Here is a 54,941-nt window from a genome sequence, read left to right on the forward strand (position 1 = left end):
ACGCGGGCCAGCAGGGCAAGCCCGCCTCGAACGGTCAGGCCGGGTCGTCCCAGCGCTCCCAGCCGCAGAAGAAGCAGCGGGGGCAGCAGGGGAAGAAGCCCGCCCAGACGCGCAAGTCCAAGCCGTCGGCCAAGAGCAAGAAGTAGAGGAGCCCCACCCGTGACGGACACCACCTCAGCCCCCGCCGAGGAGACCGACGAGCTGACCCGCCTGGAGCAGGAGGGCGAGATCGCGGCGGACTACCTGGAGGGGCTGCTGGACATCGCCGACCTGGACGGCGACATCGACATGGACGTCGAGGGCGACCGCGCTTCGGTGTCGATCGTCTCCGAGGGCACCTCCCGCGATCTCCAGAAGCTGGTGGGCCGGGACGGTGAGGTGATGGAGGCGCTCCAGGAGCTGACGCGCCTCGCGGTGCATCGGGAGACGGGCGAACGGAGCCGGCTGATGCTGGACGTCTCCGGCTTCCGCGCCCGCAAGCGCGAGAAGCTCACCACGCTGGGCGCCGAGACCGCGCAGCAGGTGAAGGAGACGGGTGAGCCGGTGAAGCTCCAGCCGATGACGCCCTTCGAGCGCAAGGTGGTGCACGACGCGGTGGCGGCCGCCGGCCTGCGCAGCGAGTCCGAGGGCGAGGAGCCGCAGCGCCGCGTGGTCGTTCTGCCGTGAGCCAGGACCGTGCCTCGGGTGCCACGCCTCCCGAGCCCCCGGAGATCGCGCGGAAGGTGTTCGGCGACCGGCTCGGAGACGCCGTGCGCTATGCCGAACTGCTCGCCGACGTCGGGGTGAGCCGGGGACTGATCGGGCCCCGCGAGGTGCCCCGGCTCTGGGAGCGCCATCTCCTCAACTGCGCGGTGCTCTCCGAGGTGGTGCCCGAGGAGGTCACGGTCTGCGACGTGGGCTCGGGCGCCGGACTCCCCGGCATCCCGCTGGCCCTGGTGCGGCCGGACCTCCAGATCACCTTGCTGGAGCCGTTGCTGCGGAGGATCAACTTCCTCAGTGAGGTGGTCGAGCTGCTGGGGCTGGAGGGACAGGTCTCCCTGGTCCGTGGTCGGGCCGAGGAGGTGCTGCCGACCTTCACTCCGGTCCATGTGGTGACGGCTCGCGCGGTCGCGCCGCTGGACCGGCTGGCCGGCTGGGGCGTTCCGCTGCTGCGGCCCTACGGCGAGATGCTGGCCATCAAGGGCGAGACGGCGGAGGAGGAACTGAAGTCCGCCCGGAGCGCGCTGGCGAAGCTCGGGATGGTGCGGAGTTCCGTGCTGCACGCCGGGGTCGGTGTCGTGGACCCGCCGTCCACGGTGGTGCGGGTCGAGGTCGGGGAGAGCCCGGGGGGCGTGCGGTTCGCCGCCAAGCGGGCCAAGGCGGCCCGACGCAGCGGTTCCTCCCGACGGCCACGTCGCTGAGCCACGGTCGCGTCGGCGGGCGCGCCGACCATGCGGCGCCCGGGGGGCGACATGCGTCTGACGTTCGTCCGAAGCGACGGTATTACGGGCTAATCCGCCGGGGGCGGAGTGTCCTGCCAAGTCCGGGCGGTGCGCCTGGGCATCGTGTTTCACGTGAAACGCCGCTCGCTGCTCCAGGGAATCATCAGCCGTGGGCGCGCGACCGCCGAGCCGCGCGCCCGTCGCCCCCGCACTTCACTCCAAAGTGGGTCGCCCGTATCCACAGGGGGCCCCTCATCCACAGGTAAGCGGTCCTCGCTGGTTCACAACCCCCAGGACATGGCAGGCTTTGACTCCACAGAGGCTGTGCATGTCGAGGAGAGTGAACCATTGCGGTCCGACGCCAACACTGCTGGGCCGACGGCCGATCCGGTCCCCGGCCCCCGGTCCGAGCCGGCGGATGCCCCCGGCGGTGCCGTTGACATTGGGACGGCCGCCCCGCCGCAGGCCGACGGCGCCCCGGTCGCTCGGGCCGCGCAGCAGGCCATCGCTGCCATGCATCTCTCCGGCGGCGCCCTTCCCCGGCCGGCCGAGACCCGCATCATGGTGGTCGCCAACCAGAAGGGCGGCGTGGGGAAGACCACCACGACGGTCAACCTCGCGGCCTCCCTCGCCCTCCATGGCGCCCGCGTCCTGGTGATCGACCTCGACCCGCAGGGGAACGCCTCCACCGCGCTGGGCATCGACCACCACGCCGAAGTGCCGTCGATCTACGACGTGTTGGTGGAGAGCAAGCCGCTCTCGGACGTAGTGCAGCCGGTTCGCGACGTGGAGGGGCTGTTCTGTGCGCCCGCCACGATCGACCTCGCCGGCGCCGAGATCGAGTTGGTCTCGGTGGTCGCCAGGGAGAGCAGGCTGCAACGGGCCATCAGTGCCTACGAGCAGCCGCTGGACTATGTGCTGATCGACTGCCCGCCCTCGCTGGGGCTGCTCACGGTCAATGCCCTGGTCGCCGGCGCCGAGGTGGTCATTCCGATCCAGTGCGAGTACTACGCCCTGGAGGGCCTCGGCCAGTTGCTGCGCAACGTGGAGCTGGTCCGTGGTCATCTGAACCCGCGGCTGCATGTGTCGACCATTCTGCTGACCATGTACGACGGCCGGACCCGGCTCGCCTCCCAGGTGGCGGAGGAGGTGCGCACCCACTTCGGCAGCGAGGTGCTGCGCACCAACATCCCGCGTTCGGTCCGGATCTCCGAGGCCCCCAGCTATGGCCAGACGGTCCTCACCTATGACCCGGGATCAAGCGGCTCGCTCTCCTATCTGGAGGCGGCCCGGGAGATCGCGTTGCGTGGCGCGATCCCGCAGCAGGAGCAGCACAGCCCGGAGGGGACTCAGTGAGCGATCGACGTAGAGGACTGGGCCGAGGACTGGGCGCGCTGATCCCGGCAGCGCCCCAGAGTTCCGAGGACACCGAGACGGACAAGGGCAGCGCCGTCTCACCCAGCGCTGTCCCCCTGCTGACCGCCGAGCGCGGTATCGCGGTGCCGACCGGTCCCGCGGCCGAGCGGGAGCGCCGGCCTGTGGCCGAGGGGACCTCCCCGGAGCCGGCTGACGCCGGGGCGGAGCAGCCTCAGGAGGTCTCGGGCGCGCACTTCGCCGAGCTGCCGCTGGACGCCATCACGCCCAACCCGCGCCAGCCGCGTGAGGTCTTCGACGAGGACGCGCTCTCCGAGCTGGTCACCTCCATCAAGGAGGTGGGTCTTCTCCAGCCGGTGGTGGTGCGTCGGCTCTCCGCGGACCGCTACGAGCTGATCATGGGGGAGCGCCGCTGGCGCGCCTGTCGTGAGGCCGGCCTGGAGGCGATCCCCGCGATCGTCCGGGCGACCGAAGACGACAAGATGCTGCTGGACGCGCTCCTGGAGAACCTGCATCGGGCCCAGCTCAATCCGCTTGAAGAGGCCGCCGCCTACGACCAGTTGCTGCGGGACTTCAAGTGCACCCATGACGAGCTGGCCGACCGCATCGGGCGCTCGCGTCCTCAGGTCTCCAACACCCTGCGGCTGCTGCGGCTCTCGCCCGCGGTGCAGCGGCGGGTGGCCGCCGGGGTGCTCTCGGCGGGCCATGCTCGGGCTCTGCTCTCCGTGGAGGACGCGGAGGAGCAGAACAAGCTGGCGCTGAGGATCGTGGCCGAGGGGCTCTCCGTGCGGGCGGTCGAGGAGATCGTCACCCTGCAGAGCGACAGCAAGAAGAGCACGCGTGCGCGCGGCCCGCGGGCCGGTAAGCGCATCGCGCCCGCGCTGGACACGCTGGCGCACCGGCTCTCGGACCGCTTCGAGACCCGAGTGAAGGTGGACCTGGGGCAGAAGAAGGGCAAGATCGTCGTCGAGTTCGCCTCGATAGAGGATCTGGAGCGCATCCTGGGACAGCTGGCCCCGGGCGAGGGGCCGGTGATGGACTCGTCCTCGTCTCCCGCGCCCGAGCAGCCCGAGCAGCAGTCGGACGAGCGGCAGGGCGGTTCCTCCGCGGGAAGCTGACCGTTTGGACGTCAGGCACGTCGAAGGGGCCGTCGCGTTTCACGTGAAACGCGACGGCCCCTTCGACTGTTCTCTCAGGGGGCTCAGCCGATGAACTCGTTGAGGTCCCGCTCAAGGGCGGCCTTCGGCTTGGCGCCGACGATGGTCTTGACGATGTCCCCGCCCTGGTAGACGTTCATGGTCGGGATGGAGAGGATGCCGTACCGCGCGGCGATCTCCGGGTTCTCGTCGATGTTGACCTTCACGACGGTCAGCTTTTCTGCGTTCTCGGCGGCGATGGCCTCCAGGGCCGGAGCGACCTGAAGGCAGGGGCCGCACCACTGGGCCCAGAAGTCGACCAGCACGGGCTTGTCGCTCTGGAGGACCTTCTCATCGAAGTCGGCGGTGGTGGCGGTGACGGTGGCGCCAGCCATGGTGCATCTCCTTTGTTGGGAAAACCTGCTCGGTGGACTTGGGTGCGGGACGCTCAGACCTGAGCTTCCGACGTCAGGGAGGCGGCGTCAGCCAGCGCCGCGAGATAGCGCTCGGCGTCCAGCGCCGCCGAGCAGCCGGTGCCGGCAGCCGTGATCGCCTGGCGGTAGGTGTGGTCCACTACATCACCCGCGGCGAAGACACCGGGGACATTGGTGCGAGTGCTCGGCGCGTCCACCGTGATGTAGCCCTCTTCGTCCAACTCCAGGACGCCCTTGAAGAGTTCGACACGGGGGTCGTGGCCGATCGCCACGAAGAGCCCGCTGACCGCGACCTCGGACTTCTCGTCGGTGCTGGTGTTCCGCACCACGAGCCCGGAGAGCTTGCCGTCCGTGCCCTGGATCTCCGCGACCTCGCTGTCCCAGAGGAACTCGATCTTCGGGTCAGCGAAGGCCCGCTCCTGCATGGCCTTGGAGGCGCGGAGAGTGTCCCGGCGGTGGATGATGGTGACCTTCCGCGCGAAGCGGCTCAGGAAGGTGGCCTCCTCCATCGCCGTGTCGCCGCCGCCCACCACCGCGATGTCCTGCTCGCGGAAGAAGAAGCCGTCGCAGGTGGCGCAGTAGGAGACGCCACGGCCGGACAGCTCGTCCTCGGAGGGCAGCCCGAGCTTGCGGTGCTGCGAGCCGGTGGCCACGATGATCGCCCTGGCCTGGTGGACGGTGCCCGCCGAGTCGGTGACGCTCTTGATCTCCCCGCTGAGATCGACGGAGACGATGTCGTCGGGGATCAGCTCGGCCCCGAAGCGCTCGGACTGGGCGCGCATGTTGTCCATCAGGTCGGGACCCATGATCCCTTCCTGGAAGCCAGGGAAGTTCTCGACCTCGGTCGTGTTCATGAGTGCGCCGCCCGCGGTGACCGAGCCCTCGAAGACCAGCGGGTTGAGCGAGGCGCGTGCGGTGTAGAGCGCGGCGGTGTAGCCCGCAGGTCCGGAGCCGATGATGATCACGTTGCGGACGTCGCTCACGGGAATCTTCCTTGTCTGGTGGTCTCTCACCCGGGACCCTGGCTGGGCCCTCAGTCGCTTAACGGTTCCCAGGGTCCCAGACATTCCCAGCGCACCGGCCCTCGCGGGGGCCTTCGTCCGCAGGTGTTCTCCCCCTTCACCCCCGTCGCCCGAGCCGGGACGTGACCGCGTGCGTCCCGCTACTCGCGGGGGTAGCTCTCCTCCAGGAGGATCTCCCCCGAGACCGGCTCCTCGGCGGAGGCACACGCGGCGTCCACCACGTAGGCGGTCACCAGCGCCGGGTCCTCGACGTGCGGGAAGACCACGAGATAGGCGTCGGTGCCGTTGTAGTCCTCCTCGTTGACGGCCAACGGCCGCTCGGGGCGTCCGATCGCCTCGTCCACACAGCTCGGGAACTCGCTGAGGGTGTGGAAGTCGTCCTCCCCGGGGTCCTCGGGCGCTCCCTCGGTCGGCTCGTCGGTCGCCGCACCCGTGGGGGCCGGCGGCGCGCTCGGAGGCTCGGGCTCGGGGAGCGGCTCCTCTGCGGGGGGCTCCTGCTGCTCGGTGGACTCCGGCTGCGCGGACTCCGCCAGCAGCTCCCGCACCTGGCCCTCCAAGGCCTCCACCGGAAGGTCGGAGGAGAGCGGCGAGGAGTCGCGTCCGGGGCCGGCTTCGGCGGCCGAGTCGGAGCTTCCTCCCTCGCCGGTGCCCAGCGTCCCCAGCAGAACGCCGCCGATACCGACGGCCAGGGCGGCGCCCGCCGCAGCGAGTGCGAAGGAGTGGCGGGAGAACCGTCGACTCCTCCGCGCTGTTTCACGTGAAACAGCGACCGACCGCTCGCCGGGGCGAGCCGCCTCGGCCGCGAGCGCGGCATCGATGCGGACGACGACCTCGTCCGGAATCGGCCCGGGGTCGGTTTCGTCGTGCAGCGTCTGTCGGAGCGTGGCCAGCTCGTCGTGGGTCGCCGTGCAGGGCGCGCAGCGCTCCAGATGCTCGCGGAGAACGGCCGCCTCGGACGGCGACAGCAGATCCTCGTCCCATGCCGCCCACTCGGCGGGCTCGGGGTGCCTCTCACTCATGGGTGCCCACCTCCCTGTCGGCGGTGCCGGGTTTTTCCTTGCCTCTGGGAGATGGGACGGATGACCCTAGGGTCCGGTTCCTTGGACCGCCGTCATCGGGGGCTGCCTTCGGGTGGAGATGGCGCAGCAGAGGAAGAAGCCTGGCCCGGCCTCGTGCGCAACGGCTCTTGATCGTGCCCACCGGCGTCTCCAGGATGCGGGCGGCCTCCGCCACCGGGTAACCCTGCATGTCGACGAGGACCAGGGCGGCGCGCTGCTCCAGCGGCAGCGCGGAGAGAGCCGAGTTCAACTGGCGCCGCAGATCCTGCCGTTCGGCGGGGGCCTCGGCGGACTCGTGGGGCTCCAGGAGGTCCTCCAGCCGCTCCGGCTCCGGCATGGGGGCGGTGCGTCGGCTCTGGGCCCGGCGCACCCGGTCCAGGCAGGCGTTCACGGTGATGCGGTGCAGCCACGTGGTGACGGCGGACTGGCCACGAAAGGTGTGCGCCGAGCGGTAGGCGGAGACAAGGGCGTCCTGGAGGGCGTCCGCTGCCTCCTCGCGGTCCCCCAGGGTGCGCATCGCGACCCGCCAGAGACGGTCCTGGTGCCGCCGCACCAGCTCGGTGAAGGCTTCCGGATCTCCGTCCACATGCCGCGCCAGCAGCTCCTTGTCGGTGGAGACCGCCGGTTCGCTGGGAGCCTGGCTGCTCACGACGGGACCTCCCCTCTCCCCCTGGGCACTGCCCCGTCGGTGCGTCGCTTCCCGCACCTGCTACGGATTGACGCGGATATCGGTGATGCGGCCACGGTAGTTGCCGTCGCTGCCCTGCGGCAGTTCGGTGAGCCAGACGAGCACGAATCGTGTCTCCACCGGCTCGTCGCCCTCCAACGTGAGTGAGCTGCCGGTCGCGCTGTCCACCGTGTCGAAGCCCGCCGCGTCGCCAGGCGGCGTGGTGGCCCCGCCCGGGGCGACACGGAACTCGACGCTGGTGTCGCCGAGAGTCTCCACAGTAAGGGACCGGATCTCCTGCTCCTCGCCCAGGTCCAGGATGAGGCCGAGGCCTGGCTTGAGATTGCCGAAGCCCGGACCGTAGTAGTTCTTGGTGTGCCAGAAGCTCGTGGGGTCGTCGTCGACGGCCAGCGGCGCGGACTCCGGGTTCTGCCCCGACCCCTCCGGGTCGAACTCGATGACCTCGCTGACGGCCAACGGCTCGGCCGGCGGCTCGTCCGCGTTCTCCCCGCCGTCGGGCTCGGGGGGCGGCGCGGGCTCCTGCGAGTTGTTGTCCCCCTTGAGCAGGGCGTCCGCGAGCTGCCAGCTGCCCAGGCCGAGCGCGGCGATCAGCAGCGCGGAGACCGCGATCTTCAGCGCGGTGCCCCAGCGTCCCCCCAGCGGCGGCGGCACGGGTCCGGTCGGGGCGGGGACGGCGGGACGGGCGGCGGACGGCGGCTGGCCCCCGCCCATGCTGCCCCGCTGGTAGGTGGTCGGCTGATGGAACTGCGGCAGAGCGGAAGGGGTCGGCTCCGGCGGCCTGATCCTGGGGAGCGCGGCGATCGCCGCGCTCAGCTCCTCCGGGGTGGTGAGCGCCGGCTTCTCGCTCACGGCCGTGGCGCCGTCGTTGGTCAGGGCACGCATGGCCACCTCGGAGAGCCCTCGGTGCACCCGCGCGCGCACCTGGTCCGGGGTGAGCAACGGCTCGCTCGCGCCCCGCCCCAGCCCGCCGACACCGCTGAGCCCGTAGACGCCCTCGGGGTAGGGCCACCGCTGGGTGAGCGCCGCGTAGAGCAGCGCCCCGATCGCCTCGGTGTCCGCGCGCTGCGGGTCATCGGACTCGATCCCGCGCAGCGCCGCGTCGACGGCGAGCCCGCGGATGCGGAACTGGCAGGGCCCGGTGCGCAGCACGGTGGCCGGGTTGAGCCGGAGGTGGACGAGGTCCTCCCGGTGGGCGGCCGCCATGGCCTCGGCGACCTGGCCGGCCAGTGCCTGCGCCTCGTGAGGGTCCAGCGGGCCGGAGTTCAGCAGAGTATGCAGCGGCACCGAGTCGGGCAGCCACTCATGGATGACGTGGACGAGGCCCTTCTCCTCCACCGCGTCGAGCACCTGGACGAAGCGCGGGTCGCGCAGCAGCGCCGTCGCGCGGGCGGCCGCCAGCACCTTGGGCGCCCGCTCGTGGTCGGCCGGCAGCACGTGGACGCCCACGGCGCGGCGCAGCTTCTCGTCGACCGCGCGCCAACTGCTGAAGCCGTCCAGTCGGGTGATGCACTCCTCCAACCGGTAGCGGCCGGCGAGGCGGTGCCCGCTGTGCAGCTCGGCCGGCTCGGGGGCGGGCGTGGGGCGCTCCTGCTCAGCCGCGTCTGTGGCCTCGCCCCGGGATCGCTGTGCGTCGGGCGCCTCCGCGGCGCTCGCCGGGTCCGCCGGAGGGCTCGTTGCCGTGCTCCGTTCCGCCACCGTCGCTTCCGCCTCCCCGTTTCGGGCTATCGGTCGTGGACTTCTGCCAGGTTCATTGTGCCGTTACTCCGTCACCCCGCACGACATGTGAGGGTGCCGGGAGGTTGTACGGGGGGTGGCCCCGGGATGTCCCGCACCACGGCGCTCGTGCGGGCGCCCAGCTCAGCGCCCCAGTCTGCTGCGCACCATGCCGACCAGAACCGTCATCTCCTGGATACGCATCCGACGCGCCGCCAGGTAGAAGACGACCAGCATCAGCAGTCCGCCGGCGCTGAGCGCCGCCAGCGAGCCCAGCGTGCCCTGCCCGAGGGCGTCCAGCAGGAACAGCCCGACCCCGCCACCGATGAGGGCGGCCGGGAGGCAGGCCCCACAGAGCCGGATGTAGGTGCGCACCACCCGGGCGCCGTCGAGGTCCACACGCATCCTGCGGCGCAGCCGCCGCCAGGCGACCACCACGCCGAGGGCGTAGGCGACGCCGTAGCTGAAGGCGATGCCGGCGACCACCCAGCGGTCGGGCAGCAGCAGGAAGCTCACGGTGGAGAGGACGATCCAGGCCAGCGAGACCACCACCGTGTTGTAGAACGGCGTCTTGGTGTCCTCGTAGGCGTAGAACGCGCGAAGCACGACGTACTGCGCCGAGTAGGGGATCAGGCCGATGCCGAAGGCCATCAGGATGTAGCCGAAGGACCGGGCGGTCTCGGCGCCGGCGGAGTTGAAGAGCAGCGTGCAGACCGGCAGGCCAAGCGCCAGGAAGAGGAAGGCGATCGGCACGATGGCGACCGCCGAGGTGCGCAGGCCGTGCGAGAGGTCGTCGCGGACAGCCGCCGTGTCGTTGTCGGCCGCGGAGCGGGAGAGCCGGGGCAGCAGCGCCGCCATCACGGAAACGGTGATGATGGCCTGGGGCATCTGCCAGATCAGCAGCGTGCTGTTGTAGGCGGTGAAGCCGGTGCCGGGGAAGCCGGCGCGGTCGGCGTTGTCACCGGCCCAGGTGGCGAACTGGGTGACGACGATCAGCGCGGCCTGGTTGGCGAGGACGAACGCGACGGTCCACTTGGCGAGCCGGGCGGCCTTGCCGAGCCCGTGGCCGCGCCAGTCGAAGCGCGGACGGATGCGGAAGCCGGCGGCCCGCAGATAGGGCAGCATGGCGCCGGCCTGGACGATCAGCCCCAGCAGGGTGCCGATGCCGAGCAGCCGCACCCCCTCGGGGGTGATGGTGGTGACGTCCATCCCCGAGCTGCCCTGGTTGCCGTAGACCCAGAGGAACATCCCGAAGGTGAAGATGACGACGATGTTGTTGAGGACCGGGGTCCACATCATCGCGCCGAAGCGCTCGCGGGCGTTGAGGATCTGCCCCAGCACCGTGTAGACGCCGGTGAAGAAGATGGTGGGCAGGAAGTAGCGCGCGAAGGTGATGGTCAGCTCGTTGGCCGCCGGGTCGCTGGCGAACTTGGCGGTCTGCATCCGGACCAGCAGCGGCGCGGCGAGCATCCCGCCGACGACCAGCGCGGCCAGCGCGACCATGACCAGGGTCAGCAGCCGGTTGGCGTAGGCGTCGCCACCGTCCTCGTCGTCCTTCATCGCCCGCACCAGCTGGGGGACGAAGACGGAGTTGAGGCCGCCACCGATGATCAGGAAGTAGATCATCGAGGGCAGCGCCCAGGCGACGGTGTAGGTGTCACCGAGCACGGCGGCGCCGAGCGCCGCGACGATCACCAGCTGTCGCACGAACCCGGTGATCCGCGAGACCAGGGTGCCGGCGGCCATTATGGCGCTGGATCTCAGGATGCCGCCGGCCTTGCCGCCGCCTCCGCCCGAGGACTCGGCGGGCGTCGGGGTCGGGTCGGCCGCGGGGGCCGGAGCGGCGGCGGGCGCCGGGGGCGAGGGCGGCGGGGCCGACTCCTGGGGCGCGTACTGCTCGTGCTGGGGGTGCCGCTGCTGGGGGTGCTGGGGATGGTGTGCGTAGTGCGTCTGCTGCGGTTGCTGTGAGTGCTGCGGATAGGGCGCCGGGGCGGGCGCGGCGCCCGGGTGCTGCTGGTCGCGGAAGAGATAGGCGAACGCGTCGTCGGGTTGCGCGGGGGCCTGCTGCTGTCCGCCGTGGGGCGGATAACCGGCGGCGTTCCCGCCGTAGTGGCCGGCGTCGTACGGCGTCGGGGACGGTGGGGGCTGCTGGCCGTAGGACCCGGCGGGTGGCTCCTGCGGGTACCCGGACGTCCAGCGGGGGTCCTGGTACTGCTGCTGTGCGGGCTGCTGCTGTGGATAGCCGCCGTGCTGTCCCTGGTGGTGCGGGGGTCCCTGGTACTGCTGGGGGTTCTGGTACTGCTGCACGTTCTGGTGCGGGGGGTGGGCGGTGCGGTCGTAGAGCGCCTCGCCCACCGGGTCCTGCGCCAGCGGGTCGCGGTCGGCGTACGGGTCGTGCCCGTAGCTGTCCGCGAGATAGGGGTCGTAGGCGCCGTGCTGCTGCTGACCGTGGTGCGCCCCGGGCTGCTGGGCGTAGGGGGAGTAGCCGGCGTGCTGGTCGTAGCCGTGGTGCGGGGGCTCCCCGTAGTGCTGGCCGCCCTGCTCGGGGCCTTGCTCCGACCAACCGGACCGGTCGCCGCCGTCCGGCGCCTGGCCGCGTTCACGGTCATACGGCGCTTGCATCGCTACCCCACCTTAGGTTCACGGTCCGGACTCCGGCTCACTCGTCGGAGTCCAGAGTCTCACCCCTGGGCGGGGTACCGGTGTTGACGCTGCTGGTGTCGGCGGAGCTCTCACCCGCCGGGGCGTCGTCCTCGGAGGTGGCGCCCTCGCGGGCGGCTCGCTTGCGCTGCGTGTACATCCTGATCCCGGCGAGTACGACCAGCAGCAGACCGCCGGCGATCACCATCAGCACGGCGGAGGTGATCGAGGTGACGTCGGCCTGGAAGCGCATCGGCTCCCCGTACGCCTTCTCGTCCTCGGTGCTGAAGAGCCGGGCCTCCAGGAAGGTGCGACCGTTGGCCCGCGCGGTGGTGGAGAACTTCACCGTCTGGCTGTGCCCGCCGCCGACGGCGATCTGCTGGGTCTCGCTGACCTCCAGACCGAGCCTGCGGCTGGAGGTCAGTCGCAGCTCCAGCCCCTTGACGTCCTGGACCAGGTTGTTCTCGACCGTCACGGGGATGGTCGCGCTGCGTCCCGAGAGGGTGATCGGCGACTTCTGGATGATGCGGACCCGGCCGGTGAGGTCCTCCAGGCCGTTCTGCACGGTGAAGCGGTAGGCGGCGGCGTCCGACTCGTGACCGCGCCACGAGGTGGACATCTCGCGGCGGATGGCGTTGCCGAACGGCGGCTCGACGCGGTCGGGCGCGGTGAGGATGACCGTGAAGTCCTCCAGCGTCCGCTGCGTCTCGCGCATGGTCTGGAAGGCGCTGGTGGGCAGCTCCTGCTGGCGCAGCCGGGAGGGGTACTCGTCCGAGCTCGGCACCCTCTGGTTGGCGGCCGGGTCCGGCTGGGCGGAGGCGGTCGCGCTCAGGTTCTCGAACGAGACCCAGTCGGCCTGCTCCTGGGCGGCCCGGATGGCGTCCGCCATCGCCTGCGCCTGGTCGCCGGTCGGCATCCGCTGGGGGGCGAGCAGCAGGTTCCGCTCGCCGGCGCGCTCCTCGCCGGCGATGGCGTAGGTCTGGGCGAGCAACTGCTGGCGGGACAGGGTGGCGTTGCTGGTGCCGCTCATGTCCTCGGTGAAGAGGCCGGAGAGCACGGCGTCGGCGACGACCGCCGTGTTGCCGTCACCGATCGGGCGGGCGGCGGAGGGAGTGTGGGCGAGACCTCCGTCGCGGAGGCTGTCGCTCCGGGCGATCACGTGGTGGGCGCCGGCCGAGGTGGCGACGGAGACGATCGAGGGGTCGATGGCGCCCTCGACGGGCCACGCGAAGTCGGTCGTCGGCTCGACCTTCAGCACCGAGTCGACGGTGAGGGCCGCGGTCTCGGTCGCCGTGGCCAGTTGCCGCAGCGCGCCCTGGACCTCACGCCCCTGGTGGGCGAGGGAGGCGAGGTCGGGGTCGCCGAAGGGGAGGGCCACCACCTCGTCGTCGCGGACCGCCTCCTGGAGGGCGCCGAGCCACTCCCTGGCCTCCCGCTGTCCGTTGCCGGCGACCAGTTCGTCGCCCTCGTAGACCTGGTACTCCTCCACCATCGCGTCCACCGAGGCGAGAAGGTCCGGGTCGATCACCCAGGTCACCGGGAGGTCGGCCCCGAGCTCCACCAGCCGGTGGAGCCGGCCGCCGGGGGAGATCTCCTCCAGCAGCGAGCCGTCCCGGAACGTCGGGGTCTGCTCCTCGTTGGCGCCGGTCTGCGCGGTGAGATGGGTCCGGGAGATCAACGGCCACAGGACGGTGAGCCTGGTGCCGTCGCCGGGGGAGTCGCCCCAGGGGAGCAGGGTGCGGCCGATGCCGAGGATCTGGTCCCACTGGCGGTCCTCGGTCTGCCCGGTGAGCGCGACGCCGACCTGGTAGACCCCGTCGGGGCCGAGGGAGAGCGCGGAGACCGGCACCTCCAGGGAGAAGGTGGCGGACATGCCCGGCCGGACCGTGCCGATGTCCTGGCCGTGGCCGATCACTATGGGCCCGTCGGCCTCGGTGTGGAACTCCGTGCGGGCCATCGCCTCGTCGATGGCGCCCCTGCCCTCCAGCGCGACGCCCTGGCGGGCCGCGACGGAGCTGTCGAGGATGTCGGTGCCGCCCTCGTTGGTGACCGTTCCCCGGAGGGTGAGGGTGTCGTCCGCGTCGGGGGCCTCCGGCGTGACCTCGGTGAGGGAGACCGTGGCGGTCAGCGAACCGGTGCCGATCTCGGTCGGGGCCGCGTGCGCCGCCGGCAGCCCGGTCGACACGGCGGTGGCCAACAGCGCCGCGAACAGTCCGAAAAGCCTGCGCCCGCGACGCCCCAAGAGCCCTCCGTGCCGGCTGGCACCGGAGCGGGACGATGGTGTCTCCGCCATCTCTGGCACGCGTCAGCCCCGTTCCTTCTCGTCCCCGGCTGCCCCGGGGTCCGTCCCCCAGCCCTCAACGCGCCTTCATGGTAACGATGATCGAGACGTGCGATCGCCAGGGAGTGCGGTGCCCGACCGCCCCCCGGTCACGGTGGGCGGTGAGCCGGGGCACGTACCCTGTGCTGTTGTGCCGAACGACAGGAAAGACAGCAACGTCCGCCATGCCGCACCCGAGCTGAGCCAGGCGCAACGGCGGGCCGTGGGAGAGCTGCTGCGGGTCTCCCCCATCGCCGACGATCTCGCCACCCGCTTCGCGGAGGCCGGGTACACGCTGGTTCTGGTGGGGGGTTCGGTACGCGACGCGCTTCTCGGACGACTGGGCAACGACCTCGACTTCACCACGGACGCGCGCCCTCAGGAGGTGCTGCGGCTGGTGCGCCCCTGGGCCGACGCCGTCTGGGACGTGGGGATCGCGTTCGGCACGGTGGGCTGCCGCAAACGCGCCCCCGAGGGAGACGACGGCGCCGAGCGCCGCGACTACCAGTTGGAGATCACCACCTATCGCTCGGAGGCGTACGACCGGGACTCCCGCAAGCCGGAGGTCGTCTACGGCGACTCGCTCGAAGAGGATCTGCGGCGCCGTGACTTCACCGTCAATGCGATGGGGGTGGCGCTTCCGCAGAAGGAGTTCGTCGACCCGCACAACGGGTTGAACGACCTCGCCCAGCGGATGCTGCGCACACCGGGCACGCCGGAGGAGTCGTTCTCCGACGATCCGCTGCGGATGATGCGGGCGGCCAGGTTCGCCGCCCAGTTGGGCTTCTCCGTGACCGCGCCCGTGCGGCAGGCGATGAAGGACATGGCCGAGCGGATCGACATCGTCTCCGCCGAGCGGGTGCGCGACGAGCTGAACAAGCTGCTGCTCAGCCCCGACCCTCGCCGGGGGATCACCTTGCTGGTGGAGACCGGGCTGGCGGAGCGGGTGCTGCCCGAGATTCCCGCGCTGCGGCTGGAGCGCGACGAGCACCACCGGCACAAGGACGTGTACGAGCACAGCCTGACCGTGCTGGAGCAGGCCATCGACCTGGAGGAGGACGGGCCCGACCTGGTGCTGCGGTTGGCGGCGCTGCTCCACGACATCGGTAAGCCCAAGACGCGCCGGTTCGAGGGCGACGGACGGGTCTCGTTCCACCACCACGAGATCGTCGGGGCCAAGCTCACCAAGCAGCGGATGACTCGGCTCAAGTACCCCAACGAACTGGTCAAGGACGTCTCACGACTCGTCGAGCTGCATCTGAGGTTCCACGGCTACGGGACCGGGGAGTGGACCGACTCGGCCGTGCGTCGCTATGTGCGCGACGCGGGGCCGCTGTTGGACCGGCTGCACAAGCTCACGCGTTCTGACTGCACCACGCGGAACAAGAAGAAGGCCCAGGCGCTCTCCCGGGCCTACGACGGCCTGGAGGAACGGATCGAGCGGCTCAAGGAACAGGAGGAACTTGACGCCATTCGCCCCGATCTCAACGGCAATGACGTCATGGAGATCCTTGGCCTTCCGCCGGGGCCCCAGGTCGGCCGGGCCTACCGCTTTCTTCTGGAGCTGCGGCTGGAGAAGGGCCCGCTGGGGCGTGAGGCCGCCGAGGCGGCGCTCCGCGAGTGGTGGGCCGAGCAGAGCTGAGCGAAGGAACTCAGCTCACCGCCGGGGTGTCGTCCGTCGCCGTTTCACGTGAAGCCGCTGTTTCACGTGAAACAGTGCGTCGCCGCAGCCGGTGGATCAGCGCGGCGGTCAGCAGATAGACCCCGGAGACGAGACAGAGCAACGCCGGGGAGCGGCCCTCCGGGGGCAGTATCAGGGCGGCCACCCCGGCGGCGCCCACGAAGGCGATGTTGTACAGCATGTCGTAGAGCGCGAAGACACGCCCTCGGAAGGTGTCGGAGACCGACGACTGCACCACCGTGTCCGTGACGATCTTGGCGCTCTGCGAGACGAATCCCAGCACAAAGGCGGCCACCAACATGGGGGCGGGCTGGAACGAGAGCCCAAGGGCCGGCACCAGCACGGCCGCCGACAGCGCGCAGCAGACGTACCAACCGAGCTGTCCCAGTCGGGTCACCAGCCAGGGGGTCAGCACCGCGGCGACGAAGAAGCCCGCCCCCGAGACGCCGACGGCCACGCCGAGCAGGGCCACGCCCTCGTCCCCGCCGTCGTCCCAGGAGTAGCGGCAGAGCATCAGCACGGTCACCAGCAGGGCGCCGTAGCTGAAGCGCATCATCCCGACACCGGCCAGTGCTCCGGCGGCGGTGCGCCGTCGGCCGAGGTGCCGGAGCCCACCGAGCAACCCTCGGCCCGTGGCCACGAGGGCCGCGCGCAGGTCATGCGCGAGGGCATCGTCGTCGGGACCCAACTGATTCCGGCCCATCCGCAGCGCGGAGAGCCCGGCGAGCAGATAGACGACGGCGGCCAGCAGCAGCGCTAACGTGTCCTGAGCGCCCTGGCTGTTGGCGAGTAGCTGAACGACAAACGCCCCGCCACCGCCGACCGTGGCGGCCAGTGTGCCGGCCGTCGGAGAGAGGGAGTTGGCCACGACCAACTGCTCGCGGTCGACGACTCGGGGAAGGGCGGCCGAGAGCCCGGCCAGGATGAAGCGGTTGACCGCCGTCACCAGCAGGGCGGACAGATAGAAGAGCCAGTCCGGGGCGCCGCCGAGGATCAGGGTGCAGGAGGCGGTGACCAGTCCGCAGCGCAGCAGGTTCCCGTAGAAGAGCACCTGTCGTCGGCGCCAGCGATCCAGAAGCACCCCGGCGAACGGGCCCAACAGGGAGTAGGGCAGCAGCAGCACCGCCATGGCCGCCGCGATGTCGCCCGGGCTGGTCTCCTGCTCGGGAGCGAAGACCACATAGGTGGCCAGGCCGATCTGGAAGACGCCGTCGGCGAACTGGGAGAGCAGCCGGACCGTCAGCAGTCGGCGGAAGCCGGTGCCGCGGAGCAGTCCCCGCAGTTCCCGGACGACGGTGGCGCGCGCGGGCTGGGATTCAGGTTTCACGTGAAACGTCGTCCGTGGTGGTCTGGGGCGGCCAGGGCTGGTCCGGCCGGGGTGTCGCCGGCGGTGGGGCTTCGGCCGGATGGGAGACGCCCCAGGCTACATAGGCGCTCTGCGCGGCCGGCGGGGCGTCCCCACGGCGCAGCGTGAACGCGTCGGGCGCACCGTCCAGAACGCCGCCACCCGGGTCGTCCGAGCCGTCCCTCCGCACCGGATCATGCTCGGGGCGCAGCGCGTCCCGGACCACCATCGCGCACAGATAGGCGGTCCCGAGCAGATGGAGCAGGATGGCCAACTGGTAGCCGCCCACGGAGAGCCCCTGCTGGTCCTCGCCGTGGCGGTAGGCGAGATACATCCAGATGCCGAAGTAGTAGAGCACCTCACAGCTCTGCCAGACCAGGAAGTCCCGCCAGCGTGGCCGGGCCAGGGCGGCGAGCGGGATGAGCCACAGCACATACTGCGGTGAGTAGACCTTGTTGGTGAGAACGAACAACGCCACGACGAGAAAGGCGAGTTGGGCCAGTCGCGGTCGTCGGGGCGCGGCCAGGGCGAGCAGCGCGATCCCGGCACAGCCGAGCGCCATCAGCGCCATCGCGTAGGTGTTGACCGACTCCAGCGCGTTGCCGGTCCGCTGGGAGATGATCAGCCAGAATGAGCCGACGTCCACCGGTCGGTCCTGGCTGAAGGTGTAGAACTTCGACCAGCCCTCCGGGGCCGGCAGCATCACCGGGAGGTTGACCGCCAGCCAGGTGACCGCGGCCGCCGCCGTGGTCACCGCGAGCTCGCGCCAGCGGCCGGCGCGCCAGCAGAGCACCAGCAGTGGGCCCAGCAGCAGCGCCGGATAGAGCTTGGCCGCCGTCGCCAGCCCGATCAGCACCCCGGCCCAGACCGTGCGGGAACGCGACCACATCAGCAGCGCGGCACAGGTGAGCGCGCCGGCCAACAGGTCCCAGTTGATGGTGGCGTTGAGCGCCAACGCGGGTGCGAGCGCCACCAGCAGGCCGTCCCAGGGCCGGTTCCGGTGGATGCGCACCACGCAGACGGCGATCACCACGGCGCAGACCAGCAGCAGGCCGGCATTGACCATCCAGTAGAGCTGCGCCTCGCGGATTCCGCCGCCGTCCGGGGTGAGCCAGGAGGCGACCTCCATGAAGAGGCCGGTGAGCACCGGGTACTCCAGGTACTCCATGCCTCCGGAGAGCGTCTCGGGGAGCTTCTCGAAGTAGGGCAACCGCCCCTCGGCGAAGCCGCGGGACTCGTAGAGGTGCGGGATGTCGGAGTAGCAGGCGTGGGTGTACTGCGCGGTGGCGCCGAAGAACCAGTGCTCCTCGTAGCAGGAGGACTTCTGTGCCATGCCGAGCGCGAACATCCCGATCGCGACCAGCGCCACCACGCGCACCGGGCTCCACCAGCCGCCGCCCGGCACCGCCCGTCTCCCCGCCGGTCCGCCGATCAACTGGCTGCCGGCCGACGCGACTTCGTCCTGAGCGGTGGGGTGGACGACCGACGGCTTGTGGGGATGCGCCATGCGCCCATCCTGCCCCACGGGTCGGCGCGCCGCCGGAGGGTGGGGCGCGCTTGCCGGAAACGGCCAGGGGCCGGGACACGAGTCCTTGCTCGTGTCCCGGCCCCTGGTGGGATCGGCCCCGGGGGGTGCGACCTGGTGGGGGTCAGTTGCCCTCCCGGCCCCAGATCGCGCCGCCGCCTGGTCCGCCGTTGTCCTCTCCGCCGTCCTGGCCCTCGTCGTCACCGCCTTCGCTGCCGCCGTTGTCGGTTCCCGGGTCGGTTCCCTCGTTCGCTCCGCCCTCCGAGGAGTCTTCGCAGTTCGGGTCCCACATCTCACAGGTCTCTGTGGGGTCCGGCTCCGGCTCGTCGGTGTCCGTCGGCGGCGGGGGCTCCTCGGTCTCCTCGGTCTCCTCCGGTGCGTCCGGCTCGTCGGTCTCCGTCGGCGGCGGGGGCTCCTCCGTCTCGACCGGCGGCGGGCTCTCGGCGCCGCCGCCCCAGATGGTCTCGCCGATCTCCGGCGGCTCCGGGAACGCCGTCGGGTCGTCGCCGGCGGTGGCTTCCTTCATGTAGGCGAGCCAGACGGAGAGCGGGAGGCTGGAGCCGTTGATCTTATCCATGCCGGCCGTGTCGTACATCGACATGAAGCCGGCCTCCTCGTCCTCCCGGAGGTCCTCCTGGTCGTCGGCGATGCGCCACATGCCGACGGCCGTGGACAGGTGCGGGGTGTAGCCGACGAACCAGGCGCTCTTGTTGTCGTCGGTGGTGCCCGTCTTGCCGGCGACCGGCTTGTCGAAGCCCTCCTCGACGATGCGGTGGCCGCTGCCCTGGTCAGCCTCGACGACGCTCTGGAGCACGTCGTTGACGTTGTCCGCGACGGCGGCCTCAAGGGCGCGCTCGGTCTCGTTGGGGTGCTCCCACGTGCTGCCGTCGGGCATGTCGACCGAGGTCACCGAGTAGGGGTCGGCGCGCTCGCCGCTGGCGGCGAAGGTGGCGTAGGCGGTGGCCATCCGGATCGGCCCCGGGGTGGAGACACCGAGGGCGAAGGAGGGCACCGAGTCGTTGGCCGGGCCGAGGCTGTCCTCCAGCAGGCCCGTCGCCTGGGCGATCTCGGAGACGGTGGCGGGGCCGATGTCCATGCCGAGCTGGACGAACGGCGAGTTCGCCGAGACCTCCATGGCCTCCCGCAGCGTCACCTCGCCCTGGTCCCGGCCCTCGAAGTTGGCCTGGTGCCACTCGCCGTCCTCGCCGGTCTCCGCGTCCTCGACGAGCAGCGTGTCCCCGTTGTACTTGTTGATCTTGAGGCCGTCCTCGCTGAGGTAGACGCTCTCCGGCGACAGCTGGATGCGCTCGTCGCGTCCCTGCTCCGGGCCGCCCTCGGGGTCGCGGATGCCCTCCTGCATCGCGGCGGCGAGCACGAAGGGCTTGAACGTCGAACCGACCTGCGCGTTCGGCGAGTCGGCGTTGTTCACGTAGTGCTCGGGGTAGCCGGCGCCGCCGTAGATGGCGACGATCGCGCCGTCGCCCGGGACCACCGAGGCGCCGCCGAACTGCACGTGGCGGTCCTCGTCGCGGGCCTCAGGATCGATGTGCTCTTCCTCGACCTGGGTGACCGCGGCCTCCATCTGCTCCATCTTCTCGCGGTCGAAGGTGGTGTGGATCTGGTAGCCGCCCTTGGCCAGCTTGTCCTCGGGGACGATGTCCTGGGAGATCAGGTAGTTGTCGACGAGGCTCGTCAGATAACCGATCTGCCCCTCCTTCTCCATGGCGGGGCTCGGCTCCTGGATCTCCGGGAACTCGTTGATCTCGTCGTACTCCGCCTGGGAGAGGTTGCCGACCTCCAGCCGCCGGTCCAGGACGTACTGCCAACGCTCCTCCGCGCGCTGCTGGTTGCCCTCGTCCAGCTCGCCGTTGAGGTTGTAGGGGTCGTACAGCGACGGGCCCTTGAGCACGTTGGTGAGGAAGGCGGCCTGGCTCGGGTCGAGGTCGGCGGCGTCGATGCCGAAGTAGGCCTGGGCCGCGGCCTGGATGCCGTGGGCGCCCCGACCGTAGTAGGAGGAGTTGAGGTAGCCCGCCAGGATGTCCTGCTTGGAGTACTCGGCGCCCACCTTGATGGACAGCAGCAGCTCGCGCCCCTTGCGCTCCAGCGTCTGGTCCTGGGTGAGGTACATGTTCTTCACGTACTGCTGCGTGATGGTCGAGCCCGACTGGACGTCGCCGCCGCGCGCCATGTTGAGCACGGCGCGGCCGATGCCCATCGGGTCGATGCCGGAGTCCTCCCAGAAGGTGGCGTTCTCGGCGGCCACCACGGAGTCCCGCATCGCCTCGGGGATCTCCTCGTAGGGGATCTCCTGGCGGTTGACCTCGCCGCCGGAGACGACCATGCGCTCGCCGTCGGCCCAGTAGTAGACGTTGCTCTGCTGCTTGGCCAGCTCGTTGGGGTCGGGGATCTCGGTCATGGCGTAGGCCAGACCCACCAGACCCACCAGCAGGCCGAAGAACGCGACGGTGGAGCCCAGCACCTGCTTCCAGGAGGGCACCCAGCGGCGCACCCCGCGCTTGTCCGCGCGGGGGTAGTCGATCAGCCGCTTGCGCCCGGTGGGCTCGGCCCTGCGGCGGCGACCGCCGCTCGCACCCTCGGCGGCGGCCGCGCCGGCGGCTCCCGCGGAGGCGTTGGCCGCGCGTCGGCGCCCGCCGCGCTGGGCGGCGCGCCTGGCCTCGGCGCGACTGCCGTAGGCGCGCTCCTCCGACTCCCCCGAGGGGGCCTGAGGCGGGGGAGGGGGCGGCGGCTCGGCGCGACGCCCGGACGACGCGGCGCGGCGGCCGCGTGACTGCGGCGGCTTGCGACGGTGCTCGCTCATGGGGCAGTTACTCCTAGGACAGACATCTCTGTCTGCGGACGGCGGGTACTTCTTGTGGCCCAGTCCCCCGGCGTGTGATCCGAATCCACTTCCGGGCGCACGTCACCTAGCACGAAGACGTCATCGCGCTCCGCAAGGTTCCCCGTTGGGCTGATCCGCACGGGCCCAGACTACGCAGCGCCAAAAACCATCTTTCTTGCCGAGGTGGGCAATTGGGACATTCCTTTGCCGGTGAAGTAAAGATGTGACCCCCTTCACCGCATCCGCGCTTGCCGAGGGACCCCCGGCGTTCTATCTTTACGATGTATCGAGCTGATACATCGACTCAATGCATCGGGGCGAGTACCGCCCCGGAGGCGGAAGGTCGGGCCCTCTCGGGGGCCGCGCACGGGCAGGGCAGGACACGGCGGACGAGGGTGGAGGTGATCTCCGGGGTGAGCAGGCGTTCTGGCGTTCTGGAGTTCGCTGTCCTCGGCCTCCTGCGGGAGGCCCCGATGCACGGTTACGAGCTGCGCAAGCGACTCAACACCTCGCTCGGCGTCTTCCGCGCGTTCAGCTACGGCTCCCTCTACCCCTGCCTCAAGGCGCTGGTCCAGCAGGGCTGGCTGGCCGAGGAGTCCGGCCGCGCGCCGGACGACCCGCGTGCCACGCCGTTGACCAACCGCCGCGCCAAGATCGTCTACCGCCTCACGGCCGAGGGCAAGGAGCGCTTCGAGGAGCTGCTCGCCCAGACCGGCCCTGACGCCTGGGAGGACGAGCACTTCGGCGTGCGCTTCGCCTTCTTCGGCCAGACCTCGCGGGACGTGCGGATGCGCGTCCTGGAGGGGCGCCGCAGTCGTCTGGAGGAGCGCCTCGCCAAGATGCGGGCCTCGATGGCCCGCACCAGGGAGAAGCTGGACGCTTACACCCTGGAGTTGCAGCGCCACGGCATGGAGTCCGTGGAGCGCGAGGTCCGCTGGCTCAACGAGCTGATCGAGAGCGAGCGGGAAGGACAGGACCAGCGCGAGCAGCGCGGTCCGAGCGGCGCGCACGAGCGTGCGGGCCCCGATCCTTCCGACGACAGCACCACCTAACCTCCCCGCGACGAAGCGGGGTCACGTCGAGAACACACAACAGGGAGCAACCGGAATGGGTTCGGTTCGCGTAGCCATCGCTGGCGTGGGCAACTGCGCCGCCTCGCTGGTACAGGGCGTCGAGTACTACAAGGACGCCGCCCCGGACAGCCGCGTCCCGGGTCTGATGCACGTCCAGTTCGGCGACTACCACGTCTCGGACATCGAGTTCGTGGCCGCCTTCGACGTTGACGCCAAGAAGGTCGGCATCGACCTCAGCGACGCCATCGGCGCCAGCGAGAACAACACCGTCAAGATCTGCGACGTGCCCCCCACCGGCGTGAACGTGCAGCGCGGGCAGACCCTGGACGGTCTGGGCAAGTACTACCGGGAGACCATCGTCGAGTCCGACGACGAGCCGGTCGACGTGGTCCAGGTCCTCAAGGACACCCGGGCCGACGTGCTGATCTGCTACCTGCCGGTGGGCTCCGAGGACGCCGCCAAGTACTACGCGCAGGCCGCGATCGACGCCAAGGTCGCGTTCGTCAACGCCCTCCCGGTCTTCATCGCCGGCACCAAGGAGTGGGCCGACAAGTTCACCGAGGCCGGCGTCCCGATCGTGGGCGACGACATCAAGTCGCAGGTGGGCGCGACCATCACGCACCGCGTGATGGCCAAGCTGTTCGAGGACCGGGGCGTCATCCTGGACCGCACCATGCAGCTGAACGTCGGCGGCAACATGGACTTCAAGAACATGTTGGAGCGCGACCGGCTGGAGTCGAAGAAGATCTCCAAGACCCAGGCCGTGACCTCCCAGATCCCCGACCGGGACCTCGGCGAGAAGAACGTGCACATCGGCCCGTCGGACTATGTGGCCTGGCTGGACGACCGCAAGTGGGCCTATGTGCGGCTGGAGGGGCGCGCGTTCGGCGACGTGCCGCTCAACCTGGAGTACAAGCTCGAGGTCTGGGACTCCCCGAACTCGGCCGGCGTGATCATCGACGCGCTGCGCGCCGCGAAGATCGCCAAGGACCGCGGCCTCGGCGGCCCGGTGCTCTCCGCCTCCTCGTACTTCATGAAGTCCCCGCCCGTGCAGTACTTCGACGACGTGGCGCGGGAGAACGTCGAGCAGTTCATCCGCGGCGAGGTCGACAGCTGAGTCCTCCGCAGGGACCCACGCCTCCGGCGTGACCGAGCAGCGGCAGCCCCGGCCCGTTTCCGGGGCTGCCGCCGTCTGTGGGGCGGGCCTCTCCTGGCCCGCCTCGTGGGCGCCCGTCTTCGTTCGCGCGTCGCCGCTCCGGCGCGCCTCGGACCCGGCTCAGCGGTCCGCGAGCCGGTCCACCTGGGTCGTCGTGTGCCGCAGGATCGCCTTCAACTCGTCGCCCACCTTGGGCTCCTTGGCCTCCGCCGGCACGAACAGGATCGACACCTGCATGTGCGGCGGCTCGGCGAACCAGCGCTGCTTGCCGTCCCAGACGAACGGCGAGAGGTTGCGGTTGACCGTCGCCAGACCGGCCCGCGCCATCCCCTTGGCCCGCGAGGTCATCCCGTGCAGCGCCTTGGGCGCCTCCAGCCCGACACCGTGCGAGGTACCGCCGGCCACCACGGCCAGCCAGCCGTCGCCGGCCGCCTTCTGCTGCCGGTACCCGAAACGGTCGCCCTTGGCCACCGGCGTGACGTCCAGCACCGCGCCGCGGTACTCGGTCGCCCCGTGGTCGCCCAGCCACAGCCGGGTGCCGATCCGGGCCCGGAACGTGGTCTGCGGGAACTGCTGCCGCAGCCGGGCCAGTTCGCGTGAGCTGAGGTGGCTGACGAACATCGTGTCGAGCGGCAGCCTGGCCGCTCGCAGCCGGTCCATCCAGCCGATGACCTCCTCGACGGCGTCGCTGCCGTCGGTGCGGTCCAGCGGCAGGTGGATGGCGAAGCCCTCCAGACGCACGTCGTCGAGCGCGGCGTGCAGCTTGCCCAGGTCGCGCTCGGTCACCCCGTGGCGCTTCATGGAGCTCATCACCTCGACGACCACCCGCGAGCCGACCAGCCCGTAGACGCCGTCGACGGAGGAGGCGGAGCGGATGACCCGGTCCGGCAGCGGCACCGGCTCCTCGGAGCGGCGGTAGGGCGTGAGCACCAGCAGGTCGCCGCTGAAGCGGTCCTTCATGGCCGCCGCCTCGTAGGTGGTCCCGACCGCCAGCGTGTTCAGCTCCAGCTGGGAGACCTCCTCGGCCAGGCGGTCATGGCCGAAGCCGTAACCGTTGCCCTTGCACACGGGCACCAGACCGGGGAAGTCGGCGAGCACCGACCGCTGGTGCGCCCGCCAGCGGTCCGTCTCGACGTACAGGGTGAGCGCCATGGCCGGGGGGTCCCTTTCTGCTGATGTTCTGCTGTCGGTGCGCCGGGGCCGCGAGGGGCGGTGCGATGCGGTGCGGTGGTGCGGGCGGTCGACGCCTGGCGTGCGGTCAGCGTCGCGACATGTACATGTCGAGCGCCTTGTGGAGCAGCTTGTTGAGCGGGAAGTCCCACTCGCCGAGGTACTCCGCCGCCTCACCGCCCGTACCCACCTTGAACTGGATCAGGCCGAAGAGATGGTCGGTGTCCTCCAACGAGTCGCCGATGCCCCGCAGGTCGTAGACGTGCGCCCCGAGTTGGTGCGCGTCCTGGAGCATCTGCCACTGCATCGCGTTGGAGGGGCGGACCTCACGCTTGTGGTTGGCCGACGCTCCGTAGGAATACCACACATGTCCGCCGACGATGAGCATCGTCGCCGCGGCGACCGGTTCGTTCTCGTGCACGGCGAAGTAGAGCCGCATACGGTCGGGCTCTTCCTCGTTCAGCACACGCCACATCCGCTCGAAGTACATCAGCGGACGCGGGCGGAACTTGTCACGCTCGGCCGTCACCTCGTAGAGACGCTGCCAGGCCGGAAGGTCCTCGAAGCCGCCCCTGACGACCTGCACGCCCGCCTTGTCGGCCTTCTTGATGTTCCGCCGCCACAGCTGGTTGAAGCCCTTCTGGACCTCCTCCAACGTGCGGTCGCGCAGCGGGATCTGGAAGACGTAGCGGGGCTGCACGTCGCCGAACCCGGCGCCGCCGTCCTCGCCCTGCTGCCAGCCCATCCGCCGCAGTTGGTCGGCGACCTCGAACGCCTTGGGCTCCAGGACGGTCGGCTCGACCTCCCGCAGCCGCTTGACCTCGGGGTTCTGAATGCCGGCCTTGATCGCCGCCGCGTTCCACCTGCGGATCACCACCGGCGGGCCCATCTTGACCGAGAACGCGCCCTGCTGCTTGAGGTGCGCCAGCATCGGGCGCAGCCACTCCTCCAGGTTGGGCGCGTGCCAGTTGATCACCGGCCCCTCGGGAAGGTACGCCAGATACCGCTTGAGCTTGGGGAGTTGACGGTAGAGCACCAGCCCGGCGCCGACGAGCCGTCCGCTGGCGTCGAACCAGCCCAGCGACTCCGAGCGCCACTCAGCCTTCACATCACCCCATGCCGGAACCTGCATATGGCTGGCTGACGGGAGCGAGCGGATGTATGCGAGATGGTCTTCGCGGCTGATGGTCCTCAGGGTCAGGCTCATGCGGGCGCTCCTTGGGCGTCAAACGCAGCGTCTCGCCCGGAAGCCTAACGGCGCGACCACTTTCCGTGGACGGCGCGGTGGCGCTCGGCGCCCGCGTGGCGCTCCCGCTCCGCCGCCGGGCTCCGCGCCCGGCGGCGGGAGCCCGACCGGCCCGCTCAGCCCGGCCAGGCGGGGAAGAGGCCGCCGTGCGAGAGACCGAGATAGAGGCCCACCCCCGCGCCGCCGAGCCCGAGCACGGTGAGGGCGCGCTGGCCGGTGGTGGCGGAGACCAACTGGCTGACCGCGCCGATCAGGAGGCCGACCAGACCGGTCCAACTGCTGATCATGTGCAGTCCGTGAAAGACGGAGGTGATCGCCGCGACCAGCCCCAGCACGAGGGTGATCGAGGCGAGCGTGTTCTCCCTGGGGTGTGCCCGGCCGTCGCTGTTCAGCAGGAGACCGACGGTGTGCGAGACCGGACCGCGGTGTGCTGCCTGAGTCATTAGGGGCCCTTCGTTGGCTTACATCCCTGTATGTCTAGATTGCAGCGCTCTCCGGGAGGATTTCAACCGGAAGGCGGGATGCGGGTACGGTGTACTGTCCGCGCCCGTCCAGACGGCCGGGTGTGGACCGCATCACGACCCTCCTGCCACGGAACGCCCGTGGCCGCCTGAGTCCAGAGGAGGTGGGTTCACGTATGCGTCACTACGAGGTGATGGTGATCCTCGACCCCGATCTTGAGGAGCGCTCCATCGCGCCCCTGATCGAGTCGTTCCTGTCGGTGGTCCGTGAGGCCAACGGCAAGGTCGAGAAGGTCGACACCTGGGGTCGCCGCCGTCTCTCCTACGAGATCAACAAGAAGCCCGAGGGCGTCTACTCGGTGATTGACCTCCAGGCCGAGCCTGACGTGGTCAAGGAGCTGGACCGGCAGATGAACCTCAACGAGTCGGTCATGCGGACCAAGGTCCTGCGGCCCCAGACGCGCTGATCCCGCGGATCGACGCGTAACGCCAGGCAACGGTCGACCGCCGTCCCCCGCGCCCCGAGGGGCGTCCGGACGGCGCTCGAAACCGGCCGAGCGGCTACCGAGTCGGTACTCACAGTCACCACTGTCAGTGCCATGAGTCATCATCGCAGCAACAGCAGTTAACCCCCGCCGAGAGGTTCCCCCAATGGCAGGCGAGACCGTCATCACGGTCGTCGGCAACCTGGTCGACGACCCCGAGCTGCGCTTCACCCCATCCGGTGCGGCGGTCGCGAAGTTCCGTGTCGCGTCCACGCCGCGGATCTTCGACCGGCAGACCAGCGAGTGGCGGGACGGCGAGAGCCTCTTCCTCACCTGCTCGGTCTGGCGTCAGGCCGCGGAGAACGTCGCGGAGTCCCTCACCAAGGGGATGCGCGTCATCGTTCAGGGCCGGCTGAAGCAGCGGTCCTACGAGGACCGTGACGGCGTCAAGCGCACGGTCATCGACCTGGAGGTCGACGAGGTGGGCGCCAGCCTGCGCAGCGCGACGGCCAAGGTCACCAGGACCACGGGCCGTGGCGGCCAGCAGGGCGGCGGCGGAGGCGGCTGGGGCGGCGGCGGTGGCCAGGGCGGTCCGGCCGGCGGCGGCCAGCAGGGCGGCGGCGCGCCGGGGGGCGACCCCTGGGCGACCGGCGCCCCCGCGGGCGGCGGCCAGCAGGGCGGCGGCGGTGGCGGCTGGGGCGGCGGTGGCGGCGGCTACTCGGACGAGCCCCCGTTCTGACCTGGTGCGCTCGACACCCACTTCTTATTGAAAACACCGGAGAAACACGATGGCGAAGCCGCCCGCGCGCAAGCCCAAGAAGAAGGTTTGCGTGTTCTGCAAGGAGAAGATCTCCTACGTCGACTACAAGGACACGAACCTGCTGCGGAAGTTCATCTCCGACCGCGGCAAGATCCGTGCCCGCCGGGTCACCGGCAACTGCACCCAGCACCAGCGCGACGTCGCCACGGCCGTCAAGAACAGCCGTGAGATGGCGCTGCTGCCCTACACCTCGACCGCTCGCTGACCGGAAAGGATGGTATGACGCATGAAGATCATCCTGACCAATGAGGTCTCCGGCCTGGGCATGGCCGGCGACGTCGTCGAGGTGAAGGACGGGTACGCCCGTAACTACCTGCTCCCCCGTGGTGTGGCGATCCGCTGGACCAAGGGTGGCGAGAAGGACGTCGAGCAGATCCGCCGCGGTCGCAAGATCCGCGAGATCGCCTCGATCGAGCAGGCCAACGACGTGAAGGCCCAGCTTGAGGGCGTCACGGTCCGACTGAAGGTCCGCGCCGGCAACGGCGGTCGGCTCTTCGGCTCGGTCACCCCGGCCGACATCGCCACGGCGGTGAAGAGCGCGGGTGGCCCGGACGTGGACAAGCGCCGCATCGAGCTGAGCACCCCGATCAAGAGCCTCGGCTCGCACCGGATCTCGGTCCGGCTGCACCCGGAGGTCGTGGCCAACGTCGGCATCACGGTCGACGCCGCCAAGTAACGCCTCCTCGCGAGGAGGCGGCGCGGCCGAGGGGGCCGCGCCCCGAGCCCTCAGGGCCCGGGGCGCGGCCCCCTCGTCATGCGCGCGGCGTCGCCCCCGCGTCCTCCGGTCGGGCCGGCCGTGGTTCAGGCCGCGCCGGTCACCATCCAGCGGCCGGTCCTGGCCCGCAGGCCCAGGGTCAGCAGCCGGGTGCCCATCATCAGCCCGGCGACGGCCGCCCAGAGCGCCGTCACGCCGCCGCCGAGCGCCGGCACCAGCAGCGCGACCGGCGCGAAGACCACCAGTGTCAGCAGCATCGCGACGGCCAGGTACCGCCCGTCGCCCGCGCCCATCAGCACGCCGTCCAGCACGAAGACCACCCCGGCCATCGGCTGGGTCACCGCGATCACCAGCAGCACGGGCAGCAGTTGCTCGCGCACCTCCGGGTCGCCGGTGAAGAGCCGCAGCGCCAGCGGGCTGGCCGCGACCAGCAGCACGGCGAGCCCCGCGCCGCCGACCACGCCCCACCACACCATCCGGCGGCAGGCGGCCCGGGCGCCCTCCCGGTCGGAGGCACCGAGATAGCGGCCGATGATCGCCTGGCCGGCGATGGCGATCGCGTCCAGCGCGAAGGCCAGCAGCGTCCAGAGGGTGAGGGCGATCTGGTGCGCGGCGATGTCGGCGTCGCCGAGCCGGGCGGCGACGGCGGTCGCGATCAGCAGCACGGCGCGCAGCGAGAGCGTGCGCACCAGCAGCGGGACGCCGGCCCTGGCGTTGGCCCGCAGCCCGGCGACGCTGGGGCGCAGCACGGCCCCGTGGGCGCGGGCGCCCCTGACGACCACGCGCAGATAGACCGCGGCCATGCCCCACTGGGCGAGCACGCTGCCCCAGGCCGAGCCGGCGACGCCGCCGTCCAGGCCGTAGATGAAGAACGCGTTCAGCACGATGTTGGCGCTGAACCCGCCCACCGCGACCAGCAGCGGGGTTTTGGTGTCCTGGAGTCCGCGCAGCACGCCGGTCGCGGCGAGCACCATCAGCATGGCGGGCACGCCGAGGGCGCTGATCCGCAGATAGCTGACGGCGTGCGGGGCGGCCGTCTCGGAGGCGCCGAAGGCGTCGACGACGGCCGGGGTGGCGGGGACCAGCACCGCGACCAGCACCGTGCCGAGCAGCAGGGCGAGCCAGACGCCGTCCATCCCGCGCCGGATCGCGGTGGGGAGGTCGCCGGCGCCCACGCTTCTGGCCACCGAGGCGGTGGTCGCGTAGGCGAGGAAGACGAAGACGTTGACCACGGTGGTCAGCAACGCGGCGGCGACGCCGAGGCCGGCGAGTTGGGCGGTGCCCAGATGGCCGATCATCGCGCTGTCGGCCATCAGGAAGAGCGGCTCCGCGACCAGGCTGCCGAACGCCGGCAGGGCGAGCGCGAGTATCTCCCGGTCGTGGCGCCGCATCCGTCGCCGCCGCTCTCGCGGGTCGCTCTCCGGCGTCCGTTCGCCCACGGCGGACGGCGGCGGGACCTCCGCCCTGCTGCTGGATGACATGACACGATCCAAACATCCACAGGTAATGGACGCAAGAGAGATCCGTCCCTTACCTTCGCTCGTGTGTCCGGTTCCCCCGCGGGGTGGGCGGGTCGCTTCTCGGAGAAGTCGGCGGGGGCGGCAACCCGTTCCGCATCCCCCGTCACCCTCTGGGAAAGCCGCAGGTGGTGGGCGGTTTTGCCGAGGCGCTGCCCGGATGGCGGAGGCGGTGTCCCTCGGGTGGTCCACAGGAGGGGGCGACTTATCCACAGGGTCTGATCTGAAATCCACATAGCCTGTGGATAACCCGGGTTGGTGGACCGCGATCCTGGCCGTACCGTAGGTCCGCCCGGCCCGGTTCACCGCGCCGGCCGAGCCCGCTCGCGCCGCCCGCCAGCCGAACTGTCAGAGCCGTGCCGTAGACATGGAGTGGGCGCGGTGCCCTGGCCGGGAGGAGGCGGGACGATGGCGGATCTGGAGCACGCGGGAGCTGCGTGGGACGAGGCCGACGCGGGCGGCCGGTTCTCCGTCTCGCGCCCCCGCGCGAGCGCGGAGGAGGAGCCGCCGGACGAGCGCGCGGCCTTCGAGCGGCTGCCCCCGCAGGACCTGGCCGCCGAGCAGTCCGTGCTCGGCGGGATGCTGCTGTCGAAGGACGCCATCGCGGACGTCGTGGAGGTGCTGCGCGGCCGGGACTTCTACAAGCCGTCGCACGAGACGATCTACGAGGCGATCCTCGACCTCTACGCCAAGGGCGAGCCCGCCGACCCGATCACGATCTCCGACGCGTTGACCAAGCGCGGCGAGCTGGCCAAGGTCGGCGGCGCCGGCTATGTGCACTCGTTGGTGCAGATGGTGCCGACGGCGGCCAACGCGGAGTACTACGCGGAGATCGTGCACGACCGCGCGGTGCTCCGCCGTCTGGTGCAGGCCGGCACCCGGATCACCCAGATGGGGTATGCGGCCGACGGGGACGTCGACGACATCGTCAACTCGGCGCAGGCCGAGGTCTACCAGGTCACCGAGCAGCGCACCGCCGAGGACTACCTCCCGCTCGGCGACATCATGGAGGGCGCGCTCGACGAGATCGAGGCCATCAGCAACCGCAGCGGCGAGATGACCGGGGTGCCCACGGGCTTCACCGACCTGGACTCGTTGACCAACGGGCTGCACCCCGGCCAGATGGTCGTCATCGCCGCCCGCCCCGCGATGGGCAAGGCCCTGGCCCTGGACACCCCGCTGCCCACGCCCACGGGGTGGACCACGATGGGCGAGGTCCGGCCGGGCGACCGGCTGCTCGACGCGTCGGGCAGGCCGACGAGGGTCGTGCAGGCCACGGAGGTGATGACCGGACGCCCCTGCTACGAGGTGGAGTTCGACGACGGCACGACGGTGGTCGCCGACGCGGACCACCAGTGGCTCACCGACGCGGAGGACGGGCGGTCGCCGGGGGGCGCCACCGCCGTCAGGACCACCAAGGAGCTCGCCGACGCCCCGCACGACGGGTCCCGCCCCCGGCACACCGTGCGGAACGCGGCGCCGCTCGACCTTCCCCGGCGGGAGCTGCCGGTCCCGCCGTACGTGCTGGGCGCCTGGCTCGGGCGCGACGCGGCCGTCTCCGGCGGCGGGGAGCCGCCGGCGGGGCTGCGGGAGTTGGGCGTGCTGGAGGACAGGCACATTCCCCAGGGCTATCTGCGCGCGTCCGTCGCACAGCGGGCGAGGCTGCTCGCCGGCCTGCTGGAGGCGGCGTCGACGCGGGCGGAGCCGGGCGCCGAAAGGGCGGCGGGCCCCGGCACGGTGCGGCTCGCGGTGGCCGGCCGAAGGCTGGCCGAGGACGTGCGCGAGCTGCTCGTCGGCCTCGGCCACCGCTGCGAGCCGTGCGGCGGGCCGGCCGGGGAGCCGTCGGCCGCCCGGGTCCTGAGCTTCACGCCCACGGGTGTGGACCCGGCGTCGGGGCGGCGGGCGGTCACCCGCGTCCGGGAGGTCCCCAGCGTGCCGGTCCGGTGCGTCCAGGTGGACAACGCGGACCACCTCTACCTCGCCACCCGTTCGATGGTGCCCACGCACAACTCGACGCTGGCCCTGGACTTCGCGCGCAGCTGCTCGATCAAGCACAAGCTGCCGAGCGTGATCTTCTCGCTGGAGATGGGGCGCAACGAGATCGCGATGCGCCTGCTCTCCGCCGAGGCGAGGGTCGCGCTGCACCACATGCGTTCCGGCAGCATGACCGACGAGGACTGGAACCGACTGGCCCGCCAGATGGCCGAGGTCAACGAGGCGCCGCTGTACATCGACGACTCCCCGAACCTCTCGATGATGGAGATCCGGGCCAAGTGCCGGCGGTTGAAGCAGCGGAACGACCTCCAGCTGGTCGTCATCGACTACCTCCAGCTGATGCAGACGGGCGGCAGCCGGCGGCCCGAGAGCCGGCAGCAGGAGGTCTCCGAGATGTCGCGAAACCTGAAGCTGCTGGCCAAGGAGCTGGAGGTGCCGGTCGTCGCGCTCTCTCAGCTGAACCGAGGCCCCGAGCAGCGCACGGACAAGAAGCCGATGGTCTCCGACCTCCGTGAGTCGGGTTCGATCGAGCAGGACGCCGACATGGTCATCCTGTTGCACCGGGAGGACGCGTACGAGAAGGAGTCGCCCCGCGCGGGCGAGGCCGACCTGATCGTCGCCAAGCACAGGAACGGCCCGACGGCCACCATCACGGTCGCCTTCCAGGGCCACTACTCCCGCTTCGTCAACATGGAGGGCGGCTTCTGAGCCCGCGCCGACGGTCGTCGACGCGCGACCGCCGCCCCGGTCTCCGAGCCGGGTCCGGCGGGGACTTCGCCGGGCCGGCTCCGGCGCTCGCGCAAACGGGATGCCCGGGCGAGGCGTGCGTTCGTATAGTCGTGCGGGTCGGGGGAGCGTAACGGGAGGGGGAGCGGTGAAGCTTGCCGAGGCACTGGCGGAGCGCGCGGAGGCGGCGCGCCGGGTGGAGCAGCTACGGGCGCGGGTCGTCAGCAGCGCACGCTACCAGGAGGGCGAGGCGCCGGCCGAGGACGCGGCGGCGCTGCTGGCCGAGGCGGACGGGGTGCTGGACACCCTGGAGACGCTGGTCCGCCGGATCAACAGGACCAACGCCGCGGTCGAGATGGGCCCGGAGGGGACGCTCACCGACGCGCTCGCGCGTCGGGACACGCTGCGGCTGCGGCACGCGGTGGTCACCGCCGCTGCCGACGCGGCGGCGGGCGCCGGCGGGCGTGGACGGCAGCTGCGCTCCGAGCTGAAGATGCTCTCCGCGCTCCCCGTCGCCGAACTACGCGCCCGCGCGGACGCGTTGGCCCGGGAGATCCGGGAGACCGACGTGCGCATCCAGCGCGTCAACTGGGAGGCGGATCTGCTGGACTGAACCGCCGGCGAGGCGGGACGAGGGGAGCGGGTAGTCGCTCCGGAGGCGTGCACACGCCGTGGCCGGCGGCCATTCCGGCCCTCCTGGTGCGTGAGGGGCAACGCTGGGGTTCGACTCCCCGACGACGGCGCAGCTCAGCACGGAGCACAGGTGACGGCGCACCGCGCACGGCGCACCACCACGTGCAGATCCGGGACGGCGAGGGCGGGTTCGGGGATTCCTCATCGTCGGCGGGTGCGGTTGCCGCGGTCTCAGCCGCACTCGCGCAGCGCGCGGGCGAGGGTGGCCACGCCCTCGTCGATCAGTCCCGGGGCGGTCGCCGCGTAGCCGAGGACCAGGCCCGGCGGACCCGGGAGCTGCCGGTGCCAGCTCAGCGGCTGGGTGCGCACGCCGAGTGCCAGCGCGCGGGCGGCAAGCGCCGTGTCGTCGACATCCTCGGGCAGCGTCACCGTCAGGTGCAGCCCCGCGGCGGTGCCGTGCACCACCGCCAGGGGCAGCCGCGCCCGCAGCGCCGCGACCATCGCGTCCCGGCGGGTCCTGTGGCGGCGGCGGGCCAGCCGCAGGTGGCGTTCCAGCTCGCCGCTCTCCATGAGGCGGGCGAGCACCAGTTGGGGGAGCACCGCGTTGCCGAGGTCCGCGAACCGTTTCGCCTCCACCAGCCGCTCGTGCCAGCGCGGCGGCGGTACGAGCCAGCCGACGCGGAGCGCGGGCGAGAGGGTCTTGGAGACGCTGCCCGCGTAGCAGACCCGTTCACCCAGCATGGAACGGACGGCGGCGACCGGCGGGCGGTCGTAGCGGTGCTCGGCGTCGTAGTCGTCCTCGACGATCAGTCCGTCCCGCTCCGCCGCCCAGCGCACCAGTGCGCGCCGGCGGCGGCCGGAGAGCACCTGGCCGGTGGGGAACTGGTGCGCCGGGGTGAGCAGCACGGCCCGCGCGTCGAGTTCGGCGAGCGCCTCGACGCGCACGCCCTCCTCGTCGACGGGAACCGGCGGCGTGGTCAGGGCGCAGTCCGCGAGGTGCTGGCGCGCGCCCAGCGAGCCGGGGTCCTCGACGGCCATCTCCCGCAGGCCCTCGCGGTGCAGCAGGCGCCCCAGGAGGCTGAGCGACTGGGCGGTGCCGGCGACGATCAGCACCTCGTCCGGGGTGACCAGGACCCCGCGGTTGCGGGCCAGCCAGTCGGCGACGGCGGCGCGCAGCGCGGGGGTGCCGCGCGGGTCCCCGTAGCCCAACTCGGCGGCGGGCAGCCGGCTGAGCAGGGCGCGTTCGGTGCGCAGCCAGGCGGCGCGGGGGAACGCGGCCAGGTCGGGCAGTCCGGGGGAGAGATCGATCCGGGCGGGGGCGGCGCGCAGCGCGTCAAAGGCGTCCTTGCCTGGCGCCCCGTCGAACGGGTCTGCAAGTGAGCGAGGTGGAGCGTCTCTGACCGGAAGGTGTGGGGCGGCGACCACGACGGTTCCGTTGCGCCCCCGCCCGGCGACCTGCCCCTCTTCGAGCAGCCGGCGGTACGCCTCGGTCACCACGCCGCGCGAGACGCGCAGCTCGGCGGCGAGTGCCCGGGTGGCGGGCAGCCGGCCGCCGAGCGGCAGCCGGCCGTCGGCGATGGCCAGCCGCAGCCGGCCGGCGAGCCAGTCGGCCCGGCCGCCGGCGGGGGCCAGCGCCATGTCGAGTTGCAGAAAGTCCGATCCCGCGCTCTCCTCGCCTGTTTTGGACCTGTCGTGCTCGGGCTCTTTGGACCTGCTCATGGGACCATCCTGTCGGCCAGGGTGGGGCCATGGAAACGCTCTTCCCCGCCGCTTCGACCGCCTCGACCACTTCGACCGCCCCCGACGTCGGCTATGTGCACGGCTACTCGACGCGGGAGGCCGCACGCCTCGGCGACCAGGCCGACGTGCTCGCGGGGCTGCTGCACTCCGGCACCCGCTATCCCGACGGCAGCCGGGTGCTGGAGATCGGCTGCGGAGTCGGCGCGCAGACGCGGCATCTGGTGGCGCACAGTCCGGGGGCGCGGCTGGTGGCGGTCGACCGTTCGGCGGAGTCACTGGCGATCGCGCGGGCGCGCCTGGCGGAACACGCGCCGGGGGCGTTCGTCGAGTGGCACCGGGCCGATGTCCACGCTCTCCCGTTCGCCGAGGGCGAGTTCGACCATGTTTTCGTCTGCTTCGTGCTGGAGCATCTCGCCGACCCGGCGGGCGCGTTGGAACGGCTGCGGCGCGTGCTGCGTCCAGGTGGTTCGCTCACCGTCATCGAGGGGGACCACGGTTCGGTCCTCTTCCACCCGGACAGCGCGCCGGCCAGGGCGGCCATCGACTGCCAGGCGCGGCTCCAGGCGGCGGCCGGCGGGGACGCCTCGCTGGGGCGGCGGTTGCTGCCGCTGCTGGACGCGGCCGGGTTCACCGAGGCGCGCGTCCGGCCGTGCACCGTCTACGCGGACCGCACGAGGGAGGACCTGCGGGCCGGCTTCACCCGTGACACGTTTGTCGCGGCCATCGCGTCGGTGCGCGCCGAGGCGCTGGCGGCCGGGCTGACCACGCCGGACGAGTGGGACCTGGGGATCGAGGAGCTGCGGCGGACGGCGGTGGGCGAGGGCACGTTCCACTACACGTTCTTCAAGGCGGTGGCGCGCCGGCCGGAGCGGTAGCCGCACCGCCCGGCGCGGTGGGCCGGGCGCCGGCTCAGCGCTCCGGCTCCGGACGGAGCAGCGGGTGGGTGCAGACGGCGCGGAACAGCTCGGCCGGGTCGCTTCCCTCCAGGGACGGCAGGTTGCCGGTGAGCAGCAGGGTGGCCAGGCCGTGGGCCAGCGACCAGGCGGCGAGCCCGCCCAGCCGGGGGTCGTCGGGCTCCCGTGCGGCGATTCCGCGCTCCAGCCGTTCGCGGGTCTCGGCGCGGGCGGCGACGAGCGCGGGGGCGTCCCGATCGAGCAGTTCCGGGCGGAACATGACCTGGAAGTGGGCCGGATGCGTCAGTGCGAAGGACACATAGCGACCGCCGAGGTCGCGCAGGTCGGTCGCCCGGTCCAGCTCGTCGACGAGCAGCCGGTACCCGTCGACCGCGACGGCCGTCAGCAGCCCGGACCGGTCGCCGAAGTGGTGGGCGGGCGCCGCGTGCGAGACGCCGACGCGCCGCGCCAGCTCCCGCAGGCTGACCGCGTTCGGCCCGTCGGCGGCGATGACCTCCAGCGCGGCGGCGACCAGGGCGCGCCGCAGATCGCCGTGGTGGTAGGGGCGTTGGCTGCGCATGGGGTCACCCTAAGCGCATCTTGACGTTGACAAGATCTGGTGCGGCGGGTCAGGCTGGCGCCGTTCTGTCGCGACGACGCACCGGAGGCGGACCGATTGACCCTCTCCCGCCTGGAGGCGGGGGATTCCAGCGGTTCCCCGCTGGGGTTCCCGCCTCGTCGACGACCGCTCTGTCCGGGAGGACTCCCGGTGAGGTCTCACACCGTCTCCCCGGGCAGACGCGGCCAGCCGGGCCACCTCACGTCCTCGCGCCTCCCCTCCGCGCGACCAGCGTTGCCCGGCGGCCGTTGGAGGCCGGCCCGCCCCGGCGGCGCACCGGCCTCCCCCGCCCCGCTCCGCAGGAGCGTCGTTTCCCCCTCCCCGGCTGAGGCCGGGGGTATCCACGAAGGAGAACCCCGATGACCCGTGACCTGGGACGGGTGCGTCAGCTGTGGCACCTGCTGGAACCGCCGCACGCCGTGCTCTACTTCGCGCCCGAGACGGCGGAGGAGCTGGGTGCCCTGGGGTATCCGGCCGAGGACCGTTGGCGGGCCTACTTCGCCTGCCGCGCCGCGCCGTTGGGGCCGGTCGGGCCGGGGGCGATCGCCTCCGCGTTCTACAGCTTCGCCCCCGCGATGGTGCGTCGGCACGCGACCGACCTGTGGTCGACGACCGATCCGGCGGCGGTGCTGGCGGCCAGGCTGCGGGTGGTCGACCGGGTCTACCGGCGGCTGCTGGGCGACCGGGTGGAGAGCCCCGAGCTGGCCGAGGCGGCGGAGCTGGTCGAACGGGCGGCCGCCGCGGCGGAGTGCGCCGGTCGGCCGTTGGCGGCGGCCAACGCCGCGCTGCCCCGGCCGGACGCGCCGCATCTGCGGCTGTGGCAGGCGGCGGCCGTGCTGCGGGAGCACCGGGGCGACGGGCATCTGGCGGCGTTGCTGGTCGCGGAGCTGGACCCGGTGGAGTCGCTGGTGTCGTTCGCCGCGTTCGGCGCGGCCGCCACCGAGGTCTTCGGGAGCCGGGGGTGGAGCGCGGCCGAGTGGTCGGCGGCCGAGGAGCGGCTGACCGCCCGGGGGCTGCTGGCGGCAGACGGCACGGCCACCGAGGAGGGGCGGGCGCTGCGCGCGCGGATCGAGCGGGAGACCGACACCCTGGCGGCCGGCCCCTGGAGCACGCTGAGCGGCGCGGAGGAGGACCGGCTCGTCGAACTGCTGGGCGAGTTCTGGGTGGTCATGCTCAAGTCCGGGCTGCTGCCCCGGGAGAACACCCTGGGAATCGGCCGGATCTGAGGCCGCGCACGGCGCCCCGCCGTCCCCCGGTCGCCTCGGAGGGGGATGGACGGGCGCGCCACCGCATGTAAACATATGTCGCATGGCGAATAATGATGCGGACGGTATGGGTGCGGGCGTCGAGTGGCCCCGGGGCTTCCGTGGGTACGCGGGCCACGCCGGGGTGCGACAGAGCGGGAACGACCTCTCGATCATCGCCTCGGAGCGGCCGGCGGTCAGCGCGGCCGTCTTCACCCGGAGCCGCTTCGCCGGTCCCTCGGTGGTGCTCAGCCGCCGCCACGCGGCCGACCAGCGGATGAGCGCCATCGTCACGGTCGCCTCCAACGCCAACGTGGCCACCGGCGCGGAGGGCGAGCGGAACGCGGCGGAACTGGCCGCCCTCGTCGGGGACCTGCTGGAGATCCCGGCCGAGCGGGTCCTCGTCAGCTCGACCGGGGTGATCGGCCGCCAACTGCCCATGGCGCCGCTGCGCGCGCACCTCGGCGGAGGCGGGGCCGGCGGGGCCCACCGGGACGGACCGGCAGCCACGGTCGCCGGCGCGGAGGACTTCGACGCGGATCCGCTGGCCGTGGCCGGGGCCATGATGACCACCGACACCCACGCGAAGGTCAGCAGCCGCACGGTGGGCGAAGCCCGTGTCGTCGGGGTGGCCAAGGGCGTCGGCATGATCGAGCCCGACATGGCGACCATGCTGGCCTATCTGGTGACGGACGCCGAGGTCGGCCCGATCGAGCTGGACAACGCGCTCCGCAGCGCGGTCGACCGCACCTTCAACTGTCTGAGCGTGGACACCGACACCTCCACCTCGGACACCGTGGCGCTGCTGGCCAACGGCGCCGCCGGGCCGGTCGACGCGGACGCGTTCGCGGAGGCGGTGCACGCCGTCTGCCTGGACCTCACCGAGCAGTTGGCCAGGGACGGCGAGGGGGCGACCAAGCTGCTGCGTGTGGTGGTCCAGGGCGCCGCCAGCCCCGCGCAGGCGAAGCGGATCGCCAAGAGCGTCCTCAACTCGCCGCTGGTGAAGACCGCCGTCCATGGCGCCGACCCCAACTGGGGCCGGGTCGTGATGGCCGTCGGCAAGAACACCGAGCACGAGGAGGACCTGGCCATCACCCCGGAGCGGACCACCGTGCGCTTTGGTGCGATGGAGGTCTACCCCACGGCCACCGGCGAGGAGGAGCTGGCCCGGCTGGTGGAGATCATGCGCCAGGACGAGGTGGAGATCGGCGTCACGCTCGGGCTCGGGGAGGGCGCCGCCACGGTCTACGGCTGCGACCTCTCCGACGGCTATGTGCGGATCAACGCCGACTACACCACCTGAGCGGGGCCTCCCCGTGCCCATGTTTCACGTGGAACAAGGGCCTCATGTTTCACGTGGAACATCGTGCGCGAGCGGTCCCAGTCGCGCGCGCAGCCGTCGCAGCGCCTCGGCGGAGTCGCTGCCCGGCAGTGCGGCATAGAGAACGAGCCGCTGCCCCGGGTCCTCCGGTAGATCCGCGAGATGGTCGGTCAGCGTGAGCGCGCCCACCACGGGGTGTTGGTAGGTCAGGGTGTGGGTCGAGCAGACCTCCACTTGGTGTCCGGCCCAGAGCCGGCGGAACTCCTCGCTCTCCCGGATCAGTTCCTCCACCAACTGCCGCAGCACCCGGTCGCCCGGGTGGAGGCTCGTTGCCCGTCGGAGGTCGGCGACCATGTCACGGCACCGGGAAGCCCACCCCACTCCGAAGAGCTGCCGCAGACACGGGTCGAGAAACATCAGCCGGGTCACATTGGGGCGGGCGGCGCGGGGGAGGTGGGGGGCCAGCAGGGTGTGGGCCAGCCGGTTCCAGACGAGCACATCGCCCCGGCGCCCCAGCACCAGGGCCGGGGTCTCGTCCAGGGAGTGAACGAGCGCGACCAGCGCGGGACGCAGCGCCTCGGCGGGGGCGGAGGCGACCTGTCGCGGCCTGGCCAACTGCCGCAGATGGCGCTGCTCGGCCTCGTCCAGACCGAGGGCACGGGCGAGGGAGTGCAACACCTGGTCGGAGACCCCCGGGCTCGCGCCCTGTTCCAGCCGGGTGTAGTACCCGACGCTGATCCCGGCTATCTCGGCCAGCTCCTCGCGCCGCAACCCGGGTACCCGACGCCGTCCCAGTGCCGGCAGCCCGACGTCCTCGGGGCGCAGCCGGGCGCGCCGGGAGCGAAGGAAATCACCGAGGTCGGGAGGGAGAGTTCTGCTCACCCGCTCATCCTGCACCGGTCGGAGGCGCCCCCCGTGCCGCGCTGGTCACGATCTCGCCAGGACCGTATCGTGCCACGTCTTCCGGGGCGCGTCGGCCGGTCGCGCCGGGCGGTCGGGGGCCCGGCCGGAGGGGGCCTCACCACCCCATGGCCGCCACGGCGAAAACCAGTGGCCGAGGGGTGCGGGTGCCCCGGTACGGTCCGCCCTCATGGAATCTGTACAGCGGGACCCGGCGCCGGAGCGGCGTGTCGTGCGGGAGATCGTCGCCCGCCACGGGATCGCCTGGGACTCCGTCAGGCCGTCGCCGGTGCAGGGCGAGGCGGCCCGGGTCTGGCTGCTGGGGGACGCGTGGGTGCTCAAGGTCGCCCGGGAGGGGTTCGCGGACGATCTGCGCAAGGAGGCGCTGGTGATCCCGTTCGCCGTGCGCGGCGGGCTGCGGACGCCGGCGCTGCGGGACTGGGGGGAGGAGCCGCTTCCCTGGCTGCTGGCCGAGCGTGCGCCCGGCAGGCCGGCGGACGGGGGCGAGCCGGGGGACGCCGGGCTGCGCGCGCTCGGTCGGGAACTGGCGACCCTGCACTCGGCCGAGGTCCCCGACGAGGTGCGGGCGGGGGTGCCGGCCGACGTGCCGGGCGACCCACGTGTCGAAATCGAGGCGCTCGCCGGACGCGGCTATCTCAGCCCGGCGCTGGCCGACTGGCTGAACCGCTGGCTCGACCGCCTCGCGGGGGAACGGGGCGAGCGGGCGGAGGGCACGCTGATCCACGGCGACATCGCGGCGGGCAATCTGCTCTTCGCCGAGGACGGCTCGCTCACCGCGCTGCTGGACTGGGGAGACGCGGCATGGGCCGATCCCGCCGTCGAGTTCGCCAAGGTGCCGCCGCGGAGACTGCCGCCGGTGCTCACCGGCTACCTGGACGACGGCTCCCGGGGCGGGCGGCAGACGCTCGTCGAGCGGGGGCCAGGACTGGTGGCCGACGTGCTGTGGCACCAGCTGAGCTGGGCGGTGCTGCGGTTGCCCGGGAAGCCGCGGCCCGAAGGCGCCCACTGGAGCGCCCAGCCCGCCAACCGGCTTCTCGAACTGCTGCGCCTCTACGCCGAGGAACTGCCCGAGCCGTGGGCCGGCTGGATGAGGTCCCAGCGGTTGCCGTAACGGTCCACGAAGACCACCACCCGGCCGTAGCTCTCGGTCCTCGGCGGTTCCTCCAGGGCGACGCCGGCCGCCATCAGCCGGGCCAGGTCGGCGTCGAAGTCGTCCGTGTCGAGGAAGAACCCGACCCGGCCGCCCGTCTGGTCCCCCACCCGCGCCCGCTGCCGCTCGCCGACCGCCCGCGCCAGCAGCAGCCCGGTCTCCGCCGTCGGGCTCGGAGCGACGACCACCCAGCGCTTTCCGTCGGGCGCGAGGAGCCGGTCCTCGCGCAGCGTGAAACCGAGCACCTCCGTGTAGTAGGCGATCGCCTCGTCGTACTCCGGTACCACCAGGGTCACCAGTCCCATGCGGCGCATGGGACTCAGCCTGCCATGCTGGGCGACGTGTACAGCGAACGGCCTGCCGAGCGGCTGCCGGGGGCGGTGGTCTGGCGGAACACGCCCCGGCCGGGAGACCCCCCGGGGCGCGTGCTGCCCGACGGCTGCATGGATCTGATCCTGCTCGGCGACCGGCTGGTGGTCGCCGGGCCCGACACCCGTGCACTGGTCGGCCACCAGGGCGCGGGGCTGCCCTGTGTCGGCCTCCGCTTCGCGCCCGGACAGGCGCCGCTGGTGCTCGGGGAGCCGGCGGACGCGTTCGTCGACGCCCGGGTGGCGCTGGCCGAGGTGTGGCCGGAGCGGACGGTGCGGGAGCTGACCGAACGGGTCGCGCTCGCCGAGCGCCCCGGGGCCGTTCTCCAGGAGGCGGCGCTCGCCCGGCTCGGCGACCCGCCGGCGGAGGAACGCTGGCGACCGGCGGCGGTGGCCGCGTTGGACGCCGGGCGCTCGGTGGCGGAGACGGCGCGCGGGCTGGGGCTCAGCCAACGGCAGATGCACCGCCGCAGTCTGCGCGCCTTCGGGTACGGCCCGAAGACCCTGGCCCGCGTGCTGCGGATGCGGCGCGCCCTGGCACTGGCCAGGTGCGGAGAGCCGCTGGCCGAGGTGGCGGCCCGGGTCGGCTACGCCGACCAGGCCCATCTGGCGCGGGAGTTCAGGGCGCTGGCCGGGGTGCCCGTGGGGCGGTTGCTGACGCCCTGACATGGCCGCCGGTACGCGGCCGTGTGAACTGTCGGTGCCGTCAGTGCCGTCGGTGCCGTCGGTGCCGTCAGTGCTGCCAGGCGAAGAGGTCGACGGAGTTGCCGTCCGGGTCGCGCACCACGGCGTAGCGCTGCCCCCAGACGGCGTCCCAGGGCTCACGCTCGCCGGGGTAGCCGGCGTCGACCAACTCGCGGTAGAGGGAGTCGACCTCCCCCGGGCTGTCGCAGCGGAAGGCCAACGAGACGCGCGCGCCCTCCGGCCTCGGCTGGTAGTCCGGGTGCAGGGAGCGCACCGACTCCAGGGTGTCCCAGGCGAGCCGCACGCCGCCGTCGAGCACGGTCTCGGCGTGCGGCTCGGCGGCGTCCTCCGGAACGGTCACGCCGAGGCGGCGGTAGAAGGCGAGCGAGGCCGTCAGGTCGTCCGTGACCAGGCCGATCATGTCCATTCGAGGTGTCATGGGGCCAGCGTAGAAACGGGCGGCGGCGGGGGTCTTGAACGAATCGGCCGTGTCCGACCGCGGTGCGGCGTGCACGGCGCCGGGGCGGTCGGGCGGCTGGTCGCGCCACCGTCCGCGGGCGCTATCCGTGGGCCATGGAGAAGGGGGCGAAGCGGCGGGCGGGGGTGCCGGGCGGAGCGGGCGCGCCGTGGATCATCAGCTCCGTGCGCCCGGTCTCCTTGAGGCCCCGCGCGGCGAGCCAGCGGGCCAGTTCCGGCTGGTCGTCGCCGACGTCGAAGCGGGCCGGAGTCGGGGTGTCCAGCGCCAGCGGGGTCAGCAGCGCCCTGGCCACGGACGCGTCGTCGGCGACCAGGGGGCCGATCGACGTGGTGGAGACATTGGGCCAGGAGGCGCCGAAGCCGGCCAGCCGGCCGTCGGGCGTCCTGGCCACCAGAAGGCGGTCGGCGAAGCGCGGCAGCCGGGCGAGGAGTTCGGTCCGGTCGGCGCCGAAGGCCGTCAGGTCGTAGGCGAGGATCTCCGGCAGGTCGGCCGCCCGCGCCGGACGTACCGCGACCCCGCCGGCGTCCTCCCCGTCCTCCCCCGCGGGCGGCGCGGCGAAGGTGCCCCGCAGCGTGGTGATGCCGCCCACGGCCTTGAACCCCAGCCGTTCGTAGAGCGGGCGCCCCTGGTCCGTGGCGGTCAGCAGCAGCGGGGCCCCGGCCGCGTCCTCGATCACCCGGCGCATCAGCCGCAGCCCCAGGCCGCGCCGCTGGTGGCGGCCGGCCACCAGCATCATGCCGACCGCGTGCCACCGTTCCGCGTAGGAGGTGCGGATCACGGACGCCAGCAGCCCGCCGACCGGGTCGTCCTCGGGGGCGTCGACGCCGTATCCCGTTCCCGAGGCGAGCAGCAGGCGCCACTTGTGCTCCTCGCGTCCCCAGCCGTGCTCGTCGGCGAGGTCGAGGCAGGCGCTCAGATCGGCCGGCGTGAGCGGGCGGATCGGCGGATGATCGTCGCGTGAGGTCACCCGCCCAGAGTGGCCGAGGCCCCGGCGGGCGGGCGACCGTTTTTCGGCGGGCTCCCCCCGCGCCTGAGGGCGCGCGCCGCGCGCACGCGACGCCCGCGCCGGGTGAGGCCCCACGGCTTCAGCACCGAAAGCGCCGTGAGAAAGACGTACAGGCCCGACGACACCAGCGGCGGGGCGATCAACGCGCCCGGGTCGGCGACCGGTTCGCCGGCCGCCACGGCCGCGGCCGCCGCGTTCACCTCGGGGCGCAGCGCGAGCAGCGAGGCGGTCGCCGCGCCCACGCTCACCCAGAACTTGACCCAGACCCACCGGTGGTGCGCCAGCCCCCAGCGGGTGCCGAGCGAGAGCACCACCCCGGTGAGCAGGGTCAGGCCGATCAGCGGCGGCAGCGGCCAGTCGGTCAGCAGCCTCATGGAGCGGTGGGCCGCGCCGGCCGTCTCCTCCGTGCCCCTCGCGCCGGCGACGGCCAGCACCAGCAGGCACAGGGACAGACCGAGCCAGCCGACCGAGACGACGACATGGACGATCAACGTGACGCGCCGCGCGCGCCGGGTGAGTTGCGGCATGGGCCCACGGTCCCGCCGAAGGAGGCCGTGCCGCGTCCGCCGGGGGAAGTGACCCGCGCTACTCGCGGCCGAGTACTCCGGTGGGATAAAGGTGGTCCCCATGACCGACAAGAGCCCCGAGACCGGCCCCCGGAACAGCGCGGGCAACGACACGACCCGCGTCGCACCGGGCGCCGCGTTCCTTGAGCCGCTGCCCGGTACCCGGCGCGAGCTCGCGCACCGCGTGGCGGTCTGCCAGTCGGAGGGCCGCGCCCCCGCCCTGGTCGCCACCGTGGCACGCGACGGGACGCCCGTGTGGAGCGGTGGTGCCGGCGAGCTTCCGGCCGGGGCCGCGCCGGAGCGGGTGCGCTTCCGCATCGCCTCCATCAGCAAGTCGCTGACGGCGGTGCTGGTGCTGCGGCTGCGCGACGAGGGCCTGATCGAGCTGGACCAGCCGGTCGAACGCTGGCTGCCCACCCCGCACGCCGGCGGCGCGACCGTCGCCCAACTGCTCGCGCACACCGCCGGCCTGGCCGCCGAGTCCGCGGGCCCCTGGTGGGAACGGACCCCCGGCGAGCTGCGGCCCGAGCTGCCCGACCTCTTCGGCCCCGACCAGGACCTCCACCCGGCCGGGCGGCGCTTCCACTACTCCAACCCCGGCTACGCGCTCCTCGGCGCGCTGGTGGAACGACTGCGCGGCGAGCCGTGGTTCACGGTGCTGCGCCGGGAGGTGCTGGAGCCGCTCGGCATGGAGCGCACCTCCTACGACCGCGCGGAGCCCGCGGCGCGCGGCTGGGCCGTGCACCCGCACGCCGACCTGCGGCAGCCGGAGCCCGAGGTGGACACCGGGCGGATGGCGCCGGCGGGGCAGCTGTGGTCGACGACGGAGGACCTCTGCGCGTTCGCCGCGTTCCTGACGGGGCACCACCCCGCCGCCGACGCGGTGCTCGGCGCCGACAGCAGGGCCGAGATGCGGACCTCCACCGTGCCGCTGGAACTGACCGACCTCACCAGCGGCTACGGCCTCGGCCTCCAGGTGGTCCAGCACGAGGGCCGCCAACTGTTCGGCCACGGCGGCTCGTTGCCCGGCTTTCTCGCCGGGGTCTGGTTCGACCCCGAGCAGCGCACCGCCGCCGCCGTCCTGGCCAACGCCACGGCCGGGCCCGCCGTGCGCACGCTCACGTTCGACCTGCTCGGCACCCTGCGCCGACGCGAGCCGAGCTTCCCCGAGCCCTGGCGGCCGGCGGCCGACGCCGATCCGGCGCTGCTGCCGCTGACCGGCGACTGGTACTGGGGCACCGCCGCCCACACCCTGCGGCTCGACGCCGCGGGGGGCGTCACGCTGTATCCGGCGGGCGGCTCCGGTCGCGGCTCGCGGTTCCGGCGGGTCGGCCCCGACGCGTGGCTGGGCCTGGACGCCTACTACGCGGGTGAGAGGCTCACCGTCCAGCGGGGGGCCGACGGCCGGGTCACCCATCTCGACGTGGGCACCTTCGTGTTCACCAGGGCGCCCTACGAGCCGGAGGCTCCCGTGCCGGGCGGCAGCGACCCGGCGGGCTGGACGGCCTGAACAGCGGGCGTGCCGGGCGGCTCAGAGCGTGAGCTTGTACCCCACGTGGGTGGCTTGGAAGCCGAGCCGTTCGTAGAAGCGGTGCGCGTCGGTCCTGCTGGCGTCCGAGGTCAGCTGGACCAGCGCGCACCCCTCCCGCCGCGCCTCCTCGACGGCCTGGCGGATCAGCCAGCCGCCGATCCCGGCGCCGCGCCGGTCCGTGCGCACCCGCACCCCCTCGATCAGCGCGCGGGAGGAGCCCCGCCGGGAGAGCCCGAAGAGGATCGCCAGCTGGAGCGTGCCGACCACCTGGCCGTTCTCCTCGGCGACCAGCAGCCGCTGGTGGGGGTCGGAGGCGAAGCGGGCGAACGCCGCCTCGTAGGGCGTGAGGTCGTCGGGGCTCTCCCGGGCGGCGCCGAGCGGGTCGTCCGCCAGCATGGCGACGATTTCCGGTACATCGTCCGAAGTGGCGGGACGCAGAAAGATATCCATGCGGGACAGCCTAGGAATACCCGCGGAAAGCGGGCGAACCGCCCTTCCCCGCACGGGGCTTGTGTCTCGTCCGTATAACGGTAAGGTCAGTCCCGCATCGGGGCGGCAAGCCGCTCAGTTTACGGGGTCTGAGGGACCGCTGACCGGTTTCCGGTCAATCGCCCCGCTTCCGGTGAGCGTGCTGACACGCTGTCCAACCGGGGAGTTGAGTGAGGCGAGGCAGGGCATGACCGCGATATCGGCCGACGAGGGTGCCACCGTGCAGCATGATCTCGGAAGTGGCGTCCAGCCGTCCCACGACGCGAAGGCGATCCGCCGCACCCTGGCGGAGATCTCGCCCGTGGCCGACGAGGCGACGTCCTACTTCTACGCGCTGCTCTTCACCTACGGGCCGCATCTGCGCGACATGTTCCCCGCCGCGATGGACGCGCAACGCGACCGCATATTCGCCGCGCTGCTCTCCGCCGCCGAGACCATCGACGAGCCGGAGAAGCTCGACCGCTATCTGCGGGACCTCGGCCGGGGCCACCGGAAGTACGGGGTGCGCGCCGACCAGTACCCGCTGGTCGGCGAGGCGCTGATGTACGCGTTGGAACGGTACGCGCCGCGCAGTTGGGGCCCGGAGACCGAGGCCGCCTGGGTCCGTGTCTACACGCTGATGTCGCAGACCATGATCGACGCGGCGGCCGACGACGAGTCGGTGGCGCCGCCGTGGTGGGACGCCGAGATCGTCTCGCACGAGCGCAGGACCCACGACGTCGCCGTCGTCACCGTCCGCCCGGACCAGCCGTACCCCTACCGCGCCGGGCAGTACGCCAGCCTGGAGACCCCCTGGTGGCCGCGGGTGTGGCGGTCCTACTCCTTCGCCTCGACGCCGCGCTCCGACGGGCTGCTCTCGTTCCATGTGAAGTCCGTGCCGGCCGGCTGGGTCTCGCGTTCGCTGGTGCACCGCGCGCGGCCGGGCGACGTGCTGCGGCTGGGGGCGCCCGCCGGCTCGATGACGCTGGACCACGCCTCGGACCGCGGCCTGCTGTGCATGGGCGGCAGCACCGGGATCGCGCCGATCAAGGCGCTGGTGGAGGACGTCGCGGAACGCGGCCAACGCCGCCAGGTCGAGGTGTTCTTCGGCGCCAACCGGGACAACGAGCTGTACGACCTCCAGTCCTTCCTCGACCTGGAGCGGCGGCACCCCTGGCTCGCCGTGAGACCCGTCGTCGCCGAGCGCTCGACCCTCGGCATGGCGGGCCAGCTCCCGGAGGCCGTGCGACAGTTGGGACCCTGGCGGGAGTTCGACGGCTATCTCTCGGGACCGCCGCAGATGATCCGCAAGGGAGTGGACGCCCTGGTCTCCAGCGGCATCCCCGCCGACCGCATCCGACACGACTTCGTCGGCTCGCTGGTGCGGGACGCCGAGGGGCCGGCCTCGCCCGCGCGGTGAGACCGCCACGGCGCCCGCCGGCGCCGGCCTCCCACCACCGACAACTTCGGCAACCGTAGAAAGTAAGCGCCATGGCAGGGACAGCGGGAAACGGATGGCCGGCAGGGCTGGCCCAGCGCGCCGATCGCCCCGGCAGCGACGGCGAACACGCCCTCCAGGAACGGCTGGGCACGCGGGAACGCGCCGACCGCTTCTACCGTGACCAGGTCCTCGACCATCTCAACGCGCGGATGCTGGAGTTCATCGCCGCGGCCGAGATGTTCTTCCTGGCCACCTCCGACCGGCACGGGGAGTGCGACAACACGTTCCGCGCCGGCCCCGCCGGCTTTCTCCACGCCCTCGACGCCCGCACCCTGGCCTGGCCCGAGTACCGGGGGAACGGGGTGCACGCCTCGCTCGGCAACCTCGCCGAGAACCCGCACGCCGGGCTGCTGCTGCTCGACTTCGACCGCGCCAGGATCGGGCTGCACGTCAACGGCCGGGCGCGGATGGCCGACGACGACGAGCTCCGCGCGGCACACCCCTGGCTGCCCGACGAGTCGGTGCCGGGGCGGCGCACCAGGATCTGGGTGCGGCTGGAGGTGGAGGAGGCGTACATCCACTGCGCCAAGCACATACCCCACCTGGTGAAGGCGCCCAAGCGGACGGCGCGGGACTGGGGCACGGACGACCAGCGCCGCAAGGGCGGGGACTTCTTCGGCGCGGCGCGGGAGGCGCGCGAGGAGCGGGCCGCGCGGGAGCACGGGGGCGCGCCGCCGGTGCCGCCGGCGGCTCCCCCGATGGCTCCGCCCGCGCCGCCGGTGCCGGCACTCCCGCCCGTTCCACCCGTCCCGCCCGTTGCCCACGCGCCGCAGGTGCCCGTGCCGGCGCACGCCCACGGGCACGGGTACCCGCAGCAGCCGGCGCACGAGACCGGCTACGGCGGGCCGGCGCCGCACCACTACCACCCCGCCCCGGCGCAGCCGGCCCCGCCACAGGCGGCCGAGTGGCGCGCGGAGGCGCTGCGGGCGCTGGAGCGTGCGCGCCGGGTGGAACGGGCGGAGCAGCCGCCGTCGCCCCCGCCGTCGGGCGGCTGGTTCGGCTGACGAGACGCCCTAGCGGTGGGCGAAGTCGGGGGCGAGGAGGGCGTGGATGCCGGGGATGTTGTTGCCGAGGTAGGCGTTGAGGCTCGGCGGCACGACGTTCACCGCGTTCAACCCCTCCCGGCTGAACGGCAGTCGGACGATCTCGTAGGTGCCGCGCGGCTCCGTGACCTCCGGGCCGTGGCGCAGGGACGGGTCCATCGAGACGAGTCGGCAGACGAAGAAGTGCTGCACCTTCAGCCCCGGGGGCCCGTCCTCCCCCTGCTCCGGCACGTGCGGCACGGTGTCGACGAAGGCCGGCACCACGTCGGTGACGCGGGCGCCCAGCTCCTCGAAGACCTCCCGGTGCAGCGCCGCCACCACGCTCGGGTCGCCGGGCTCGACGCCGCCGCCGGGGGTGATCCAGTAGGGCGGGCTGCCGGGCCGCACGCGTTTGATCACGATCAGCTCGGGGCCGTCCAGCAGGATGGCCCGTGCGGTGCGCTTGACCACGGGTTGTGCCTGGTCCATGGGGTTCATGTGGCCCGCCCGCCGCGCCGTGAAACCTCGCGCTGGTCGCCGCGGCGTTCAGCCCGCGGCGTCGGCGAGCGCCCGGCGCACGTCGGCCACCAGGTCCTCCGGGTCCTCGATGCCGAGCGAGAGCCGCACGAACCCCTCGGGCACCGCGTCCCCGCCCCAGCGCCCGCGCCGCTCGGCCGTCGACCTCACCCCGCCGAAGCTGGTGGCGTCGTCGACCAGCCGCAGCGCCGCCAGGAAGCGTTCGGCGTGCGCGCGGTCGGGCAGCGTGAACGAGACCACGCAGCCGAAGGAGTGCATCTGCCGCGCGGCCAGCGCGTGGTCGCGGTCCTCCGGAAGCCCGGGGTGGCGCAGCCCACTGACCTCGGGGCGTGCGGCCAGCGCGTGCGCCACGGCCAGCGCGTTCTCCGCCTGGCGTGCCACGCGCAACTGGAGCGTGGCCAGCCCGCGGTGCGCCAGCCACGCCTCCATGGGCCCCGGGATGGCACCCAGCACGGTGCGCCACTGGCGGATCTCCTCGACCAACTCCGGGTCGCGGCAGGCGACATAGCCGAGCAGCACGTCGCCGTGGCCGTTGAGCGCTTTGGTGCCGCTGGCCACCGACAGGTCGGCGCCCAGCTCCAGGGGGCGCTGGCCGAGCGGGGTGGCGAGGGTGTTGTCGACGGCGACCAACGTGCCGCGTGCGCGCGCCTCGCGCGCCAGGCCCGCGATGTCGCAGACGTCGAGGCCCGGGTTGGAGGGGGTCTCCAGCCACAGCAGCCGCACCCGCTCGCCCCGGTCCCACGCGGCGCGCAGTGCCGTCAGCTGGCCGTCGCCGCCCGTCGGCGCGGTGTGGCAGACGATGCCCCGCTCCTCGGCGCGGCGCCGCAGCTTCGGCCAGATCTGGTAGCCGTCGGCCGGCAGCACCACCGAGTCGCCCGACCCGACCAGGCTGAGAAGCGTGGCGGAGATCGCCGCCATCCCCGAGGGGAAGACGAGCGCCTCCGCGCGTTCGTCCGGCGACTCCAGCTCGGCCACGGCGTCCTGGAGCGCGACCCAGGTCGGGTTGGACTCGCGGCCGTAGCCGTAGGGGGCGACGGAGGGATCGCCCGGCAGATGGAAGTGCGCGGCGAACACCGGTGGCGGGACGGGCGGTTGGTACGCCTCGGCCACCGGCAGACCCGCCCGTACGGCCCGCGTCCCGTCTCCCGTCATCGCCGCTCTCCCGTCGTGTCCGATGTGGCCGGTTATCGGCCCTATCGCCGCACAAGTGTACGGCGGGCCCGCCGACCCCCCGCCGGGTCTCCCCGGCGCGGTCGTCGTCCGCGACCCGCCGCTCCGCTCACGCGCCCGCCGGGGGCGCGGGGTTCAGCCCACCGCCCCCGTCCGTTCCCGAACGGTCTTCAGCAGACCGGGCAGGGCGGCCTCGATGATGTCCAGGCACTCGGCGAAGCCCGCGTCGTCCCCGTAGTACGGGTCCGGCACGTCCAGCGCCTCGCCGGAGGCGGCGTCCGCGCCGTCGTCGCCGAAGGCGCGCAGCAGCCGCACCTTCTCGGCGGCGGCGGCGTCGGGCGCCAGCCGGCGCAACTCGCTCTCGTGGCCCCGGTCGAGCGCTATGACCAGGTCACACTCGTCGAACCAGGAGACCTCGAACTGCCGCGCGGTGTGGTCCCCGCTGCCCGCCGGGTAACCGGCGGCGTTCATGGCGGCCACGGCGCGCGGGTCCGCCGGCTCCCCGGCGTGCCAGCCGCCGGTTCCGGCGCTGTCCACCACGATGCCGGTGTCCAGCCCCTCGTCGACGAGCCGGGCGCGGAGCAGCGCCTCGGCTATCGGGGAGCGGCAGATGTTCCCCGAGCAGACAAAGCAGATGCGATACATGTCGGTCGTTCCTCGGTCCAGTACCGCCGGTTTCAGTCGCGATCCAGGATCAGGTTGACCGCCCACGAAACGATGGAGATGATCAAGCCGCCCAGCACCGCCGAACCGAAGCCCTCGACCTCGAACTTGTCGCCCGAGAGCCAGTCGGTGAGCAACAGCATCAGGGCGTTGATCACCAGCGTGAACAGACCGAGGGTCACGATCAGCAGAGGCAGGGCGAAGAACTTCACGATGGGCTTGACGATGATGTTCACCACACCGAAGATCAGCGCCACGATGAGCAGCGTCACGGCCTTGCCACCGGTGCTCTCGCCGGGCTCACCGAGAGTGATGTCATTCACCAGCCAGACGGCGGCCGACAGGGCCACGGCGTTGGCGAGCAGCTTCACGAAGATGGTTGTCATACGGGAGATCGTTTCAGATGCCTCCCGGTGCGCAAGGGGAACGCAAGGGGAATGAGCAGATGAAGGAGTTCCGGCTCGACAGGCTTGACCTGGAGCGCGCCGCGCACAACGGTGCCTACCTGCGCTTCCTGCGGGAGCCCCGGATGTCGGCCGGCCTGTACGCGCTGGCGGCCGGGGAGGCGGACAGCCAGCGGCCGCACGCCCAGGACGTGATCAACTTCGTGGTCAGCGGTCGCGCGTCCATCACGGTGGGTGAGGAGACGACCATGGTGGCGCGCGGCAGCGTCGTCTATGTGCCGGCGGGGCAGCCGGCCCGCTTCCACCACATCACCGAGGACCTGCGGGTGCTCGTGGTCTTCTCGCCCCCCGAGGGCTGACCCGGGCCGGACGGCCCCGGCCCCCGCCGCCCGGGACACGCTCTCTCAGGGTTCACCTCAGGGAACGGTCAGGGGAGGACGGGGGCCGCCGCGACTCCCGGGAGGGTGGGGTGCGCGCTTAGCATCGAGTCATCGAGTTATCACGCTGCCGGGCCCAGGTCCGGCCAACGACACGCGCGAACAGGAGCCCGGGCCATGAAGGAAGCCTTTATGACACTGCCGTGGTGGGTGCGGTGGATCGCGATCCCCGCCATCGCGCTGGTGGTCTTCGGTGGCCTGCTGCTCACCGTCCTCACCTGGGTGATCGGCCTGGTCTTCCGGATACTGCTCTTCGTCGCCGTGGTGGCCGTGCTGATCTTCGTGGTGCGGAAGTTCACCTCTTCCTCCTCCGGCGGGGGTTGGTAGCCCGCCGACGCCCCGGCGGGGCGCCCCAGCGGCGGCCGGACGGCGCGGGCACCGTCGCCCCGGCCGAGGGCCCGTCCCCCCACGGACCGCTCCCGCCCGTCGACTCGACGCCCCTCTCCCCGGCCGGCCCGGCAGGCGGCCGGTCGGCGCTCGCCACGAGCGCCGCGAGCAGCGTCGTCACCGGCACCGAGGCCACCAGGCCGATCGACCCCACCAGGGTCCGCACGATCTCCTCGGCGACCAGCTCGCTGAAGGCCACCGTCGACACCCCGCTGCGGGCGATGCTGAAGAGCAGCAGCAGGGGCAGCGCGGCGCCCGCGTAGGCCAGCACGAGGGTGTTGACCACCGAGGCGATGTGGTCCCTGCCGATGCGCATCGCCGCCGAGTAGAGCCGCCGCCAACCCGCCGTCGGCGCCGCCTGCTTCAGCTCCCACACCGCCGAGGTCTGGGTCACCGTCACGTCGTCCAGCACGCCGAGCGAACCGATCAGGATGCTCGCCAGCAGCAGCCCCTTGATCTCGATGCCCGGATAGAGGCTGTGCACCAGGCCGGTCTGGTCGTCGGTGTTCCCGGTCAGGTGCGCCAGCTCCATGAAGAGCGAGCCGAGCAGCCCGATCAGCAGCAACGAGACCAGCGTCCCCAGCACGGCGACGGACGTCCGCGCGTTGACCCCGTGGCACAGGTACAACGTCGCCAGCATGATGACGCTGCCGCCGATGACCGCGACCAGCAGCGGGTTCGAGCCGTGCAGCACCGCCGGCAGGATGAAGAGCGTCAGCACCAGGAAGCTGACCACCAGGCCGACCAGCGCCAGCAGGCCGCGCATCCGCCCCACCGCCACCACCACGATCGCGAAGATCGCGGCCAGCAGCAGCATCGGCACCTCGCGGTCCACGTCGACGACGCTGTAGCGCAGCTCCTCCGGCGCCTCGGGCGCGTAGGCGACGACCACCTCCTGACCGTCGTGGAAGCGCTTGGTCGCGTCGGGCGGGACCACCTCGGTGAACGTGTGCCCCGCGTGCGGGCCGCTGGTCACCTCGACGGTCGCCTGCTCGCACGGCCCGGTGACGCCCTGCTGCACCTGGACGCCCAGGTCCTCGCAGGGGTGCTGGGTCAACTCGGTGACGCGGGCGTCCTCGTGCTGCTGGTCGAAGCCGACACCCGACCGTTCCTCCTGCTCGGGCGCGCCACCCGGCCAGAGCAGCACGAGACCGGCGAGCATCACCACCCCGAACGGCACCAGAACGGCGGCTATCACCCGCCGCAGCCGGTCCGAGACCGGCTCCACCGGGCCGTGCTGATGGGTGTGGCCGTGGGGATGGGCGCGCGGGTCCAGGGGGTCCGCGCCGGGTTCCTGAGGGGAGGTCACGTTCCGATCATCGCTCAAACACGCCGCCGAACGGTCCCGTCCCGGCGCGGCCGTGCCGCCGCCGTGTCACCCGGCGCGGCCGAGGTGGAGGACCAGCACCCGCACCGCCGCGTCCTCGATCGCGCAGAGCGCGCGGTAGGGCCCCACCCGCAGCCTGCGGTAGTCGCCGAACGGGGCGCTGCTCCCGGGGCGCGGATCGTCGGCCAGGCCGTCGATCGCTTCGAGAAGGTCCCGCGGTCCCGCCGGGTCGTCCTTGAGGAAGCGGGCGGCGGCGTTCAGCGCCGAGGGCTCGCACTCGACCTCGTGCCTCACGCGGCGTCGCCCGCGTCGAGCATCGCCCGCACCTCGGCCAGGGACGTGCGTCCGCTGGTGTCGCCCCGCGCCTGACGCAGCTCGTACCGCAGCACGGCGATCGAGTCCTCGTAGTCCTCCAGCGCCTGGGGCGAGACGAGCACGGCGGCGACATGCCCGTGGTCGGTCAGGGCGATGGGCTCACGCGCGTGGGCGGCCCGCCGTACGAGGTCGCCGAGTTGGGAACGGGCGGCACTGATCGCGATCTCCGTCATCCCCGCAATTTAGCGAGAATCCGACCGTGAGAGATGCCACAAAGTGCATCTTCCGTCATGTGGTGGACCGGCGTTGCCCCGCGGGGAGGCCCCCTGGCCGGGGGCGGCCCCGGGGGCTTAGCGTGGAGGGGAACGAATCGCCGCGGGAGCTTCGAGCACGAGGCTGAGAGGGCGCTGTGGCTGCGCCGACCGCCGAACCTGTTACCGGGTAATGCCGGCGTAGGGAGCAAGGTCTGATGACCGAACTGTCAACGGGCGCGTCCGTCGCGCCCGTCATCGGCGCGCACAAGGGATATCTCACCGGAAGCCGCCCGGACATCCGGGTGCCGGTGCGCCGGGTCCACCTCACCGACGGCGGTGCGGTGACCCTCTACGACACCTCGGGACCCGCCACCGACCCCGGGGTGACCTGCGACGTCCGCGAGGGGCTGCCCCCGCTGCGGCGGCGGTGGATCGAGGAACGGGCCGGGGACGGCACCGGGGCCGTTACCCAACTGGCCTACGCGAGAAGGGGCGTGGTCACCCCGGAGATGGAGTTCGTGGCGCTGCGGGAGAACCGGTCCCCCGAGTTCGTCCGCGACGAGATCGCCGCCGGCCGGGCCGTGCTGCCGGCCAGCGTCCGGCACCCGGAGACCGAGCCGATGATCATCGGCCGGAACTTCCTGGTCAAGGTCAACGCCAACATCGGCAACTCCGCCGTCACCTCGTCCGTCGACGAGGAGGTGGAGAAGATGACATGGGCCACCCGCTGGGGCGCCGACAC

54 protein-coding genes (2 of these 54 cut by a window edge) are annotated in these 54,941 nt (G+C 72.2%); 25 read left to right on the top strand and 29 right to left on the bottom strand.

The window, feature by feature from the left end; all coding sequences use genetic code 11:
* From yidC to CRP51_RS17740, 5 genes are all read left to right on the top strand, one after another.
* Nucleotides 1-146: the 3' end of a membrane protein insertase YidC gene (gene yidC / locus CRP51_RS17720; RefSeq protein ID WP_097232295.1), read on the top strand. It extends 991 nt beyond the left edge of the window; only the last 146 of its 1,137 coding nucleotides appear in the window; its start codon lies off the left edge, out of view; the stop codon is at nt 144-146.
* A 13-nt stretch (nt 147-159) separates the two neighbouring features.
* A complete protein-coding gene (locus tag CRP51_RS17725) occupies nt 160-666 on the top strand; it encodes a Jag family protein (protein WP_097232214.1) in 507 nt (168 codons plus the stop codon).
* Nucleotides 663-1,400: a 16S rRNA (guanine(527)-N(7))-methyltransferase RsmG gene (gene rsmG / locus CRP51_RS17730; protein WP_097232215.1), complete on the top strand. Its 738-nt coding sequence runs from the start codon at nt 663-665 to the stop codon at nt 1,398-1,400. Before CRP51_RS17725 ends, rsmG begins: the two co-directional genes overlap by 4 nt.
* A 318-nt stretch (nt 1,401-1,718) precedes the next feature.
* Entirely contained in the window at nt 1,719-2,777 is a 1,059-nt protein-coding gene (locus CRP51_RS17735) for a ParA family protein (protein WP_097232216.1), read from the top strand.
* Nucleotides 2,774-3,913, top strand: a complete 1,140-nt coding sequence (locus tag CRP51_RS17740; protein WP_097232217.1) for a ParB/RepB/Spo0J family partition protein — start codon at nt 2,774-2,776, stop codon at nt 3,911-3,913. The genes CRP51_RS17735 and CRP51_RS17740 overlap by 4 nt, the downstream gene beginning before the upstream one ends.
* Before the next feature lie 83 nt (nt 3,914-3,996).
* On the opposite strand, the gene trxA is transcribed toward CRP51_RS17740, so the two are convergent.
* The 7 genes from trxA to CRP51_RS17775 all read right to left on the bottom strand — a co-directional run bounded on the left by trxA (nt 3,997) and on the right by CRP51_RS17775 (nt 13,728).
* The gene (gene trxA, locus CRP51_RS17745) at nt 3,997-4,326 is read right to left on the bottom strand and encodes a thioredoxin (RefSeq protein ID WP_097232218.1); all 330 of its coding nucleotides are present in this window, start codon (nt 4,324-4,326) and stop codon (nt 3,997-3,999) included.
* Nucleotides 4,327-4,379: 53 nt separating this feature from the next.
* Nucleotides 4,380-5,348, bottom strand: coding sequence for a thioredoxin-disulfide reductase (trxB, locus tag CRP51_RS17750; RefSeq protein WP_097232219.1), 969 nt, complete (start codon nt 5,346-5,348; stop codon nt 4,380-4,382).
* Nucleotides 5,349-5,527: 179 nt separating this feature from the next.
* On the bottom strand, nt 5,528-6,406 hold the full coding sequence (locus CRP51_RS17755; protein WP_097232220.1) for an RsmA family anti-sigma factor: 879 nt from the start codon (nt 6,404-6,406) through the stop codon (nt 5,528-5,530).
* Nucleotides 6,399-7,094 carry an RNA polymerase sigma factor SigM gene (gene sigM, locus CRP51_RS17760; protein ID WP_097232221.1) on the bottom strand — a complete coding sequence of 232 codons (696 nt, stop codon included), beginning with the start codon at nt 7,092-7,094 and terminating at the stop codon, nt 6,399-6,401. The genes CRP51_RS17755 and sigM overlap by 8 nt, the downstream gene beginning before the upstream one ends.
* A gap of 60 nt (nt 7,095-7,154) precedes the next feature.
* Entirely contained in the window at nt 7,155-8,828 is a 1,674-nt protein-coding gene (locus tag CRP51_RS17765) for a protein kinase family protein (protein ID WP_342749064.1), read from the bottom strand.
* A 162-nt stretch (nt 8,829-8,990) separates the two neighbouring features.
* Nucleotides 8,991-11,468 carry a murein biosynthesis integral membrane protein MurJ gene (gene murJ, locus CRP51_RS17770; protein ID WP_097232223.1) on the bottom strand — a complete coding sequence of 826 codons (2,478 nt, stop codon included), beginning with the start codon at nt 11,466-11,468 and terminating at the stop codon, nt 8,991-8,993.
* A gap of 37 nt (nt 11,469-11,505) precedes the next feature.
* Nucleotides 11,506-13,728, bottom strand: coding sequence for a DUF6049 family protein (locus CRP51_RS17775; protein WP_097232224.1), 2,223 nt, complete (start codon nt 13,726-13,728; stop codon nt 11,506-11,508).
* A gap of 229 nt (nt 13,729-13,957) precedes the next feature.
* Between CRP51_RS17775 and CRP51_RS17780 the strand changes: the two genes are divergently transcribed.
* Nucleotides 13,958-15,448, top strand: coding sequence for a CCA tRNA nucleotidyltransferase (locus tag CRP51_RS17780; protein ID WP_097232225.1), 1,491 nt, complete (start codon nt 13,958-13,960; stop codon nt 15,446-15,448).
* 10 nt (nt 15,449-15,458) lie between these two features.
* On the opposite strand, the gene CRP51_RS17785 is transcribed toward CRP51_RS17780, so the two are convergent.
* The 3 genes from CRP51_RS17785 to CRP51_RS17795 form a co-directional block, all read right to left on the bottom strand.
* Complete coding sequence (locus CRP51_RS17785) at nt 15,459-16,814, bottom strand: MFS transporter (protein WP_097232226.1); 1,356 nt, start codon at nt 16,812-16,814, stop codon at nt 15,459-15,461.
* Nucleotides 16,804-18,339: a glycosyltransferase family 87 protein gene (locus tag CRP51_RS17790; RefSeq protein WP_097232227.1), complete on the bottom strand. Its 1,536-nt coding sequence runs from the start codon at nt 18,337-18,339 to the stop codon at nt 16,804-16,806. The genes CRP51_RS17785 and CRP51_RS17790 overlap by 11 nt, the downstream gene beginning before the upstream one ends.
* A gap of 142 nt (nt 18,340-18,481) precedes the next feature.
* Complete coding sequence (locus CRP51_RS17795) at nt 18,482-21,175, bottom strand: transglycosylase domain-containing protein (protein WP_097232228.1); 2,694 nt, start codon at nt 21,173-21,175, stop codon at nt 18,482-18,484.
* A 434-nt stretch (nt 21,176-21,609) separates the two neighbouring features.
* Here CRP51_RS17795 and CRP51_RS17800 point away from each other — a divergent pair, with 434 nt between their 5' ends.
* Nucleotides 21,610-22,248, top strand: coding sequence for a PadR family transcriptional regulator (locus tag CRP51_RS17800; protein WP_097232296.1), 639 nt, complete (start codon nt 21,610-21,612; stop codon nt 22,246-22,248).
* 55 nt (nt 22,249-22,303) lie between these two features.
* Complete coding sequence (locus CRP51_RS17805; RefSeq protein ID WP_097232229.1) at nt 22,304-23,386, top strand: inositol-3-phosphate synthase; 1,083 nt, start codon at nt 22,304-22,306, stop codon at nt 23,384-23,386.
* Nucleotides 23,387-23,545: 159 nt separating this feature from the next.
* On the opposite strand, the gene CRP51_RS17810 is transcribed toward CRP51_RS17805, so the two are convergent.
* The 3 genes from CRP51_RS17810 to CRP51_RS17820 all read right to left on the bottom strand — a co-directional run bounded on the left by CRP51_RS17810 (nt 23,546) and on the right by CRP51_RS17820 (nt 26,284).
* A complete protein-coding gene (locus CRP51_RS17810; RefSeq protein ID WP_097232230.1) occupies nt 23,546-24,577 on the bottom strand; it encodes an alanine racemase in 1,032 nt (343 codons plus the stop codon).
* A 106-nt stretch (nt 24,578-24,683) separates the two neighbouring features.
* Nucleotides 24,684-25,802, bottom strand: a complete 1,119-nt coding sequence (locus CRP51_RS17815) for a lipid II:glycine glycyltransferase FemX (protein ID WP_097232231.1) — start codon at nt 25,800-25,802, stop codon at nt 24,684-24,686.
* A gap of 155 nt (nt 25,803-25,957) precedes the next feature.
* Nucleotides 25,958-26,284 (bottom strand): hypothetical protein, encoded by a 327-nt coding sequence (locus CRP51_RS17820; protein ID WP_097232232.1) that lies wholly within the window; start codon nt 26,282-26,284, stop codon nt 25,958-25,960.
* 194 nt (nt 26,285-26,478) lie between these two features.
* Here CRP51_RS17820 and rpsF point away from each other — a divergent pair, with 194 nt between their 5' ends.
* The 4 genes from rpsF to rplI all read left to right on the top strand — a co-directional run bounded on the left by rpsF (nt 26,479) and on the right by rplI (nt 28,283).
* The gene (rpsF, locus tag CRP51_RS17825) at nt 26,479-26,769 is read left to right on the top strand and encodes a 30S ribosomal protein S6 (protein ID WP_097232233.1); all 291 of its coding nucleotides are present in this window, start codon (nt 26,479-26,481) and stop codon (nt 26,767-26,769) included.
* A 184-nt stretch (nt 26,770-26,953) separates the two neighbouring features.
* Nucleotides 26,954-27,526, top strand: a complete 573-nt coding sequence (locus tag CRP51_RS17830; protein ID WP_097232234.1) for a single-stranded DNA-binding protein — start codon at nt 26,954-26,956, stop codon at nt 27,524-27,526.
* Between the two features lie 49 nt (nt 27,527-27,575).
* Complete coding sequence (rpsR, locus tag CRP51_RS17835) at nt 27,576-27,812, top strand: 30S ribosomal protein S18 (RefSeq protein WP_003978893.1); 237 nt, start codon at nt 27,576-27,578, stop codon at nt 27,810-27,812.
* Between the two features lie 21 nt (nt 27,813-27,833).
* The gene (gene rplI / locus CRP51_RS17840; protein ID WP_097232235.1) at nt 27,834-28,283 is read left to right on the top strand and encodes a 50S ribosomal protein L9; all 450 of its coding nucleotides are present in this window, start codon (nt 27,834-27,836) and stop codon (nt 28,281-28,283) included.
* A 125-nt stretch (nt 28,284-28,408) separates the two neighbouring features.
* Here the strand turns inward: rplI and CRP51_RS17845 are convergent, their stop codons facing one another.
* The gene (locus tag CRP51_RS17845; RefSeq protein WP_097232236.1) at nt 28,409-29,713 is read right to left on the bottom strand and encodes an MATE family efflux transporter; all 1,305 of its coding nucleotides are present in this window, start codon (nt 29,711-29,713) and stop codon (nt 28,409-28,411) included.
* A gap of 534 nt (nt 29,714-30,247) precedes the next feature.
* On the opposite strand from CRP51_RS17845, the gene dnaB reads away from it, so the two are divergent.
* Together dnaB and CRP51_RS17855 are read left to right on the top strand one after the other, a co-directional pair.
* A complete protein-coding gene (gene dnaB, locus CRP51_RS17850; protein WP_097232237.1) occupies nt 30,248-32,542 on the top strand; it encodes a replicative DNA helicase in 2,295 nt (764 codons plus the stop codon).
* A 166-nt stretch (nt 32,543-32,708) separates the two neighbouring features.
* On the top strand, nt 32,709-33,173 hold the full coding sequence (locus tag CRP51_RS17855; protein ID WP_097232238.1) for a DIP1984 family protein: 465 nt from the start codon (nt 32,709-32,711) through the stop codon (nt 33,171-33,173).
* A gap of 251 nt (nt 33,174-33,424) precedes the next feature.
* On the opposite strand, the gene pdxR is transcribed toward CRP51_RS17855, so the two are convergent.
* Nucleotides 33,425-34,912 (bottom strand): MocR-like pyridoxine biosynthesis transcription factor PdxR, encoded by a 1,488-nt coding sequence (gene pdxR, locus CRP51_RS17860; RefSeq protein WP_097232239.1) that lies wholly within the window; start codon nt 34,910-34,912, stop codon nt 33,425-33,427.
* Between the two features lie 29 nt (nt 34,913-34,941).
* Here pdxR and CRP51_RS17865 point away from each other — a divergent pair, with 29 nt between their 5' ends.
* On the top strand, nt 34,942-35,808 hold the full coding sequence (locus CRP51_RS17865; RefSeq protein ID WP_097232240.1) for a methyltransferase domain-containing protein: 867 nt from the start codon (nt 34,942-34,944) through the stop codon (nt 35,806-35,808).
* 34 nt (nt 35,809-35,842) lie between these two features.
* Here CRP51_RS17865 and CRP51_RS17870 read toward each other — a convergent pair whose 3' ends face one another.
* Entirely contained in the window at nt 35,843-36,406 is a 564-nt protein-coding gene (locus tag CRP51_RS17870) for a TetR/AcrR family transcriptional regulator (protein ID WP_097232241.1), read from the bottom strand.
* A 398-nt stretch (nt 36,407-36,804) separates the two neighbouring features.
* Between CRP51_RS17870 and CRP51_RS17875 the strand changes: the two genes are divergently transcribed.
* Nucleotides 36,805-37,671 (top strand): SCO6745 family protein, encoded by an 867-nt coding sequence (locus CRP51_RS17875; protein WP_097232242.1) that lies wholly within the window; start codon nt 36,805-36,807, stop codon nt 37,669-37,671.
* A gap of 82 nt (nt 37,672-37,753) precedes the next feature.
* Entirely contained in the window at nt 37,754-38,992 is a 1,239-nt protein-coding gene (gene argJ, locus CRP51_RS17880) for a bifunctional glutamate N-acetyltransferase/amino-acid acetyltransferase ArgJ (protein WP_245880650.1), read from the top strand.
* A gap of 42 nt (nt 38,993-39,034) precedes the next feature.
* Here argJ and CRP51_RS17885 read toward each other — a convergent pair whose 3' ends face one another.
* Nucleotides 39,035-39,892 carry a helix-turn-helix domain-containing protein gene (locus tag CRP51_RS17885; RefSeq protein ID WP_097232244.1) on the bottom strand — a complete coding sequence of 286 codons (858 nt, stop codon included), beginning with the start codon at nt 39,890-39,892 and terminating at the stop codon, nt 39,035-39,037.
* Between the two features lie 208 nt (nt 39,893-40,100).
* Between CRP51_RS17885 and CRP51_RS17890 the strand changes: the two genes are divergently transcribed.
* Nucleotides 40,101-41,042 (top strand): phosphotransferase family protein, encoded by a 942-nt coding sequence (locus CRP51_RS17890; protein ID WP_097232245.1) that lies wholly within the window; start codon nt 40,101-40,103, stop codon nt 41,040-41,042.
* Here the strand turns inward: CRP51_RS17890 and CRP51_RS17895 are convergent.
* Nucleotides 40,982-41,395 carry a VOC family protein gene (locus tag CRP51_RS17895; protein ID WP_097232246.1) on the bottom strand — a complete coding sequence of 138 codons (414 nt, stop codon included), beginning with the start codon at nt 41,393-41,395 and terminating at the stop codon, nt 40,982-40,984. The two genes, CRP51_RS17890 and CRP51_RS17895, sit on opposite strands and share 61 nt — an antisense overlap.
* A 27-nt stretch (nt 41,396-41,422) precedes the next feature.
* Between CRP51_RS17895 and CRP51_RS17900 the strand changes: the two genes are divergently transcribed.
* Complete coding sequence (locus tag CRP51_RS17900; RefSeq protein ID WP_097232297.1) at nt 41,423-42,115, top strand: helix-turn-helix transcriptional regulator; 693 nt, start codon at nt 41,423-41,425, stop codon at nt 42,113-42,115.
* Nucleotides 42,116-42,182: 67 nt separating this feature from the next.
* Here the strand turns inward: CRP51_RS17900 and CRP51_RS17905 are convergent, their stop codons facing one another.
* The 3 genes from CRP51_RS17905 to CRP51_RS17915 form a co-directional block, all read right to left on the bottom strand.
* Nucleotides 42,183-42,572: a VOC family protein gene (locus CRP51_RS17905; protein ID WP_097232298.1), complete on the bottom strand. Its 390-nt coding sequence runs from the start codon at nt 42,570-42,572 to the stop codon at nt 42,183-42,185.
* Between the two features lie 121 nt (nt 42,573-42,693).
* A complete protein-coding gene (locus tag CRP51_RS17910; RefSeq protein ID WP_097232247.1) occupies nt 42,694-43,578 on the bottom strand; it encodes a GNAT family N-acetyltransferase in 885 nt (294 codons plus the stop codon).
* Nucleotides 43,575-44,144, bottom strand: a complete 570-nt coding sequence (locus CRP51_RS17915; RefSeq protein ID WP_097232248.1) for a DUF2269 domain-containing protein — start codon at nt 44,142-44,144, stop codon at nt 43,575-43,577. Before CRP51_RS17915 ends, CRP51_RS17910 begins: the two co-directional genes overlap by 4 nt.
* 100 nt (nt 44,145-44,244) lie before the next feature.
* Here CRP51_RS17915 and CRP51_RS17920 point away from each other — a divergent pair, with 100 nt between their 5' ends.
* Nucleotides 44,245-45,693: a serine hydrolase domain-containing protein gene (locus CRP51_RS17920; protein WP_097232249.1), complete on the top strand. Its 1,449-nt coding sequence runs from the start codon at nt 44,245-44,247 to the stop codon at nt 45,691-45,693.
* A gap of 21 nt (nt 45,694-45,714) precedes the next feature.
* Here CRP51_RS17920 and CRP51_RS17925 read toward each other — a convergent pair whose 3' ends face one another.
* Nucleotides 45,715-46,164, bottom strand: coding sequence for a GNAT family N-acetyltransferase (locus CRP51_RS17925; protein ID WP_097232250.1), 450 nt, complete (start codon nt 46,162-46,164; stop codon nt 45,715-45,717).
* On the opposite strand from CRP51_RS17925, the gene CRP51_RS17930 reads away from it, so the two are divergent.
* Together CRP51_RS17930 and CRP51_RS17935 are read left to right on the top strand one after the other, a co-directional pair.
* On the top strand, nt 46,109-47,602 hold the full coding sequence (locus CRP51_RS17930; protein WP_439333183.1) for a globin domain-containing protein: 1,494 nt from the start codon (nt 46,109-46,111) through the stop codon (nt 47,600-47,602). The two genes, CRP51_RS17925 and CRP51_RS17930, sit on opposite strands and share 56 nt — an antisense overlap.
* Nucleotides 47,603-47,673: 71 nt before the next feature.
* Nucleotides 47,674-48,687 (top strand): pyridoxamine 5'-phosphate oxidase family protein, encoded by a 1,014-nt coding sequence (locus CRP51_RS17935; RefSeq protein ID WP_097232252.1) that lies wholly within the window; start codon nt 47,674-47,676, stop codon nt 48,685-48,687.
* Between the two features lie 9 nt (nt 48,688-48,696).
* Here the strand turns inward: CRP51_RS17935 and CRP51_RS17940 are convergent, their stop codons facing one another.
* The 4 genes from CRP51_RS17940 to CRP51_RS17955 form a co-directional block, all read right to left on the bottom strand.
* Nucleotides 48,697-49,194: an NUDIX domain-containing protein gene (locus CRP51_RS17940; protein WP_097232253.1), complete on the bottom strand. Its 498-nt coding sequence runs from the start codon at nt 49,192-49,194 to the stop codon at nt 48,697-48,699.
* Between the two features lie 57 nt (nt 49,195-49,251).
* Entirely contained in the window at nt 49,252-50,394 is a 1,143-nt protein-coding gene (locus tag CRP51_RS17945; protein WP_097232254.1) for a cystathionine gamma-lyase, read from the bottom strand.
* A 153-nt stretch (nt 50,395-50,547) separates the two neighbouring features.
* Nucleotides 50,548-51,057: a low molecular weight protein-tyrosine-phosphatase gene (locus CRP51_RS17950; RefSeq protein ID WP_097232255.1), complete on the bottom strand. Its 510-nt coding sequence runs from the start codon at nt 51,055-51,057 to the stop codon at nt 50,548-50,550.
* 32 nt (nt 51,058-51,089) lie between these two features.
* Nucleotides 51,090-51,461, bottom strand: a complete 372-nt coding sequence (locus CRP51_RS17955; RefSeq protein WP_097232256.1) for a phage holin family protein — start codon at nt 51,459-51,461, stop codon at nt 51,090-51,092.
* 59 nt (nt 51,462-51,520) lie between these two features.
* Here CRP51_RS17955 and CRP51_RS17960 point away from each other — a divergent pair, with 59 nt between their 5' ends.
* Nucleotides 51,521-51,838, top strand: coding sequence for a cupin domain-containing protein (locus tag CRP51_RS17960; RefSeq protein WP_097232257.1), 318 nt, complete (start codon nt 51,521-51,523; stop codon nt 51,836-51,838).
* A 195-nt stretch (nt 51,839-52,033) separates the two neighbouring features.
* Complete coding sequence (locus CRP51_RS17965; protein WP_097232258.1) at nt 52,034-52,243, top strand: DUF5326 family protein; 210 nt, start codon at nt 52,034-52,036, stop codon at nt 52,241-52,243.
* On the opposite strand, the gene CRP51_RS17970 is transcribed toward CRP51_RS17965, so the two are convergent.
* From CRP51_RS17970 to CRP51_RS17980, 3 genes are all read right to left on the bottom strand, one after another.
* Nucleotides 52,212-53,612: a YibE/F family protein gene (locus tag CRP51_RS17970; RefSeq protein WP_097232259.1), complete on the bottom strand. Its 1,401-nt coding sequence runs from the start codon at nt 53,610-53,612 to the stop codon at nt 52,212-52,214. The two genes, CRP51_RS17965 and CRP51_RS17970, sit on opposite strands and share 32 nt — an antisense overlap.
* Before the next feature lie 66 nt (nt 53,613-53,678).
* Complete coding sequence (locus CRP51_RS17975; RefSeq protein WP_097232260.1) at nt 53,679-53,924, bottom strand: type II toxin-antitoxin system RelE family toxin; 246 nt, start codon at nt 53,922-53,924, stop codon at nt 53,679-53,681.
* The gene (locus CRP51_RS17980; RefSeq protein ID WP_097232261.1) at nt 53,921-54,178 is read right to left on the bottom strand and encodes a type II toxin-antitoxin system Phd/YefM family antitoxin; all 258 of its coding nucleotides are present in this window, start codon (nt 54,176-54,178) and stop codon (nt 53,921-53,923) included. Before CRP51_RS17980 ends, CRP51_RS17975 begins: the two co-directional genes overlap by 4 nt.
* Before the next feature lie 236 nt (nt 54,179-54,414).
* Between CRP51_RS17980 and thiC the strand changes: the two genes are divergently transcribed.
* On the top strand, nt 54,415-54,941 hold the beginning of the coding sequence (gene thiC, locus CRP51_RS17985; protein WP_097232262.1) for a phosphomethylpyrimidine synthase ThiC. Its footprint extends 1,126 nt past the window's final position; the window shows 527 of its 1,653 coding nt (coding positions 1-527); its start codon is at nt 54,415-54,417; its stop codon lies beyond the right edge, outside the window.

The organism is Streptomyces zhaozhouensis, from assembly GCF_900230195.1.
Classification (GTDB): Bacteria; Actinomycetota; Actinomycetes; order Streptomycetales; family Streptomycetaceae; genus Streptomyces; species Streptomyces zhaozhouensis.

What these genes read in the sequence shown, in the direction of transcription:
- CRP51_RS17865 (WP_097232240.1), top strand. Translation starts at nt 34,942, where the DNA reads ATGGAAACGCTCTTCCCCGCCGCTTCGACCGCCTCGACCACTTCGACC.
- CRP51_RS17820 (WP_097232232.1), bottom strand. Translation starts at nt 26,284, where the DNA reads ATGACTCAGGCAGCACACCGCGGTCCGGTCTCGCACACCGTCGGTCTC.
- CRP51_RS17950 (WP_097232255.1), bottom strand. Translation starts at nt 51,057, where the DNA reads ATGTATCGCATCTGCTTTGTCTGCTCGGGGAACATCTGCCGCTCCCCG.
- CRP51_RS17815 (WP_097232231.1), bottom strand. Translation starts at nt 25,802, where the DNA reads ATGAGCCTGACCCTGAGGACCATCAGCCGCGAAGACCATCTCGCATAC.
- CRP51_RS17920 (WP_097232249.1), top strand. Translation starts at nt 44,245, where the DNA reads ATGACCGACAAGAGCCCCGAGACCGGCCCCCGGAACAGCGCGGGCAAC.
- CRP51_RS17960 (WP_097232257.1), top strand. Translation starts at nt 51,521, where the DNA reads ATGAAGGAGTTCCGGCTCGACAGGCTTGACCTGGAGCGCGCCGCGCAC.
- argJ (WP_245880650.1), top strand. Translation starts at nt 37,754, where the DNA reads ATGGCGAATAATGATGCGGACGGTATGGGTGCGGGCGTCGAGTGGCCC.
- CRP51_RS17810 (WP_097232230.1), bottom strand. Translation starts at nt 24,577, where the DNA reads ATGGCGCTCACCCTGTACGTCGAGACGGACCGCTGGCGGGCGCACCAG.
- rplI (WP_097232235.1), top strand. Translation starts at nt 27,834, where the DNA reads ATGAAGATCATCCTGACCAATGAGGTCTCCGGCCTGGGCATGGCCGGC.
- CRP51_RS17915 (WP_097232248.1), bottom strand. Translation starts at nt 44,144, where the DNA reads ATGCCGCAACTCACCCGGCGCGCGCGGCGCGTCACGTTGATCGTCCAT.
- CRP51_RS17795 (WP_097232228.1), bottom strand. Translation starts at nt 21,175, where the DNA reads ATGAGCGAGCACCGTCGCAAGCCGCCGCAGTCACGCGGCCGCCGCGCC.
- murJ (WP_097232223.1), bottom strand. Translation starts at nt 11,468, where the DNA reads ATGCAAGCGCCGTATGACCGTGAACGCGGCCAGGCGCCGGACGGCGGC.
- CRP51_RS17735 (WP_097232216.1), top strand. Translation starts at nt 1,719, where the DNA reads ATGGCAGGCTTTGACTCCACAGAGGCTGTGCATGTCGAGGAGAGTGAA.
- CRP51_RS17935 (WP_097232252.1), top strand. Translation starts at nt 47,674, where the DNA reads ATGGCAGGGACAGCGGGAAACGGATGGCCGGCAGGGCTGGCCCAGCGC.
- CRP51_RS17905 (WP_097232298.1), bottom strand. Translation starts at nt 42,572, where the DNA reads ATGACACCTCGAATGGACATGATCGGCCTGGTCACGGACGACCTGACG.
- CRP51_RS17830 (WP_097232234.1), top strand. Translation starts at nt 26,954, where the DNA reads ATGGCAGGCGAGACCGTCATCACGGTCGTCGGCAACCTGGTCGACGAC.
- CRP51_RS17845 (WP_097232236.1), bottom strand. Translation starts at nt 29,713, where the DNA reads ATGCGGCGCCACGACCGGGAGATACTCGCGCTCGCCCTGCCGGCGTTC.
- CRP51_RS17870 (WP_097232241.1), bottom strand. Translation starts at nt 36,406, where the DNA reads ATGCGCAGCCAACGCCCCTACCACCACGGCGATCTGCGGCGCGCCCTG.
- CRP51_RS17890 (WP_097232245.1), top strand. Translation starts at nt 40,101, where the DNA reads ATGGAATCTGTACAGCGGGACCCGGCGCCGGAGCGGCGTGTCGTGCGG.
- CRP51_RS17790 (WP_097232227.1), bottom strand. Translation starts at nt 18,339, where the DNA reads ATGGCGCATCCCCACAAGCCGTCGGTCGTCCACCCCACCGCTCAGGAC.
- CRP51_RS17875 (WP_097232242.1), top strand. Translation starts at nt 36,805, where the DNA reads ATGACCCGTGACCTGGGACGGGTGCGTCAGCTGTGGCACCTGCTGGAA.
- CRP51_RS17925 (WP_097232250.1), bottom strand. Translation starts at nt 46,164, where the DNA reads ATGGATATCTTTCTGCGTCCCGCCACTTCGGACGATGTACCGGAAATC.
- pdxR (WP_097232239.1), bottom strand. Translation starts at nt 34,912, where the DNA reads ATGAGCAGGTCCAAAGAGCCCGAGCACGACAGGTCCAAAACAGGCGAG.
- CRP51_RS17980 (WP_097232261.1), bottom strand. Translation starts at nt 54,178, where the DNA reads ATGACGGAGATCGCGATCAGTGCCGCCCGTTCCCAACTCGGCGACCTC.
- dnaB (WP_097232237.1), top strand. Translation starts at nt 30,248, where the DNA reads ATGGCGGATCTGGAGCACGCGGGAGCTGCGTGGGACGAGGCCGACGCG.
- trxA (WP_097232218.1), bottom strand. Translation starts at nt 4,326, where the DNA reads ATGGCTGGCGCCACCGTCACCGCCACCACCGCCGACTTCGATGAGAAG.
- rpsR (WP_003978893.1), top strand. Translation starts at nt 27,576, where the DNA reads ATGGCGAAGCCGCCCGCGCGCAAGCCCAAGAAGAAGGTTTGCGTGTTC.
- CRP51_RS17930 (WP_439333183.1), top strand. Translation starts at nt 46,109, where the DNA reads ATGGCGACGATTTCCGGTACATCGTCCGAAGTGGCGGGACGCAGAAAG.
- CRP51_RS17965 (WP_097232258.1), top strand. Translation starts at nt 52,034, where the DNA reads ATGAAGGAAGCCTTTATGACACTGCCGTGGTGGGTGCGGTGGATCGCG.
- CRP51_RS17895 (WP_097232246.1), bottom strand. Translation starts at nt 41,395, where the DNA reads ATGCGCCGCATGGGACTGGTGACCCTGGTGGTACCGGAGTACGACGAG.
- rpsF (WP_097232233.1), top strand. Translation starts at nt 26,479, where the DNA reads ATGCGTCACTACGAGGTGATGGTGATCCTCGACCCCGATCTTGAGGAG.
- CRP51_RS17940 (WP_097232253.1), bottom strand. Translation starts at nt 49,194, where the DNA reads ATGGACCAGGCACAACCCGTGGTCAAGCGCACCGCACGGGCCATCCTG.
- CRP51_RS17945 (WP_097232254.1), bottom strand. Translation starts at nt 50,394, where the DNA reads ATGACGGGAGACGGGACGCGGGCCGTACGGGCGGGTCTGCCGGTGGCC.
- CRP51_RS17755 (WP_097232220.1), bottom strand. Translation starts at nt 6,406, where the DNA reads ATGAGTGAGAGGCACCCCGAGCCCGCCGAGTGGGCGGCATGGGACGAG.
- CRP51_RS17805 (WP_097232229.1), top strand. Translation starts at nt 22,304, where the DNA reads ATGGGTTCGGTTCGCGTAGCCATCGCTGGCGTGGGCAACTGCGCCGCC.
- CRP51_RS17955 (WP_097232256.1), bottom strand. Translation starts at nt 51,461, where the DNA reads ATGACAACCATCTTCGTGAAGCTGCTCGCCAACGCCGTGGCCCTGTCG.